Source organism: Streptomyces sp. NPDC051172 (assembly GCF_040682555.1).
Taxonomy (GTDB): domain Bacteria; phylum Actinomycetota; class Actinomycetes; order Streptomycetales; family Streptomycetaceae; genus Streptomyces.
In genome coordinates this window covers 73,210-121,933 of sequence record NZ_JBFBBE010000022.1, presented here as the reverse complement: position 1 = coordinate 121,933, position 48,724 = coordinate 73,210, and the positions used below count along the sequence as shown (strand labels likewise).

General features: G+C 69.6%; 38 protein-coding genes and 3 pseudogenes. 20 read left to right on the top strand and 21 right to left on the bottom strand.

Annotated elements, in window-relative coordinates; translation table 11 throughout:
* Nucleotides 1–186: 186 nt before the first annotated feature.
* From AB0N07_RS16385 to AB0N07_RS16375, 3 genes are all read left to right on the top strand, one after another.
* The gene (locus AB0N07_RS16385) at nt 187–1,104 is read left to right on the top strand and encodes a zinc-binding dehydrogenase (RefSeq protein WP_365835391.1); all 918 of its coding nucleotides are present in this window, start codon (nt 187–189) and stop codon (nt 1,102–1,104) included.
* Nucleotides 1,105–1,399: 295 nt separating this feature from the next.
* Nucleotides 1,400–3,265: a sialidase family protein gene (locus AB0N07_RS16380; RefSeq protein ID WP_365835389.1), complete on the top strand. Its 1,866-nt coding sequence runs from the start codon at nt 1,400–1,402 to the stop codon at nt 3,263–3,265.
* A gap of 10 nt (nt 3,266–3,275) precedes the next feature.
* A complete protein-coding gene (locus tag AB0N07_RS16375) occupies nt 3,276–4,487 on the top strand; it encodes a DUF4185 domain-containing protein (protein WP_365835387.1) in 1,212 nt (403 codons plus the stop codon).
* Here AB0N07_RS16375 and AB0N07_RS16370 read toward each other — a convergent pair.
* Nucleotides 4,423–5,472 (bottom strand): bile acid:sodium symporter family protein, encoded by a 1,050-nt coding sequence (locus AB0N07_RS16370; RefSeq protein WP_365835385.1) that lies wholly within the window; start codon nt 5,470–5,472, stop codon nt 4,423–4,425. The genes AB0N07_RS16375 and AB0N07_RS16370 overlap by 65 nt on opposite strands.
* Before the next feature lie 167 nt (nt 5,473–5,639).
* Here AB0N07_RS16370 and AB0N07_RS16365 point away from each other — a divergent pair, with 167 nt between their 5' ends.
* On the top strand, nt 5,640–6,512 hold the full coding sequence (locus tag AB0N07_RS16365) for a LysR substrate-binding domain-containing protein (RefSeq protein ID WP_365835383.1): 873 nt from the start codon (nt 5,640–5,642) through the stop codon (nt 6,510–6,512).
* On the opposite strand, the gene AB0N07_RS16360 is transcribed toward AB0N07_RS16365, so the two are convergent.
* Complete coding sequence (locus AB0N07_RS16360) at nt 6,509–7,489, bottom strand: Lrp/AsnC family transcriptional regulator (RefSeq protein ID WP_365835381.1); 981 nt, start codon at nt 7,487–7,489, stop codon at nt 6,509–6,511. The two genes, AB0N07_RS16365 and AB0N07_RS16360, sit on opposite strands and share 4 nt — an antisense overlap.
* A gap of 118 nt (nt 7,490–7,607) precedes the next feature.
* Between AB0N07_RS16360 and AB0N07_RS16355 the strand changes: the two genes are divergently transcribed.
* Entirely contained in the window at nt 7,608–9,116 is a 1,509-nt protein-coding gene (locus tag AB0N07_RS16355) for an MFS transporter (RefSeq protein WP_365835379.1), read from the top strand.
* Between the two features lie 241 nt (nt 9,117–9,357).
* Entirely contained in the window at nt 9,358–11,184 is a 1,827-nt protein-coding gene (locus tag AB0N07_RS16350; RefSeq protein ID WP_365835377.1) for an AMP-dependent synthetase/ligase, read from the top strand.
* 18 nt (nt 11,185–11,202) lie between these two features.
* On the opposite strand, the gene AB0N07_RS16345 is transcribed toward AB0N07_RS16350, so the two are convergent.
* The 9 genes from AB0N07_RS16345 to AB0N07_RS16305 are packed head-to-tail and all read right to left on the bottom strand — an operon-like array spanning nt 11,203 to nt 22,934.
* Entirely contained in the window at nt 11,203–13,233 is a 2,031-nt protein-coding gene (locus tag AB0N07_RS16345) for a PQQ-dependent sugar dehydrogenase (protein ID WP_365835375.1), read from the bottom strand.
* Between the two features lie 11 nt (nt 13,234–13,244).
* Nucleotides 13,245–15,494: an alpha-galactosidase gene (locus tag AB0N07_RS16340; protein ID WP_365835373.1), complete on the bottom strand. Its 2,250-nt coding sequence runs from the start codon at nt 15,492–15,494 to the stop codon at nt 13,245–13,247.
* The gene (locus AB0N07_RS16335) at nt 15,491–18,733 is read right to left on the bottom strand and encodes a glycosyl hydrolase family 28 protein (protein WP_365835371.1); all 3,243 of its coding nucleotides are present in this window, start codon (nt 18,731–18,733) and stop codon (nt 15,491–15,493) included. The genes AB0N07_RS16340 and AB0N07_RS16335 overlap by 4 nt, the downstream gene beginning before the upstream one ends.
* 11 nt (nt 18,734–18,744) lie before the next feature.
* Nucleotides 18,745–19,533, bottom strand: coding sequence for a heparin lyase I family protein (locus tag AB0N07_RS16330; protein ID WP_365835369.1), 789 nt, complete (start codon nt 19,531–19,533; stop codon nt 18,745–18,747).
* A gap of 4 nt (nt 19,534–19,537) precedes the next feature.
* Nucleotides 19,538–20,725 (bottom strand): glycoside hydrolase family 88 protein, encoded by a 1,188-nt coding sequence (locus AB0N07_RS16325; protein ID WP_365835367.1) that lies wholly within the window; start codon nt 20,723–20,725, stop codon nt 19,538–19,540.
* Nucleotides 20,722–21,798: a pyrroloquinoline quinone biosynthesis protein PqqE gene (pqqE, locus tag AB0N07_RS16320; RefSeq protein WP_365835365.1), complete on the bottom strand. Its 1,077-nt coding sequence runs from the start codon at nt 21,796–21,798 to the stop codon at nt 20,722–20,724. Before pqqE ends, AB0N07_RS16325 begins: the two co-directional genes overlap by 4 nt.
* Nucleotides 21,795–22,049, bottom strand: a complete 255-nt coding sequence (gene pqqD / locus AB0N07_RS16315) for a pyrroloquinoline quinone biosynthesis peptide chaperone PqqD (protein WP_365835363.1) — start codon at nt 22,047–22,049, stop codon at nt 21,795–21,797. Before pqqD ends, pqqE begins: the two co-directional genes overlap by 4 nt.
* Nucleotides 22,046–22,762 (bottom strand): pyrroloquinoline-quinone synthase PqqC, encoded by a 717-nt coding sequence (gene pqqC, locus AB0N07_RS16310; protein WP_365835361.1) that lies wholly within the window; start codon nt 22,760–22,762, stop codon nt 22,046–22,048. The genes pqqD and pqqC overlap by 4 nt, the downstream gene beginning before the upstream one ends.
* Nucleotides 22,763–22,784: 22 nt before the next feature.
* Complete coding sequence (locus tag AB0N07_RS16305) at nt 22,785–22,934, bottom strand: pyrroloquinoline quinone precursor peptide PqqA (RefSeq protein WP_365835359.1); 150 nt, start codon at nt 22,932–22,934, stop codon at nt 22,785–22,787.
* 301 nt (nt 22,935–23,235) lie between these two features.
* Between AB0N07_RS16305 and AB0N07_RS16300 the strand changes: the two genes are divergently transcribed.
* Entirely contained in the window at nt 23,236–24,072 is an 837-nt protein-coding gene (locus AB0N07_RS16300; protein WP_365835357.1) for an aldo/keto reductase, read from the top strand.
* A gap of 94 nt (nt 24,073–24,166) precedes the next feature.
* Here AB0N07_RS16300 and AB0N07_RS16295 read toward each other — a convergent pair whose 3' ends face one another.
* Complete coding sequence (locus AB0N07_RS16295; protein ID WP_365835355.1) at nt 24,167–24,775, bottom strand: hypothetical protein; 609 nt, start codon at nt 24,773–24,775, stop codon at nt 24,167–24,169.
* 214 nt (nt 24,776–24,989) lie between these two features.
* On the opposite strand from AB0N07_RS16295, the gene AB0N07_RS16290 reads away from it, so the two are divergent.
* Nucleotides 24,990–25,685: a glycoside hydrolase family 75 protein gene (locus AB0N07_RS16290; RefSeq protein WP_365835353.1), complete on the top strand. Its 696-nt coding sequence runs from the start codon at nt 24,990–24,992 to the stop codon at nt 25,683–25,685.
* A 66-nt stretch (nt 25,686–25,751) separates the two neighbouring features.
* Here AB0N07_RS16290 and AB0N07_RS16285 read toward each other — a convergent pair whose 3' ends face one another.
* A complete protein-coding gene (locus AB0N07_RS16285) occupies nt 25,752–26,672 on the bottom strand; it encodes a methyltransferase (protein ID WP_365835399.1) in 921 nt (306 codons plus the stop codon).
* Nucleotides 26,673–26,808: 136 nt separating this feature from the next.
* On the opposite strand from AB0N07_RS16285, the pseudogene AB0N07_RS16280 reads away from it, so the two are divergent.
* Nucleotides 26,809–27,586, top strand: a pseudogene (locus AB0N07_RS16280) (phytanoyl-CoA dioxygenase family protein).
* Between the two features lie 109 nt (nt 27,587–27,695).
* Here AB0N07_RS16280 and AB0N07_RS16275 read toward each other — a convergent pair.
* Both AB0N07_RS16275 and AB0N07_RS16270 read right to left on the bottom strand, forming a co-directional pair.
* A complete protein-coding gene (locus AB0N07_RS16275) occupies nt 27,696–29,408 on the bottom strand; it encodes a glycoside hydrolase family 6 protein (protein WP_365835351.1) in 1,713 nt (570 codons plus the stop codon).
* Between the two features lie 46 nt (nt 29,409–29,454).
* Nucleotides 29,455–30,924, bottom strand: coding sequence for a cellulase family glycosylhydrolase (locus AB0N07_RS16270; protein ID WP_365835349.1), 1,470 nt, complete (start codon nt 30,922–30,924; stop codon nt 29,455–29,457).
* 281 nt (nt 30,925–31,205) lie between these two features.
* Here AB0N07_RS16270 and AB0N07_RS16265 point away from each other — a divergent pair, with 281 nt between their 5' ends.
* The 3 genes from AB0N07_RS16265 to AB0N07_RS16255 all read left to right on the top strand — a co-directional run bounded on the left by AB0N07_RS16265 (nt 31,206) and on the right by AB0N07_RS16255 (nt 37,380).
* On the top strand, nt 31,206–34,124 hold the full coding sequence (locus AB0N07_RS16265) for a glycoside hydrolase family 48 protein (RefSeq protein WP_365835347.1): 2,919 nt from the start codon (nt 31,206–31,208) through the stop codon (nt 34,122–34,124).
* 202 nt (nt 34,125–34,326) lie between these two features.
* Nucleotides 34,327–36,993: a cellulose binding domain-containing protein gene (locus AB0N07_RS16260; protein ID WP_365835345.1), complete on the top strand. Its 2,667-nt coding sequence runs from the start codon at nt 34,327–34,329 to the stop codon at nt 36,991–36,993.
* Between the two features lie 117 nt (nt 36,994–37,110).
* Nucleotides 37,111–37,380 (top strand): hypothetical protein, encoded by a 270-nt coding sequence (locus AB0N07_RS16255; protein WP_344398114.1) that lies wholly within the window; start codon nt 37,111–37,113, stop codon nt 37,378–37,380.
* A 93-nt stretch (nt 37,381–37,473) separates the two neighbouring features.
* Here AB0N07_RS16255 and AB0N07_RS16250 read toward each other — a convergent pair.
* Nucleotides 37,474–38,043 (bottom strand): annotated as a pseudogene (locus tag AB0N07_RS16250) (hypothetical protein); the annotation flags it as partial.
* A gap of 81 nt (nt 38,044–38,124) precedes the next feature.
* Nucleotides 38,125–39,075 carry a YafY family protein gene (locus tag AB0N07_RS16245; RefSeq protein ID WP_365835343.1) on the bottom strand — a complete coding sequence of 317 codons (951 nt, stop codon included), beginning with the start codon at nt 39,073–39,075 and terminating at the stop codon, nt 38,125–38,127.
* A 40-nt stretch (nt 39,076–39,115) separates the two neighbouring features.
* Here AB0N07_RS16245 and AB0N07_RS16240 point away from each other — a divergent pair, with 40 nt between their 5' ends.
* A complete protein-coding gene (locus AB0N07_RS16240) occupies nt 39,116–39,595 on the top strand; it encodes a hypothetical protein (protein WP_365835341.1) in 480 nt (159 codons plus the stop codon).
* Nucleotides 39,592–40,059 carry a hypothetical protein gene (locus tag AB0N07_RS16235; RefSeq protein ID WP_365835339.1) on the top strand — a complete coding sequence of 156 codons (468 nt, stop codon included), beginning with the start codon at nt 39,592–39,594 and terminating at the stop codon, nt 40,057–40,059. Before AB0N07_RS16240 ends, AB0N07_RS16235 begins: the two co-directional genes overlap by 4 nt.
* On the opposite strand, the gene AB0N07_RS16230 is transcribed toward AB0N07_RS16235, so the two are convergent.
* The 3 genes and pseudogenes from AB0N07_RS16230 to AB0N07_RS16220 all read right to left on the bottom strand — a co-directional run bounded on the left by AB0N07_RS16230 (nt 40,037) and on the right by AB0N07_RS16220 (nt 42,288).
* Nucleotides 40,037–40,786 (bottom strand): class I SAM-dependent methyltransferase, encoded by a 750-nt coding sequence (locus AB0N07_RS16230; RefSeq protein ID WP_365835337.1) that lies wholly within the window; start codon nt 40,784–40,786, stop codon nt 40,037–40,039. The genes AB0N07_RS16235 and AB0N07_RS16230 overlap by 23 nt on opposite strands.
* A gap of 5 nt (nt 40,787–40,791) precedes the next feature.
* Nucleotides 40,792–41,097, bottom strand: coding sequence for a 4a-hydroxytetrahydrobiopterin dehydratase (locus AB0N07_RS16225; protein WP_365835335.1), 306 nt, complete (start codon nt 41,095–41,097; stop codon nt 40,792–40,794).
* A 118-nt stretch (nt 41,098–41,215) separates the two neighbouring features.
* Nucleotides 41,216–42,288, bottom strand: a pseudogene (locus AB0N07_RS16220) (ADP-ribosylglycohydrolase family protein).
* 30 nt (nt 42,289–42,318) lie between these two features.
* On the opposite strand from AB0N07_RS16220, the gene AB0N07_RS16215 reads away from it, so the two are divergent.
* The 6 genes from AB0N07_RS16215 to narI all read left to right on the top strand — a co-directional run bounded on the left by AB0N07_RS16215 (nt 42,319) and on the right by narI (nt 46,627).
* Nucleotides 42,319–43,155 (top strand): helix-turn-helix transcriptional regulator, encoded by an 837-nt coding sequence (locus AB0N07_RS16215; protein ID WP_365835333.1) that lies wholly within the window; start codon nt 42,319–42,321, stop codon nt 43,153–43,155.
* A gap of 115 nt (nt 43,156–43,270) precedes the next feature.
* The gene (locus AB0N07_RS16210; protein ID WP_365835331.1) at nt 43,271–44,134 is read left to right on the top strand and encodes a helix-turn-helix transcriptional regulator; all 864 of its coding nucleotides are present in this window, start codon (nt 43,271–43,273) and stop codon (nt 44,132–44,134) included.
* 41 nt (nt 44,135–44,175) lie between these two features.
* Nucleotides 44,176–44,973 carry an SAM-dependent methyltransferase gene (locus AB0N07_RS16205; protein WP_365835329.1) on the top strand — a complete coding sequence of 266 codons (798 nt, stop codon included), beginning with the start codon at nt 44,176–44,178 and terminating at the stop codon, nt 44,971–44,973.
* Nucleotides 44,974–45,069: 96 nt separating this feature from the next.
* Nucleotides 45,070–45,414 (top strand): hypothetical protein, encoded by a 345-nt coding sequence (locus AB0N07_RS16200; protein ID WP_365835327.1) that lies wholly within the window; start codon nt 45,070–45,072, stop codon nt 45,412–45,414.
* Nucleotides 45,414–45,908, top strand: a complete 495-nt coding sequence (narJ, locus tag AB0N07_RS16195; RefSeq protein ID WP_365835325.1) for a nitrate reductase molybdenum cofactor assembly chaperone — start codon at nt 45,414–45,416, stop codon at nt 45,906–45,908. Before AB0N07_RS16200 ends, narJ begins: the two co-directional genes overlap by 1 nt.
* Nucleotides 45,905–46,627 carry a respiratory nitrate reductase subunit gamma gene (gene narI, locus AB0N07_RS16190; protein WP_365835323.1) on the top strand — a complete coding sequence of 241 codons (723 nt, stop codon included), beginning with the start codon at nt 45,905–45,907 and terminating at the stop codon, nt 46,625–46,627. The genes narJ and narI overlap by 4 nt, the downstream gene beginning before the upstream one ends.
* A gap of 3 nt (nt 46,628–46,630) precedes the next feature.
* Here the strand turns inward: narI and dnaK are convergent, their stop codons facing one another.
* Complete coding sequence (gene dnaK / locus AB0N07_RS16185) at nt 46,631–48,496, bottom strand: molecular chaperone DnaK (protein WP_365835321.1); 1,866 nt, start codon at nt 48,494–48,496, stop codon at nt 46,631–46,633.
* Between the last annotated feature and the right edge of the window lie 228 nt (nt 48,497–48,724).

Sequence of the window (48,724 nt, the reverse complement as noted above, 5' to 3'; positions counted from 1 at the left end):
CACCGAAGAACAGCACCGCTGTCACCAGCACAGCCATGATCCGAAACAGAACACAGCTCACGTGGCGAAGCGAGACCTCAAGACCGGCTCACTAGCGAAAAGTCATTGGACTTCCCAATGAACCTCGACTTATCGTTGGGACCCCCAATGAAGCCGTTGGGAGTCCCAACGATACCTGGAGGTGTGATGCGCCGCGTCCGCTACGAGTCCACCGGCGGCCCGTTGCTTCTGGAGGAAGCCCCGGTCCCCGAGCCCGGACCCGGTGAACTCCTCGTCCGCTGCGAGGCCGTGGGCGTCACGCTCCCCGTCGTCCGCAAGGTCGCCGAGGCCGCCGAGCCGATCCCGCTGGGAGGTGAGATCGCGGGCGAGATCGTGGCCGTCGGTGAAGGAGTCACCCGCTTCCGCTCCGGCGACCGCGCTACCGGGCTGTGCTTCGGGCACGGTTACGCCGACTTCGCGCTCCTGCACGAGGCCATGGCCTCCCCCGTACCGGACGGCGCCTCGGCGGTCGACGCGGTCGCCCTCGTCCGCAGCGGCCTCGTCGCCCTCGGCGCCCTGGAGGCCGCCCGCCCGGAACCGGGCGAGACAGCGCTGGTCACGACCGCCGCCGGCGGAGTCGGCCACCTCGCCGTGCAGTTGGCGAAGGTGCGGGGTGCGACCCGGGTGGTGGGTGCCGTCTCCGATGCCGGGAAGGCGGACTTCGTGCGCTCCCTCGGCGCAGACGACGTCGTCGCGTACGGCGACGACAGCTGGGGAGATCCCGTCGACTACGCATTGGATGCCGTCGGCGGCGAACTGCTCACCCCGGCCGTCGCCGCACTCGCTCCGGGCGGGCGGCTGGTGGCGTACAGCTCGGGCGGCGGGACGATCCGGGCGTACGACCTGCTCGTCGGCGCCAAGTCCGTGATCGGCTTCCAGATGGCGCGGATCGCCCGCGGAGAGCCGGAACTGTACGAGCGCCGGCGTCAGGAGTTGTGGCAACTGTTCGGGGCGGGCACGCTGAAGCCCGCCGTGCACGGGGAGTTCGCGCTGGAGGACGCGCCGAAGGCGCACGCGGTGATCGAGTCGCGGACCAATCTGGGCAAGGTGGTTCTGCGCCCGTGAAATCTCCGTCCATGCGTCAACCGACCCGTCGTCCGAGGCGGTCCAGGACCCGCTCGACGGGATCAGGGTTCCGGCGGCACTGCCCGGTGCGCGCGGTGAGAAGGGGCGAGCACGGAGCACCCGGCGCCCAGTCCCGGTCCCGCGGCCGTACTTCCGGTCGGTTCCGCCCGCCACGAAGCCGGCGAGTGGCTGCACGGTTCTTGTGAGGCTCCGGAGGCCCCAACTAGCCTCTGAAATACGGACATTGGACGTGGGATGTCCAGATGTCGAGACCTCTGAAGGGCAGGTTCGCACCATGCCGTCACGTCTTCGCGCCCGTCTGAGAACCGTGATCGCAGCAGTCGCCGTCACGGCCGCACCGGCCCTGTCGCCGCACCCCGCGCAAGCCCAACCCTCCACCGCGAACCCCGGGTTCGAGCAGCAGGTCGTCTTCAGGGCCTCCCAGGACCCCGGCTACGCCTGCTTCCGCATACCGGCGGTCGTGAAGTCCGCCGACGGCACGCTGCTGGCGTTCGCCGAGGGCCGCGTCCGCAACTGCGGGGACGCCGGCGACATCGACATCGTCCTCAAACGCTCCACGGACGGCGGCCGCACCTGGGGCCCGCTCCAGGTCGTCAACCACGGCGGCGGCGACACGCACGGCAATCCGGCGCCGATCGTGGACCACGCCACGGGCCGTGTCCTGCTGGCCGAGACGTACAACACGGGCCGTACGGACGGCTCCAGCTGTACGGTGCCCTGCGACCGGACCCCGCATCTGCAGTACAGCGACGACGACGGGCAGACCTGGTCCGCGCCGCGTGATCTGAGCTCCGAGATCCTGCCCGCGGACTGGAACTCCTGGTACGCCACCGGGCCCGTGCACGGCATCCAGCTCACCCGTGGCAGACATGCCGGGCGGCTGGTCTTCGGCGTCAACACCGAGACATGGAACGGCAGCCGCGTCACCGCCAACCACGCGGCGCTGATCGTCAGCGACGACGGCGGCGGCCGCTGGCGGATCGGCGCCACCGACTCCTGGCCGATCGCGGACGACGGCACCTTCCGGCAGAAGCCCTCCGAGCTCACGCTCACCGAGCGCGGCGACGGCTCGGTCCTGGTCAGCGGCCGCGAGCAGGACGGCACCGACCTCGGCCACCGCACCCAGACGGTCAGCCGCGACGGCGGCGACAGCTTCGCCACCCGGTTCCACGACCTGCCCGACTTCTACGCGCCCCAGGTGCAGGGCTCGATGCTGCGTGTGGGCGACCGCATCCTGCTGGCCTGCCCCGGCGACCCCGACCGCCGCCGGACCATGATGATCCGCTCCTCGTACGACGGCGGACGCACCTGGGACAGCGTGGACCGTGGCACGGTCGTCACCACGGACTGGTCGGGCTACTCCGACCTGGTGCGGGTCGACCGCGCCACAGTGGGACTGCTGTACGAGGGCGGTGCCGTCGACGCCCGCGACGAGATCCGCTTCACCCGCTTCACCGAGGACTGGCTGCAGCCGCGCCGCGGCCCGGACCCGACCACCGTCGACCTCGCCCGGCACGAACCGCCGGCGGCCGTGCTCGGGGGCGCCCGGGAGACGGACGGCGCGTTCGGCGGGGCGCTGGAGTTCGACGGTGTCGACGACGCCGTACGCCTGCCGTATCGGGACGGACTGCCGCTCGGGACAAAGGACTTCACGGCGTCACTGTGGTTCCGCTACACGGCCACGACCGGTGAGCAGCCGCTGCTGTGGATGGGCGGGATCGGCACCACACAGCCCCAGGTCTGGCTGCGCGGCGAGCCCGCGGACAACCGTATCCAGGGCCTGATCACGGTGCGCAACGGCGCGGCGGGCCCGCAGTCGGCGTCCGTCCGCACCGCCGGGGCGTACAACGACGGGAAGTGGCACCATCTGGCGCTGCGGCGTGGGGGAGGACAGCTGACGCTGATCGTCGACGGTACGGCGCTCAGTACCGCCGACGTGCCCGGGTCGGTGAGCCGCAACTCGCCGTTCGGTGTGCACATCGGTCAGCGCATGGACAGCCGGGCCTTCTTCACCGGTGCGATCGACGAGGTCCATGTGTGGGACCGGGCGCTGAGCGACCAGGAACTCGCCGCCCGTGCCCCGTCACTGAAGGACACGGTGCTGTGGCTGCCCATGGACCGTGTGAGCAACAGCCACTAACGTCCCGTGGGTGCCCGACGACGTACGAGCACGACAGCGGACGGGAACCGGCCTCGGCCTGCTGCTGGCCCTGGCTCTCGGGGCCGTGCTGCTCACCGCCCTCCCGGAGCACGGCCGACGGGAGGGCGGCGCGTGTACACCGCACACGGTCTCCTCGTGGTCGGCCGACGACCGTCTCACGCGTGAGTTCGCGCGGTACGGCGACGACGCGACCCGTACCGACGACTGGACCGGCGGCGACGGCACCCACTCGGTGCGGCTGCCGGACGGGCGGGTGCTGTGGCTGTTCTCGGACACCTATCTCGGCCAGGTGCACCGCCCGCCCAACCCGGTCGGCGAGTCGTACGCCTGGCGGGACACGACGGCCCCGCTGGTGCGCAACTCGGCCGTGGTGATGGACGGCAGGGGCCGCCTGGAGAGCACGCTTCCCGCGCCGCTCTTCCCCGATCCCGCCCAGAACCAGTGGCGCTGGCCGGTCGCGGCCCGGGTCGAGCCGCGCTCCCCCGGTTCCTCCGAGAAGGTCGTCCGGGTGCTGCTGTGGGTGCGGGCGGCCGGACAGTCCCCGTGGATCTACGGGGTGCCCACCGCGACCGAGGTCGCCACGCTCTCCCTGCCGGATCTGCGGGTCGAGTCGGTGGTGAAGGTGCTCGACCAGAGCCTGATGCCCGATCCGTCGCGCCGGATCCTGTTCGGTACGACGCTGGTGGAGAAGGGCGGCTGGACCTATGTCTTCGGCGGCGACGACGGGCAGGCCGCCTCCCGGCCGGCCTCGTCGGCGTATCTGGCGCGGGTGCCCGAGGGGCGGCTCGGGGATGCGGCCGCCTGGCGGTACTGGGACGGTTCGGGATGGGGTCTGCGGCCGCGGCCGGTGAGCGGGGCGAAGGTGGGCAGCGCGTTCTCGGTGGTGCGGGTGGGCGGGACCTATGTGCTGTTCACGATGGCCGCGGGGACGGCGGGGCTGACCACCGTGACCTCGTACTGGGCGTGCTCCCTCGTCGGGCCGTGGCACGGCCCGACGAGGAGCTTCAGCCCTTCGCTGCCGACGGCGGGCGTCGCCGCCTACAACCCGCAGGTGCATCCCGAGCTGAGCGGCGAAGGGCGGCTGGTGCTGAGCTACGACGTCAACTGGCTGGAGACGGGCGGCGCTTCCGCGAGCATCAACGCGAACGTGAGCCTGTACCGACCGCGGTTCGTGACGGTGCGGGTGACGCGGTCGCGGTGACCTCGGCGGCTTCCGCCTCGGGGTCGTGCGAGCGGCGCTTGGCGAGCACCGCGCAGACCATCAGCTGCATCTGGTGGAAGAGCATCAGCGGCAGCACGGCCAGCGAGGCGTGGACGCCGAACAGGACGCTGGCCATGGGCAGTCCGGAGGCGAGGGACTTCTTGGAGCCGGCGAACTGGATGGCGATGCGGTCCTCGCGGTCGAAGCGCAGAGCCTTGGCGCCGTACCAGGTCAGGGCGAGCATCACGGCGAGCAGGACGGCCTCCACGACCAGCAGGCCGCCCAGCCGCAGCGGGCTCACCTGGTGCCAGATGCCCTGGACCATGCCCTCGCTGAACGCGGTGTAGACGACGAGCAGGATGGAGCCGCGGTCGACCAGGCCGAGGACCTTCTTGTGCCGGGCGACGAAGCCGCCGATCCAGCGCCGCAGCAGCTGTCCGGTGAGGAACGGCACCAGCAGCTGCAGCACGATCTGGACGAGCGAGTCGGCCGAGAACCCGCCGGCACTGCTGCCGAGGACGGCGGCGGCGAGCAGGGGTGTGATGACGATGCCGACGAGCGAGGAGAAGGAGCCCGCACAGATCGCCGCCGGAACGTTTCCCCGGGCGATCGACGTGAAGGCTATCGACGACTGGATGGTGGAGGGGACGAGCGTGAGGAAGAGCAGGCCCTGGTAGAGCGGGTGGGTCAGCAGGACCGGGACGAGACCGCGGGCGGCCAGGCCCAGCAGCGGGAAGACCACGAATGTGCAGGCGAGGACCGTGCCGTGCAGCCGCCAGTGCTTGAGTCCGTCCAGCGCCTCACGGGTGGAGAGCCGGGCGCCGTACAGGAAGAAGAGGAAGGCGATCGCGGCCGTGGAGGCGCCCGAGGCCACGTCGGCCCCCGCCCCGCGCGCCGGGAGAAGAGCCGCGAGGCCCACCGTCCCGAGCAGCAGCAGGATGTAGGGGTCGATCGGTATCCAGCTCGGCCATTGCAGGCGTTTCACATTGCTCCACTTGCTTGTTGCGGTCGGCGGGTCCGGGCTCCGTGCCCGGGGGCTGTCCGGGGCCGGAGGTCCCCCGTTCATCGTCCTCCTCCGGAAGCCGATCGGGAATCCGTCATACCGCTCTGACTGTCATCACGATTCACGATGAGCGAGTACCGTTGTTTCCCATGTATGACCCCTCCCACCTGCGGACCTTCCTGGCGGTGGCCCAGACGTTGAGCTTCACGCAGGCCGCCCGGCGGCTGGGGCTGCGGCAGTCCACCGTCAGCCAGCACGTGCGGCGCCTGGAGGACGCCACCGGGCGGCAGCTGTTCTCGCGGGACACCCATTCCGTGGAGCTGACGGAGGACGGTGAGGCGATGCTCGGGTTCGCGCGCCGGATCCTGGAGGTGCAGGAGCAGGCCTCGGCGTTCTTCACGGGCACGCGGCTGCGCGGCCGGCTGCGCTTCGGTGCCTCGGAGGACTTCGTGCTGACCCGGCTGCCGGAGATCCTGGAGGGCTTCCGGCACGACCATCCGGAGGTCGATCTGGAGCTGACGGTCGAGCTGTCGGGCGTCCTGCACGAGCAGCTGGCCGCCGGGAAGCTGGACCTGGTGCTGGCCAAGCGGCGCCCGGAGGACCCGCGCGGCGAGCTGGTCTGGCACGACGAGCTGGTGTGGATCGGTGCGGAGCGGCTGCGCCTGGACGCGGACCGCCCGGTGCCGCTGATCGTCTTTCCGCCGCCGGGCATCACGCGCGCGCTGGCCTTCGAGGCCCTGGAGCGTCAGGGCCGGCCGTGGCGCGTCGCCTGCACCAGCGGCAGCCTGAGCGCCCTGATCGCGGCGGCCCGGGCCGGCCTCGGCGTCATGGCGCACTCCCGTGGTCTGATCCCGCCGGGCCTGGTCCGCGTCCCGGACCGCTTCGGGCTGCCCGAACTCGGCCGCGTCGACTTCGTCCTGGACCACGGCACCCGCCGCACCTCCGCCCAGAGCGCGGCGGACGCGCTGGCGGCGACGATCCTGGCGGGCGGGGTCCGGCTGCAGCGCAGGCGCAGTGGTTAGCGAGGCCTCGGCCGGTACGTCAGCTGCTTGACGTTGCGCAGGTACGGCGTCGCCTCCACATGCTGGACGCCCTCAAGGTGGCCGAGGGGGCCGCTGAGGTAGTCGTACAGATCCGAGGTGTTCCTGACGACCGCCGTCGCCGTGACGTTGGTGGGGCCCGCGGTCGCGGAGACGTGGGCGATCGGGGCGTGATCGGCGAGCGCCCGGCCGACGGAGTGGAGTGCCGCGGGAGCGACGGTGAGCCAGAGGGCGGCCATCAGCGGGTGGCCGACGATCTCGGGGTCGTACTCGCAGTCGATGTAGATCGCCCGGGAGGCGATCAGCGTGGCCAGGCGCCGCTTGACGGCGGACTCCGAACGACCGGTCGCGCGCTGGAGCTCCGGGTAGGTGGCGCGCCCGTCGCGTTCGAGGACGGCGAGCAGGGGCTCGTCCTCCCGGTCGATCCGGGCGGGACCCGGCTCGGGCACGGGATCAGGGGTGAGGGCCTCGATCTGGTCCGGGGCGAGAGCCGAGAACTTCTGCAGCCAGCCCTGCGGGCCGCCGAAGTAGCGGTGCAGCTTCTGGTACGCGCGGATCTCCAGCAGCCGCGGGGTGCGCGGGAGCTTGCCCAGCAGCAGGTCGTCGCGGTCGCCGGCGTTGCGCGGCCGGGTGCCGAGGACGATCTCGGTGCCGCCGGAGGCCAGCCCGATCCAGCTGGTGTCGGGCCGTCTGGCGAGCGCCTCCGCGATGGTCTGGGCACTGTCGGGGACGCAGCGCAGCCGCAGCGTCCAGTGGTCCAGGCCGAGCGCGTCGCTGTCCAGGACCGCGACGACACGCAGGCCGCCCTCGCCGCACAGCCGCCGGTAGCGGCGCGCGACCGTCTGGTCGGAAACGCCGAGCACGGCGCCGATCCGGCTGAAGGAGGCCCGGCCGTTGATCTCCAGCGCGCTCAGCAGCTGCAGGTCGAGCTTGTCGAAGACATCGGATTCCATCTCCATACCGGCTACTCCTGTCGGATTCCTTCGACAAATTCCTGGCTGCCGTTGCGATCTGCCGCTCACCCCCCATCGTACGGAGAGACGCATCCGACGTACACGAAGCACAGGAGTTGAGGACATGCGTACATGGGGGCCGCTCACGGCCGTGTGCCTGAGCACGTTCATGTTGTTGCTGGATGTGACCATCGCGGTGGTCGCGCTGCCGGACATGGCGGGTTCGCTGCACGCGTCGCTGAGCGATCTGCAGTGGGTGATGGACGGGTATGCGCTGGCGCTGGCCGCGCTGCTGCTCGGGACGGGCGCCGCGGCCGACATCCTGGGCCGGCGGCGGGTGCATGTCGTGGGCGTGGTGGTGTTCGCGACGGCCTCGCTGCTGTGCGGGCTTGCGGGCGGGCCGGGGATGCTGGTCGCCTCGCGCGCGCTGCAGGGTCTCGGCGGGGCGGCGATGCTCGCGACCACACTGCCGCTGCTGGGCTCCGTCTATCAGGGCAGGCAGCGTTCGGTGGCGCTCGGCGTGTGGGGTGCGGTCAGCGGTGCGGCGGCCGCGGTGGGGCCGGTACTCGGCGGGGTGCTGACGGACGGGCCGGGCTGGCGGTGGATCTTCTACGTGAATCTGCCGGTGAGCGTGGCTGCGGTGTGGCTGACGCTGAGGGTCGTACCGGAGTCGCACGGCTCACGTGAGCGGCGGATCGACTGGGCGGGAACGGTGACCTTCGCGGCCTTCGCGGGCGGGCTGACGTACGGGGCGGTGCGGGCCGGGGAGCGCGGCTGGGGCGAGACGGGCACCCTCGTGACGTTCGCGGCGGCGGTGGTGGCGCTGGTCTGCTTCGTCACGGTGGAGCGGCGCGGCGCCGACCCGCTGCTGGATCCGCGGCTGTTCCTGAACCCCCGGTTCTCCGTCGTGATGGTGGGCGCGCTCGCCTTCAACGCGGGGGCGTTCGGTCTCATGGCGTACGACTCGATATGGATGCAGTCGCTGCTCGGGTTGAGCCCGGTGCGCGCCGGTGCGGTGTTCCTGTGGATGTCGCTGTCGGCGTTCGTGGTGGCGGCGGCCGGCGGGCGGCTGCTGCACGGGGTGCCGGCGCGGATCACGGTCGGCGGCGGGCTGCTGCTGGTGGGCTCGGGGCAGTTCTGCATGACGGTGCTGGACGCGGGGTCGACGGCGTCCGTGCTGGCACCGGGCATGGTGCTGATCGGGGTCGGTACGGGGCTGGTGGCGCCCGGGATCGCGGGCGCGGCGCTGGCCGCCGTACCGCCGGAGCGCTCCGGGATGGCGGGCGGCGCGGTCAACACCTTCCGACAGCTCGGCCTCGCGCTCGGTATCGCCGTCTACGGCACCGTACTGACGTCGCGCATGCAAAGCACGCTGCCGCACGACGCGGCCCATGCGCTGGCGGGAGGCGCCGCCGGGGCCCTGCGCGGGGGCTTCTCCGAGCATGCGCTGCGGTCGGCGTTCGCGTCGGGGCTGAACACGGCGGCGGTGGCGGCGGGGCTGACCGCGACGATCGCCGGAGCACTGGTGATCGTCCTGGTCAGGACGGCGCGCCCGACCCGGACGGAAGTAACGGAATCCTCCTCTCCGACGCTGACGGAGGAGAGGACGGCCCCGCTCGGACAGGCCCGTTGACGGGCGCCCGGGCTGGTTGCCAGGTCGTACAGATTCGGTGGAGATTACGGGACCGAAACTTACTCAACCGTCAGTTTTCTGTCCGACCCTTCCGGATGTGAGCGCATTTTCCGGCCGTGACCAGCGTGTACCTGAGCACTGCTCGGATCCGGCCCCCCTCCCGCCCCGTCGCCGACTGGGGTAGCTTTCACGCCCTGTGCGGAGTAGCACTAAATCGGGCGCTGAGGAGCGGGGAGCGGGTTTGCGCGAGTTCACCAACCCTCCGTTGACGTTGTCACCGCCGGTGGGCGGTCTGGCCGACGTCGTCTTCGAGCGCGCCCAGGAAGACCCGCTGCACATCAGCCTGGGCCGCAAGGACGACCAGGGGCAGTGGCGTGATGTGACGGCGGCGGAGTTCCGGGACGAGGTGCTGGCCCTGGCCAAGGGGCTGCTGGCCCGCGGCATCCGCTTCGGCGACCGCGTCGCGATCATGTCCCGTACCCGCTACGAGTGGACGCTGTTCGACTTCGCGCTGTGGACGATCGGCGCCCAGGTGGTGCCGATCTATCCCACGTCCTCGGCCGAGCAGTGTTTCTGGATGCTCTACGACGCCGAGTGTTCGGCGGCGATCGTGGAGCACGAGGACCACGCGATGACGATCGCCAGCGTCATCGACCGGCTGCCGCAGCTGCACCAGTTGTGGCAGCTCGACATCGGAGCCGTGCAGGAGCTGTACGACGCGGGCGCGTACATCGACGACGACGTGGTGCACCGGCACCGGCAGGCGGTCACCCCCGAATCGACCGCGACGATCATCTACACCTCGGGCACCACGGGCCGCCCCAAGGGCTGCGTCATCACGCACGCCAGTTTCATGTTCGAGGCGGACACGGTCGCCGAGCACATGGAGCCGGTGTTCCACTCCAAGAAGGGTGACGAGGCGGCGACACTGCTGTTCCTGCCGCTCGCGCACGTCTTCGGGCGGATGGTGGAGGTCACCGCGATCCGGCACGGGATCCGCTTCGGGCACCAGCCTCAGATGAACGCGGCCACTCTGCTGCCCGACCTGCAGGCGTTCAAGCCGACGTTCATCCTCGCTGTGCCGTACATCTTCGAGAAGGTCTTCAACGCCTCCCGCCGGAAGGCCGAGAAGGACGGCAAGGCCGGGCCGTTCGAGAAGGCCGTCGAGATCGCCGTGAAGTACGCGGACGCCGTCGAGGCGAAGGCCTGGGGCATCGGACCCGGCCCGTCGGCCGGCCTGCGCGTGCAGCACCAGCTGTTCGACAAGCTTGTCTACTCCAAGCTCCGGGCAGCGATGGGCGGCCGCATCCGCAACGCCATCTCGGGCGGCTCCGCGATGGACCGCCGGCTCGGCCTGTTCTTCGCGGGCGCGGGAGTGCAGATCTACGAGGGCTACGGCCTCACGGAGTCGACGGCGGCCGCGACCGCCAACCCGCCCGAGCGCACCCGCTACGGCACCGTCGGACAGCCCATCCCCGGCGTCACCGTGCACATCGCGGACGACGGCGAGATCTGGCTGCACGGCGCCAACATCTTCCAGGGCTACCTGAACAACCCGAAGGCCACTGACGAGACCCTGCACGACGGCTGGCTCGCCACCGGCGACCTGGGCGCCCTCGACGAGGACGGCTTCCTCACGATCACCGGCCGCAAGAAGGAGATCCTGGTGACCTCCGGCGGCAAGAGCGTCTCCCCCGGTCTGCTGGAGGAGCGGGTGCGCGACCACCCGCTGGTCAACCAGTGCATCGTCGTCGGCAACGACCGTCCGTACGTCGCCGCCCTGGTCACCCTCGACCAGGAGGCCGTCGAGCACTGGCTGACCATGCGCGGCAAGCCGCAGATGTCGCCGGCCGAGCTGGTGCGGGACGCCGACCTGGAGACGGAGGTGCGGCGCTCGGTCGTCGCCGCCAACACCCTCGTCTCGCAGGCCGAGTCGATCCGCACCTTCCGGATACTGGCCCAGCCGTTCACCGAGGAACACGGTCTGCTGACCCCGTCCCTGAAGCTGAAGCGGAAGGCCATCGAGAACGCCTACGCCAACGAGGTCGAGGCGCTCTACCGGGCCTGAGCCGGTACTGACACTCCGTCAACTGATGTCGATGCGGAAGAGCTTGTCCGATCCGTCGGGCTGGTTTCCGTTGTTGTCGCAGTTGGTGGTCGACAGCCACAGCTGGTCGGCGCCCGGCACCTTGGTCACGGTCCGCAGACGGCCGTACGTGCCCACGTAGTACGCGGTCGGTGTGCCGACGCTCTCGTTGTCCCCGTTGATCGGGATCCGCCACAGCCGTTCGCCGCGCAGGGACGCCATGTAGACGACGTTGCGGACGATCGCGATACCGCTGGGCGAGGCCTCGGAGACGTTCCAGGTGGCCTTGGGGTTGGTCATCCCGGCGGTGCTGCAGGTGCCCTCGCAGATCGGCCAGCCGTAGTTGGCGCCCGGCTTGATGAGGTTCAGCTCGTCCTTGGAGCTGTTGCCGAACTCCGCTTCCCACAGGCGCCCGTTGCGGTCGAAGGCGAGACCCTGCGGATTGCGGTGGCCGTAACTGTAAACGTAGTTTCCGAACGGGTTGCCGGGGGCCGGCTTGCCGTCGGTCGTCATGCGAAGGATCTTTCCGTTCAGGGAGTTCTTGTCCTGCGCCAGGTCGGGCGTCTGGGCCTCGCCGGTGGAGACGTAGAGGTAGCCGTCGGGGCCGAAGACGAGGCGGCCGCCGTTGTGGTAGCGGTTCTTCTTGATGCCCTGGAGAAGGATCTTGTAGTCGCCGAGCTGGGTGCCGTCGTACGTCATGCGCACGACCCGGTTGCCCTCGGAGGCGGTGTGCATGAAGTAGACGTAGTGGTTGGTCGCCCACTTCGGGTCGACGGCGACGCCGAGCAGTCCGCCCTCGCCGTTGGTGGTGACGGCGTTCGGGACGGTGCCGACCTGCGTCTTCGTACCGTCCTTGGTGACCTTCCAGACCTTGAAGTCGTCCCGCTCGGTGACCAGGGCGGTCTTGCCGTCGGGCATCCAGTAGGTGCCCCAGGGGATGGTCCAGCCGCTGGAGAGCGTCGCGATCGAGGACGGGACGCCGCCGTCGGTCGCGCACGCCTTCGTGGTGAAGGTGACGGTGTTGCTGGCCTCGGAGACGTTGCCGGCCGCGTCCCGGGCGACGACGTTCAGGCTGTAGGGGCTGTTGCAGGCGAGCCCGGTGAGCGTGGTCGACGTGCCGCTGGTGACCGTGTCGTAGACGGTGGTGTCGCTGCGCACGTCATAGGCGACGACCGCCTTGTCATCGGTCGAGGCGCCCCACTTGAGGTCGGCGCTGTTGGCGGTGACATTGCTCGCGGAGAGCGTGCCCGGCTTGCTCGGCGGGGTGGTGTCGGAGCTGGGCTTGGTGGTGCAGTCGACGACCGGGCTGGCGGGCGAGGTGTTGCCGGCCGCGTCGCGGGCGATCACCGTGAGGTTGTAGTCGGTGTTGGGGGTGAGCCCGGTCAGCGCCTTGGAGGTCGAACTCCCCGGCGCCTCACTGATCTTGTTGCCGTGCTCGTAGATGTCGTATGCGCTCACCCCCACGTTGTCCGTGGACGCGCCCCAGGCCAGGGTGAGGGAGTCCTCGCCGATGTCGGAGCAGCTGGGCTGTCCGGGGCGGGCCGGGGCCTGGGTGTCGGCGGCCGCGTCGAGGCTGACGCGGTCGAGGTTGGGGCCGCCGTTGGCGGTGGTGGCGGTGGCCCGGATCTTGTCGGTGCCCGCGGTCAGCGGGACGTCGACGGTCTTGGTGACCCAGGTGTTCCAGTCGGCGGTGGCCGGGAAGGACACGGCGGAGGCGACGACCGTGCCGTTGACGGAGATGTCCATCGGCCGGTCGGTGGAGGTCCCGTTGGCGTAGCGCAGGGTGAGGGCGGAGGTGCCTGCGGAGGCCGCGCTCACCGTGAACTCCACATAGGAGCCCTTGACGTTGGTGTAGTCGACGAAGCCGGTGCCGGTGTACCCGGTGTGGTTGGTGGCCACGGTGCCCTGCGAGATCTGGGCGTCCTCGGCCTGGTAGTCGGTGGCGGCCAGCGCGGTGCCCTGGCCGAGTCCGGCGAGCGGCAGCGCCAGGGCCGCCGCGACGCCGTACGGCAGAACTCTTCTGATGTTCACGGAGGTTCCCCTCAGCCCGTGTACTGGGTGAAGACCTTGAGGTAGTCGTACGGCTGCTGTGTCACGCCGCTGCAGGCGTCGCCGTCGGTGCCCGAGCCGCAGGCCCGGTCGCGGTTGACGGCCCAGTAGGTGAGCCGTCCGATGTGGTGCTGCTGGGCGTAGGCGAGCATGGTCCTGAAGTCGGCCACCCGCACGCGCTCACCGGAGTCGTCGGTCTTGCCGTTCATCGACGACAGCCCGATGTGGGTGTAGGCGGTGGCGTCGCTGTAGCCGTACGCCGACTTCACCTGGGCCTTGAGTCCTTCCATGGCCTTGGTGGTGAGGCTGCCCATGTTGGTGGTTCCGCCGCCGAAGTCGAACGGCATGATGCACCAGACGTCGTTCGCCAGACCGGAGTTGGCGGCCCGCTTGATCATGTCGACGCCGGTGGAGTCGGGGCCGCTGGAGGTGGTGCCGAAGGTGATGACGGTCTTCAGACCGGAGTTGTTGGCCTTCACCGTCTTCAGCGCGTCGACCACCCGCTGCCGCACGGTCGCGTTGGACCACTCGGTGTTCTCGATGTCGATGTCGAGCGCCTTCAGCCTGTAGGCGTTGATCACCTTCTGGTAGGCGCCGGCGAGCGCGGAGGCGCTGGAGCACTTCTCGCCGAGTTTGTTCCCGCTCCAGCCGCCGACGGAGACGACGACGTCACCGCCCGCGCCTCTGATCGCGTTGATGGTGGACTGGTCGCTGCCTCCGGTCAGCGCGCGGGAGCCGTCCCACTTCGGGTTGCAGGTGCCGTCGGAGAGGATGAAGGCGAGCGTGAACCACTTGACGCCGGTCGCGGACATCACGGAGGTCGGGTTCTGGGGGCTGCCCCAGCCGAGGTACTCGTACGGGGCAACAGCGAAGCCGGGTGAAGCGGCCGCCGCCTTCAGGGAGTTGGCCGGCCTGACCCGGATGAGCCGGGTCTCGCCCGGACGCAGGGTCGCGCTGTAGGAGTCGGCGATCACGCCCTTGTGGGATCCGGACCACAGGTCGGTCACGTCACCCGAGCCGCTGAATCCGACCTGCGACCAGTTCACGCTCACCGTCGCGTTGCCCGACGTACCGGTGTTGAACAGCGCGACGACGTACTGCCCGTCACTCTCCTTCTTGCTCCAGACCTGTTTGACACCGCTGCTGACGATCCGCTTCGCGGCGCTCCCGTCCTGGTCGACGCCGATGATCCGGTCGTTGGTCAGCATCGCCTTGTCGACGGAGTCGAGTTGGGTGAGGTCGGTGCCGAGCAGCAGCGGGGCCGCCGCCATCGACCACAGCGTGAAGTGCGAGCGGCGCTGGTCCGCCGTCAGACCCACCTGGTCGCCGTTGCCGATCTCCAGCGAGTCCAGGTCGTTCCAGCCGCCGGGGCCGGCGTACTGCTGCCAGGAGGCGGCCGAGTCGAAGCGCTTGGAGACATGGGACCAGTCGGTCAGCGGATAGCCGCTGCCGTTGCTCCCCGGCCCGCAGTAGCACTCGACGTCACCCTGGGTGCGCCAGCTGTTCGCCAGCTTCCGCCAGGTGGGGGCGTCGGCGATCGGCAGGTTGTTGGACAGGGCGAAGTTGATGGGCCGTCCGCTGGCCCGCAGCGCCTTGTCCCAGGCCTGGACGTCGGGGATGTCGGCGCTGCCCACCCCGTCGATCTTCAGGTAGTCGACACCCCAGGACGCGAACTGCTTGGCCCAGGAGTCGACGAACTCCTGCGCGCCCGGCTTGGAGTAGTCGATGTAGTACATGTTCTTGCAGTTGTAGTTCTTCTCGGTCTTCGAGGTGTCCGCGATGTCCTTCGCGTGGTACGAGGTCCCCTCGATCGGTGTGTTCTTGGTGACGGCGTTCTTCGCGATGCCGGGGGTGACGTAGGAGCCGAACTTCAGGCCCTTGGAGTGGACGTAGTCCGCCACCGCCTTGATGCCGTCCGGGAACTTGCCGGTGTCGGCGGCCCAGCGACCGTAGCCGTCCACGGTGAAGCCGTTGGAATCGCACTTCTGCCAGAAGTCGTCGAGGTTGACGTAGACGAAGCCGTGGTCCTTGAGGCCACTGGAGACCAGCGCGTCGGCCTGCGCCTTGATCTTCGCCTCGGTCGGTGTGCGGCGCACGAAGCTCCAGCTGGACCAGCCCATGGCGGGCCGTACGGACTGGCCGTTGTCGGAGGCGGCCGCCGGGTGGGCGGTGCCCACGAGCGGCACCGCCGCGGCGAGCAGCAGGCCCGCCGCCGCGGCCGTGAGCGATCTGAGACGGATCATGACTGTCCCCCGTTCGCGGGTGTCGCGTACGACGTGCCGATCCACGCCTCGTCGACCCGCAGTCGCTTGTAGCGGGTGGTGTCGCTGGAGGCGGCCCAGGTGGTGTCGACCTCGAGCCGGACGTAGCGGGCGTTGGCGGCGGTCAGGTCGATGCCCTGGATGCCGCGGCGGCTCGGCAGCTGACCGGTCTTGACCGCGCTCCCCCAGTTGGTGCCGTCATTGCTGACGTACACCTTGTAGTCCTTGATCCGCGCCGACTGCTCGGTGCTCGAACGGGCGTAGGCCACGGAGTCCTCGCGCTGGTTGAGCCCGATGTACTGCACCTTCTTGGCCGAGCCGAGGTCGAAGGTGAGGTTCACGGGGAGCGTCTTGTTGTTGTCCCAGTAGGTGAGGTAGTCGCCGTCGCCTGCCGCCGACGCGGCGTGCCCGCTCGCGGAGGCGCTCGCGCTGACCTTGACGCCGGTGAGGATGCCCTGGCGGCCGGCCGTCGTGACCTTGAAGACCGTGTCGTACGGGTCCCAGGTGCCGAGCCCGCTCAGGGTGAGCACGCCGCCGGACTGCGACCACGAAACCGCCGCTCCCGTGCGGAGGTTGGTGACGGAGGCGATGCGGTAGCCGTTGTCCCGCACGCGCAGGGTGCTGGTGCTGGGCGGGGTCAGGACGTGGATGTACTGCCGGTTCGCGTCGTCCTTGGCGATGGTCGTCACCCCGTACGCACCGTCGTTCCAGGCGCCGGGCTTGAGGCCGCCGTACATGTAGCCGCCGCCCTCGGTGCCGTGCAGGGACTCCCAGATGGGGTCGAGGTAGGAGTCCGCGAAAGTGTTGAAGGATGCCTGGTTGGACGGGAACTTGCCGTTGACCTGGGCCGTCTCGGCCATCAGCGCCTTCACCGAGGAGCCGGCGTTGGTGATGAGGCGGCCGAGGGTGAGCGCGCGGTCGACGGAGGGGTTGGAGCCGTCGTACCACCACGCACCGGTCGAGGGCAGCTTGAAGTCGGCCTCGGTCAGGCGTGGTTGGGCGGTGTAGAGGGCCTGCGGGTAGTCGTAGGCCGGGGTCATGCCCGTCTTCTGCTCATTGCTGATCATGTCCATGATCGGCGTGTCTTCGTTGTTGTTGCTGAGCGTGTAGTTCGGGCGCTTGTCGTAGATCTGCTGGTAGAGGTTGTGGCTCTCCCAGTAGGAGTTGTCGTTGTCGATCCAGAAGCCGCCGAGGTCGGGGTAGCGGTCCATGACCTCGAAGAAGTTGTCGTAACTGAACTGTCCGAAGCCGTCGTTGGTCGTCAGGTCGACGCTCTCGCCCTTGTAGGCGGAGTAGGCGGCCGAGTCGAGCCACTCGTGGCCGCCCTCGTCGTGCCACTGGGGGTCGTTGGTCATGTAGAGGATGACCTTCATGCCCTTGGCCTTGGCAGCCGTGATCAGCTCGCCGAGGAAGTCCCGCTTGGTGGAGCAGGATCCGGGGATCTTGGACGGCCAGGGGCGGGCGTAGCCGAGGCGGCTGTGGAAGGTGGCCAGGACCAGGTACTGGGTGTGGAGCTTCTGCGCCTCGTTCACCCAGTAGTCGGGGCTCCAGCCCCCGCTCGTGACGTCGTTCTCCCAGGCGGTGCAGCTGGTGTGGGCCGGTGCGGTGCGCAGGCCCCAGTGCAGGAACAGACCGCCGACGGAGGCGCGCAGGAAGTCCTGGCGGGGGTTCTCCAGGTCGAGCGGCTTCACCGCCGTACTACTGCCGCAGTCCTGGCCGCCCGAGACGCGCAGGGCGCCGCCGGAGGTGTTGTGACTGTCCGTCAGGCAGCCGCCGGTGACGTCCTGGAAGCCCACGTCGAAGGGCGAGTTGCCGCCCTTCTGCGCGGTGAACCGGGTGAGCCGGATGCCGTCCGCCGCGTTGGCGATGAACGCGGGCCGTCCGTCATTCGAGGCGAACTTGACCGAGCTGTCCGTGAACTGCACGTTGTCGGCGTTGTGCAGGTACCAGCCGTAGGCGGGCCGGGTGCCGATGCTCTTGGGGTTGTAGTCGGCCGAGTCGTTGCTCGGCACGCCCGTGGACATGGTGCCGTTGCCGCCGGGGACCGTGATGTTGACGTCGGTGAAGGTCACGCCGTTGATGCGGTGCCCGGACTCGCCCCACAGGGTCGGGCTGAAGGAGGGGCTGTTGCCGGTCGCCGTGATGTTGTCGTACGTGACGTTGCTGATCGATCCGACACCGGGACTGTTGCCGCAGCGCTTGCGGGTGCCGATCTTCTGCATGATCGGCGAGTGGACGTCGGTCATCGTGATGTCGCGGTAGTGGACGTCGGAGATCTTCGAGCCGTCCATCGAGACCATGCCGAGGCCGGACTTGTCGGCGCCGTCGATCCGGATGTTCTCGAACTGGTAGTCCGAGAAGTCTCCGCAGGTCTCGGAGCCGAACATCAGGGCGTTGCAGCACCTGGCGCCGAGCGTCGAATCGCTCACCCGCACATGGCCGTTGGGCAGCTTGGCACCGAGGGCGTAGTCGCTCTTGAAGACCAGGGCGTCGTCGTTGGCGTGGATGGTCGCGTTGGTGATCGTGGTGTCGGTCGTCGAGATGACGTTCCAGCCGTCGCGGTCGCTCGCGGTGTCGATGGTGAGGTGGTCCGACGTCACGTTCTTACAGCCGTTGACAAGGGCCGCGAAGTGGCCGCCACGGCGGAGGGTGAGACCGTCGCCGATACGGAGTCCGTCACACCGCGTCAGCGAGATGATCTTGTCGGCCTCGCCGGACTTCGGGTTGCCGGTGATCAGGTTGCCCATGCCGTCGATGACGCCCTGCCCGACGAAGCCGATGTCGGTCAGCCGGTCGCCGTAGATCATCGCGTCGCGGAAGTGGCTGTGCCCGTAGTCCTGGTAGGCGTCGTAGGGGTTGGCCTCGGCCTTGTCGTAGGTGTCGGCGCCGGAGCCCTGGATGGTGGCGCCCTTGTCGAGCTGGAGCGTCACATGGCTCTTCATGTGGATGGTGTTCTGGGACCTGTAGGCGCCGGCGGGGAAGCGGACGATGCCGCCGCCGGAGGCCGAACCAGCCGCAGTGATGGCCTTGTTGATGGCCGGGGTGTCGTTGGCAGAGCCGTCGGCCTTGGCTCCGTAGTCCCGGACGTCGTAGACGGCGGCGGTCTGCGGGCTGTGGTGCGGGGCCGCGAGCGCGGCGGGGTGGGCGAGTCCGAGGACGACGGCGATGACGAAGAACACGATCGCAGCCGCCCCCGTCCGCTGTGCGGTGGGGGGTCTCATATGACGGTTCCTCAGACGAGTTGGTAGCCGCGGAGATTGGTGAGCAGCAGGTAGGTGTCCTGCAAGGACCCGGAGGTGTCGCCGAGGGAGCGGTAGATGCCCCACTTCGGGCGCACACGGTCGGCCAGGAAGGTGTCGACGCCGGTCTTCGACGCGTCGACGACGGTGGAGCCGCCGGACTTGAGGATCCAGCGGACCGAGCCCGCCGAGCCGTTGCCGACCTTGATCTGGAAGTCGACGTCGGTCCACTTGTCGTGCAGCGGGTCGAGGTCGGTGCGGCCGACGAGGATGTCGTCGACGGCCAGCCTCAGCTCGATGGTCTGCTTGCCGTTCACCCGGCGCAGGGACTGCACGACGATCGGCGAGGTGCCGTTGCCCGGCTGCTTCATCTGCATGATGTGGGTGAAGGTCGTCGTGGCCTTCAGCGAGCTCGGGATGTACATCGAGTACGTGACCCGCCAGGTCTGGCCCTCGGTCCACTTGAGGTAGTTGCTGCCGCTGCCGTTGCGCAGGCCGGTGACCTCCTGGCGCTGGCGGTCCGTCGAGGTGTCGCGGTCGACGGTGTGCATGTTGAAGCGCCAGTTGTTGCCGGTGGCGAAGATGTGCGGATGACCGGCGGGGTGCGAGTCGGCGCGGTCGTCCTCGACCGTCTCGAAGGCACCGAGGCCGTCACCGCTCGCCGACGGCGCCCACTTCTGCTGCCAGGAGGCAGCGTGGGCAGCGCCCGCGGGCAGGCCGACCGCCGCCGTGGCCGCGCCACCGAGAGCGGCGCCCAACAACGCCCTTCTGGATGTGCTCATGACACTAATCACCTCGCAGTTGCTCGTTCATGATCAGGAAGGCGCCCAGGCCGTGGAAGTCGTTGGTGGCCCGGGTGCGGGCGACGTAGTACGCGTAGTCGCCGACGTTCGTGCCGACGGAGATGTCGGCGAGGTCGGTACGGCCGTCCGGGCCGGTCGAGAGCTTGGCGAGCACGCCCTGGTAGCCCCGGCGGGCGACGTCCGCGTAGTGCGGGTCGAGGTAGTGCTGCTGAGCTCCGCGCGACAGGGCGTAGGTGAACATGCTGGAGCAGGACGTCTCGGTCCAGTTGCCGCTCCGGCCACCCTTGTCGATCACCTGGAACCAGCGTCCGGTAGCCGGGTCCTGGTACTTCTCCAGACCGGCCGCCAACCTTCGGAAGATGTCGAGGAGTTGGGTCCGACGCGGATGGTTCGCGGGGAGCGCGTCCAGCACATTGACGACCGCCATGGAGTACCAGCCGACCGCGCGGCACCAGTGCTCTGGGGCGAGCCCGGTCTGCGGGTCGGCCCAGCTCGCGCTCCTCGACTCGTCGTAGGCGTGTCTGAGCAGACCGTTCGCCACCTGCAGATGGCTGCCGTAGACGTACAGTTGCCTGGCCGCCTCGTCGTCGGTGTAGGCGCTGTCGCCGAACTCCTTGCCGTACTCGACGAGGAACGGATTCACCATGTAGACGCCGTCGGACCAGAGCTGGTGGGCGCGGGCGGCGGAGTCCGCGTGCCAGAAGCCGCCGTCGGCGGTGCGCGGGTAGGTGCTCAGGCGGTCGACGATCTTCTTGGCCGCCTTGCGGTAGCGGTCCTGGCCGGTCTCGTGGTGCAGGATCACCAGCAGCCGGCCGGCCTGCATGCTGTCCAGGCTGTCGAAGGACTGGCCGATGGAGCCGTCGCTCTTCACGAAACGGTCGACGTAGTCCTTGATGTAGGCCAGATAGCGGGCGTCGTGGGTGCGCTTGTACGTGAGGTACTGGCCGTAGAGGTAGAGGCCCACCGGGTAGGACCAGCCGCCGATGGTGCTCGGGGTGTAGCGGGCCGTGGTGGAGTCGACGACGGCCACGGACCAGTCGGGGGCGGCGGCCCTGAGGTGTGCGGGCGCGGGGGCGGCGGGTGGAGCAGGTGCCGCCGCCGGCAGGGTGACGAGGCCGGCGGTGACGAGGGCGAGGGTCGTCAGTGCCGTCCGCAGACGTCTGGGGGTCATGTTCCTCCCTTTCGGTAGGCGTACGCGAGGTCGCCGCGCGGCCCCTGCACGAGATCGCGTACGAGGTGGTGGTCGGGGGCGTGCCGACAGGCGGGGTCGGTACGGCGCGCGTCGCCGGTGAGCGCGTGGGCCTGGCAGCGGCAGCCGCCGTGGTCGGTGGAGCGCAGGGCGCAGCCGCGGCAGGGCTCGGACATCCAGGACTGGCCGCGGTAGGCGTTGAAGGCCTTCGACTCCCGCCAGATCCACGCCAGTCGGTGCTCGCGTACGTTGGGCGGGTCGAGGTCCGGCAGGGCGGCCGCGGCCGGGCAGGGCAGGACCGTACCGTCCGGGGCGACCGTGAGCGAGACCGCGCCCCAGCCGCCCATGCAGGGTTTCGCGACGGCGTCCACCCAGTCGGGAGCGACCCACACCAACTCCACCGCCCCGTCGAGGAGTTGGCGCCAGCGGGCAACCGAGGCGCGGGCTCGTTCGACCTGTTCTCGGGTGGGCAGCAGGGCTGACCGGTTGCGCAGGGCCCAGCCGTGGAACTGCGTGTGGGCGAGTTCGATGCGGTCGGCGCCCCACGACAGCGCCAGGGCGATCAGGTCGTCGAGGGCATCCAGATTGGCGCGGTGGAGCACGATGTTGAGGCCGAAGGGGAGACCGGAGGCGCGGACCAGCCGGGCGGCCCGCTCCTTGGCCGCGAACGAGCGGGCGCCCGCGATGCGCTCCGAGGCCCCCGGATCCGCGTGCTGCACCGAGAGCTGGACGCTGCGCAGCCCGGCCTCGGCGAGCTGTGCCGTGCGCCGCTCGCTCAGGCCCACCCCGCTGGTGACCAGCTGCGTGTAGAGGCCCGCGGTGTCGGCGGCCGCGACGATACCGGGCAGATCGCGTCGGAGCAGGGGTTCACCGCCGGACAGGTGTGTCTGCACGACGCCGAGGTCGGCGGCCTGGCGGAACACGTCGGACCACTGCCCGGCGTCCAACTCCTTTGACCGACCGATCAGTTCGACGGGGTTGGAGCAGTACCCGCAGCGCAGCGGACAGCCGTGGGTGAGTTCGGCGAGCAGCGCCCAGGGGGCGTCCACGGTCATGCGAGCCAGCCCTCCTTTCGCAACTCGGTGAGAAAGCCGGGGACTTCGGCGGCAACGGGCGCGGCTGGGTACCGTTCGCCGAGCTCGGCGACGATGCCGTCCACCGCGCGCGTGCCGTCGCAGAGGCGCAGGACGGGGCCCGCGCTGCCGCGCAGCACGACCACCCGCTCGGGGAGCAGCAGCAGATCGGTCTCGCGCACGCGGTCGTGGCGCAGGACGACACCGCGGGAAAGTGCCGGACGCCAGGTCATGAGCCGCCTCCGTCCACCGCGTCCAGCAGCGACCACAGCACCTCGCACTTGAACTCCAGGGCAGCCAGCGCACGTTGCTGCTGCTCGCGGGTGCGGGCGAGATCGAGGACCAGGGCGAGGGCCTCGGCTCCGTCGCGGCCGCCCTGGTCGATGCGGGTGCGGAAGTAGGCGAGGCCGTCCGGCTCGATCCAGGGGTAGTGCCGCTCGAAGGCGGCGATGCGGATGCGCATGAGGTCGGGTGCGGCGAGTTCCGTGAGCGAGGCGGCGATGGCGTCCAGGGCCGGGTGCAGGCGGCAGAAGTTGACGTATCCGTCGACCGTGAAGCGGACCCCGGGCCGTACCCGGGAGCCGTCCCACAGTTCGTCGCGTTGCAGGCCGGCCGCCTCGCCGAGGCGCAGCCAGCGTTCGATCCCGCCCTCCCCCTCGGCCGTGCCGTCGTGGTCCTGGATGCGGCGCAGCCACGACCTGCGCAGCCCGGGCCGGTCCAGCTTGGCAAGGATCAGGGCGTCCTTGACGGGGATGTGGCGCTGGTAGTGGAAGCGGTTGGCGATCCAGCGGCGCAGCTCGGCCGGGCTCAGTTCACCGCGGTGCATGCGCAGGTTGAAGGGGTGACGGTCGTGGTAGCGCTCCGCGGCGACGGCGCGCAGCCGCTCGGTGAACTCGGCGGTTCCCCAGGCGGCGGCGCCGTCGACACGGACGGTTGTGGCGGTCACGGTGCGGTCGCCGTACGGCCGGTCAGCGGTCGCCGAGGGCGTAGGCGGTCACTTCGAGAGCGGTCTCCACCACCGTATAGCCAGGGCTTTGCCAGACATTTTCATCCGATGTCTCCCGCTCTTCCGGGAGAAGCTGTTCCGCACGGGGGACGTACCGAAGCGTCTCGTTCATGTGGCCGTGCCTGCTTTCCTGAGGGGTAGGGGGGTTGGGGAGGCCCAGACAGGTGCAAGTGTTCACATGCATGTACCGAGTTCATGAACTCGTTCGGTGGCGCGATCCAGAGTTGCGGGATGGAAGGGCCCGAGTCAATGGTCCGGACCGAAGACGTCGGATGCATTTCTGGACAATCGCGGGATCCGTCAACTGACTCACCGGTCAGTTCGTATGGATTCTCCCGTCAGGAATGCATGACCGCCCGTGATCGTTGACGATGGGAGTACCACCTGACGACAACCGTAAGGATCAAGAGCTCGTGAGCAGCAAGGTCCCCCCGATCATCCTCAACAACGGCGTCGAGATGCCCCAGCTGGGCTTCGGCGTCTGGCAGGTGCCGGACGACGAGGCGGAGCGGGCCGTCGCCACCGCGCTGGAGGCCGGGTACCGCAGCATCGACACAGCGGCGATCTACGGCAACGAAGAGGGCACCGGCAAGGCGATCGCCGCCTCCGGCGTCCCCCGCGAGGACATCTTCCTCACCACCAAGCTCTGGAACAGCGACCACGGCTACGACTCCACGCTGCGCGCCTTCGACGAGTCGCTGGACAAGCTGGGCGTGGAGTACGTGGACCTGTACCTGATCCACTGGCCGACCCCGGCCCGGGACAAGTACGTCGACACGTACAAGGCGTTCGAGAAGCTGCACGCCGACGGCCGTATCCGGGCGATCGGCGTCTCCAACTTCGAGCCCGACCACCTTCAGCGGCTGATCGCCGAGACGTCGGTCATCCCGGCGGTCGACCAGATCGAGCTGCACCCGCACCTGCAGCAGCACGCCGCCCGCGAGTACCACGCGGAGCAGGGCATCGCCACCGAGGCCTGGTCGCCGCTCGGCCAGGGCAAGGGCCTCCTGGAGGTCCCGGCGATCGTCGCCATCGCCCAGAAGCACGGCCGCACCCCGGCCCAGATCGTGCTGCGCTGGCACCTGCAGCTCGGCAACATCGTGATCCCCAAGTCCGTGACCCCGTCCCGGATCAAGGAGAACATCGAGGTCTTCGACTTCAGCCTGGACACCGAGGACCTCGCGGCGATCAGCGCGCTCAACGAGGACCGGCGCCTGGGCCCGGACCCGTCGACGTTCAACATGGCCTGACGGCTGCCGCGGTACCGAGGTCGGCCCCCGCCGTGCGGCGGGGGCCGACCTGTGCGCAGAGCCGGCGCTCCGGCCGACTCCCGCAGGGACACCGTCAGTTGCTGGGCTCCGCGTAGACGACCTCGAACTCCTCCAGTCCGATCACGGTCACATGCGCCTTGGCCGCACCCTCGTGCCGGGCCGACGCCTGGACCCCGCGGGACGCGCTGAGGGACTGGCGGTCCGTGAACAGCGCGCCGACCAGACCGCGGCCGCGCTCCCGGTCGACCAGCAGGGACGTCCTGGCCAGCCCGGACAGGCCGTCGAGCCGGGGGACCACGGAAGCGCGGAAGGTCTCGGTGAGCAGCTCCGCGTCCATCGGGTCGAACTCCAGCCTGGTGAGCCGCAGTCCGCCGCCCGCCTCCGGCCGCCGGACCTGATGGACGACCACCGCCTCGTAGTTCTCCACCGCGGTCGTCGCCGCGAACGGCTCCAGCAGCCCGCCGCGTCGTTCCCGCATGACCTCGTCACTGTTGCGCCGGGCCTCCTCGGACTGCCACCAACTCGCCGTCAGCAGCTTGCCGAGCTCCCGGTCCACGAAGATGCCGGCCCCGAGATAGCCCGGACGCTCCTCCAGCAGCTCCCGCCCCTGCGAGTTCAAGGCCCTGATGGCCGTGTCGACCTTCGTGGGATCCCCGGTCGCATACACCATGCGAACGAACATGACGCCTCGCCTCCCAGAAGTCGGGCGCATATCTGGATATTGCGTCCATCCAGTCTTCTCCTCCGGGCAAACCGCTGCAATCAGGACCGGATACGGCGCCATGGCGCGGAAGTCCAGACCAGTCCGGACCAAGGGGTTGACGAGGACACGCAAAGAGGGCCACCTTGCACGGCACCCGAGTAAGGAAACTTTCCTAACAGAAGGGTCCCCCACAGTGCGCCTACGAACACTGACCCTCGCCGCGGCCTCCGGGGCCGCCCTGCTCGCCGCCGGAGTGCTCCCCGCGAACGCCTCCGGTACGGCAGGACCGGCGTCCACCCGGGAGGGCTCGGTCAGCGCGGCCGACCTGCTCGCCAAGGTGACGTCGTGTCAGCAGATCTCCAACGGCAAGTACAAGACGGACGACGAGACCTCGGCCACGATCCCCGTCTGCGGCAAGAACGGCGCGGTCTTCTGGAAGGCCGACATGGACATCGACTGCGACGGACAGCGCACCTCGAAGTGCAACGAGAACACCGACCCCTGGTACCAGAACGACACGGCGTTCCACCAGTCCAACGGCAAGCCGCTCAGGGCCGACTCACTGCCGTACGTGGTCGTGCCCAGCTCCAGCAGCATCTGGAACTACTCCAGCTCCGGCATCAAGGGCGGCGGCGTGGTCGCCGTGATCTACAACAACAAGGTCGAGTACGCCGTCGTCGGCGACACCGGCCCCACAAAGATCATCGGTGAGGCCTCGTACGCCACCGCCCAGGCCCTCGGCATAGACAGCAACCCCGAGACCGGCGGCGCCGACTCCGGCGTGACCTACATCCTCTTCAAGAACTCGCAGGTGTCCCCCATCGAGAGCCACAGCGCGGCGGTCTCGCTGGGGGACCAGTTGGCCAAGAAGTTCCTGCAGAACAACTAGGACACGGGGCACGCAAGTGTCCAGGCAGTCCGACTGCCCCCTTCTGACGGTCAGTCGGACTGCCCCTCACATGGCATGGGCCGCCGTGTGCACCGTGTGTGCCGCCAGGACGAACACATCCGGGCGGTGGTGGACGCTCGCCTTGTCGTCGGGGTCGAGCAGCTGGTCGAGGGTGGCGCGGTCGGTGGCGTCGAGGTGGTCGCCGAGGCCGTCGCGGAGTCGGGAGAGGGAGGCGGCGACATAGGCGCGGGCGCGGTCCTTGGCCGGGGCCGGCAGGTCGAGCAGGAAGGTGCGGGTACCGGTGGGCCTGAGGCCCGCGGCGGCCATCAGGGCCGGCCAGTCCTCGGTCTCGGCGACCGCGCCGGGCAGGCTCGACCGCATCTCGGCGAACCACTCCTCCTCCAGCACGTCGAGGCGGGCCTGCAGACCGGGACGGCCGATCCCGATGTCACGCGGCAGGAACCGCGCGGGCAGCCCGCCCTCCATGAGCGCGAGTGTGCCGCCGGGCGCGAGCCGCGCGGCGAAGGCGGCCAGGGCGGCCCGCTGGTCGCCGATGTGGTGCAGGCTGCGGCTGGCCCACAACAGATCGACGGGGTAGTCCAACTCGCCCAGCACGCCGGTCAGTTCACCGGTGAGCGTGCCGAAGCGATCGCCGACCCCCAGTCGGTCGGCCCGGGCACGGGCCCTCTCCAGGAGCGGCGCCGAGCTGTCGACCGCGACGACCCGGGCTCCCGGAAAGGCCTCGGCGAGCAGACAGGCGACGACACCGGGCCCGCTGCCCGCGTCGACGATCAGCCCGGGTTCGGTCTGCTTGTCGGACAGCCAGGTCATGGCCCGCTCGTAGAGGGACGTGAACAGCTCCGCCTGCGATTCCAGCAGTGGGGCCATCTCGGCCCAGTCGATGTCGGTGTGGTCGTGATGGCCGTGGGTGCCGTGGCCGTGCGTGCCGTGGCCGTGATCGCCGTGCTGGTGGTGTCCGTGCGCCATGGTGGTCAGCCTCTCTCCGGGTGCCGCCCAGAGTGCGCCGACGCACCGCGTGAGGGCCAGCGCTGTTGCCGTCATGGCAAAAAGCGGCGGCAAAAATCAGGTGCGTACGGCCGACCGTGTCACCCACGATGGCCCGATGGACGACGAACTGGTGGACAGGTTCCTCACGGACGGGTTCGTGAAGATCGAGGGGGCGTTTCCGCCACGGGTCGCCGAGGACTGCGCGCGGCTGCTGTGGAAGGAGACGGGGTACGACCTCGAGGACCCCACGACCTGGAAGGACCCGGTGGTCTGGGTGGGCGGCATGGCCCAGGGACCGTTCGCCGCTGCCGTCAACTCCCCTGTTCTGCATGAGGCGTTCGACCTGCTGGTGGGCGAGGACCGCTGGATGCCGCGCTACTCCCTGGGCAGCTTCCCGCTGCGGTTTCCGCACGAGCAGGAGCCGGACGACGCGGGCTGGCACATCGAGGGGAGCTATCTGCCCGTCGGTGTCGAGTCCCGCTGGTACCACACCAACCTGCGCTCACGCGATCGCGCCCTGCTGATGCTGTTCCTCTTCTCCGAGGTCACCGAGCAGGACGCGCCGACCCGCATCCGGATCGGTTCCCACCTCGACATACCTCCCGTCCTGGAGCCGTACGGCGAGGAGGGCGTCTCCATGCTGGAGATCGCCCCCCCAGGTCGTCGAGGCCTCCGCGCACCGCACCGTCGCACACGCGACCGGCAACCCCGGCGACGTCTACCTCTGCCACCCCTTCCTGGTCCACGCGGCACAGCCACACCACGGGACCCGTCCCCGTTTCATGGCGCAGCCGCCGCTGATGCCGGCCGTTCCCTATGAGCTGGAACGGCCGGACGGGGACTACTCGGCGGTGGAACAGGCAATCCGCCGGGGCCTGGCCAAGGAGGCCTGACCCCGAGCGGCCGGTGTCTTCAGGGGCGCGGGGCCGTGTTTGATGTGCGGCTGCCGCCGCGTGGGCGCGACCAGCCACCACGGCCCCGCAGAGCGAAACTCACCGAGTCCTACAACGGCGGGTACGCATTCTGCATGAGCTGCTGGAACTCCGCCGAGAACCAGTGCCCCGACAGCGGAGCATTCGGCAGAGCACCCGACATGTTGTTGTTGTTCCGGGCATTGCCCGTATAAGTCGGGTCGCACATGCGGTCGAAGCCCTTGCCCTCGTCGTTCGGGATCGCGGAGCTGGACCCGTCGGACTCGCCCGGAGGCTTCATCCACACGTACGCGTCGATCCCGGCCGCCGGGCTGGCCTGCGGACGCTCACCGAGGCCGGCCCCGGACTGGTTGCACCAGTTGCCGACGTGGATGCGGCGGTCGTAGCGCCCGCCGTCGACATACGCATCCACACTGGTCGTCGGACCGGGACCGGCCGGCCGGGCGGTGCCGCCCCACCCGTTCCTGGACGTGTCGATCAGCATGCCGATGCCGGAGTTGAAGCCGACGGAGACCAGTTCGTTGCGGAAGGCCTGCGCGTACGACAGCTCGTCCACGTACCGGTTCCAGTCGACCCACTTGGACTGGCGCACGGACGTGCCGTTCACCGTGTCGTTGATGGTGAAGTTGTTCTCCTTGAGGGCGCTGTAGTTCGCCGTGTTGGTGATGAAGCCCTGCACGTCGTCGACGGTCGCGCCCTCGCTGGTCGCCGCCTGCTTGAGCACGTTGGCGGAGGCCGCGAAGTTGTCGTCCCAGCCGAGCCAGCCGTGGTGGCCGGCGTCGATGTAGTTGTAGACGTTCGGGATCGCGCCGAGCTTGGCGAGCGCGTAGCCGACGCCCTTCACGTAGTTGCCGTTGGCGAGCATGGTGTCGCAGTTCGGGGTGGCGGTGGCGCGGCTGCCGGTGTTGGTGACGAGGTTGGGCAGCGAGTCGAGCTCGACCGTGGTGACGATCCGCAGCGAGCTGTACTTGCTGTCCGCAAGGATCGCCGCGATCGGGTCGATGAACTGGGTCTTGTACTTGTCGATCTCCGTCGGGCCGAGTTCGCCGTTGGAGGCGAGGGCTGAACAGTCGCGTCCGGGAAGGTCGTAGATGACGAGCTGGACGACTTCCTCGCCGCTGCCCTTCTGCTGCAGGGCCGCGTCGAGGTGGTCGCGAAGGCCCATGCCTCCGTTGACGCCGTTGATGGCGGCGATGCGGTCGAGCCACACGCCGGTGGGCTGGTTGGAGACCCTGCTGCCGCCCGGCTCCGCGGCGGCGTGCGCGGACCACTCGGGGTTCACGTACACCTTGGCGCCGGCGTACGGGTTGTCGACGCGGCCGCCCGGGTTGGTGCCGCCGCCCCCGCCGCCGCCTCCGCTGCCGTCATCGACGTTGCAGGCCACGCCGTCGAGCGTGAACGAGGCCGGCACCGCGTTGGTGCCGCTGTAGGAGCCCTGGAAGCCGAAGCTGACCGAACCGCCGGTCGCCAGCTGGCCGTTGTAGGTCTCGTTGGCGGCGGTGACGTCCGTCCCGCTCTGGGTGAGCTTGGCGTTCCAGTAGTTGGTGACCTTCTGGTTGCCTGCGTACGACCACTTCACCGCCCAACTGCTCTTGGCGGCACTGTTGTTGGTCACCGTGACGGCGGCGGTGAAGCCGGAGCCCCAGTCGTTCTGCACCTTGTAGTCGACGGTGCAGGGGACGGAGGCCGCCGAGACGTCGCCGGGGACGACGGCCGTCGCGGTCCCGGCGGTCCCGGCGACCAGCGCCAGGGCGGCGAGTAACGCTGTTCTGGTACGACTCATGAGTGCGGGTTTCCTTCTCCGGATTCGGGAATTGCGGATACGGGACTTACGGGTTGACGGCGCGCAGGTGATCGCGCAGCCCGGTGCCGTACGACGTGGGGGTTCCGTCGTAGTTGGAGATCAGGGAGGGACCGGAGGAGCAGTCCCAGGTGTTCCAGGTCCAGCCGAGATAGGACAGGCCCCGGTCGTCGAACCACTTCATGACCTGGTCCACGAAGGAGTGCGAGCAGGTGTTCTCGCCGATCTCCCCGGCCACCAGCGGCACCTGGGCCGCGACCGGGGCGAGGGTGGAGTTCCAGCAGCTCTCATTCGTGCAGGCGTTGAAGTTGTAGACGTGGTAGGCGGCGACCAGATTGCCCGTCGGGTCGGTGGGCTTGTACGACAGCCACTGGCCGAGGTCGTTCGAGTACGCCAGACCGCCGGCCATGACGACGTTCTTGGCGCCGGTGCCGCGCACGGCGTCGACGAGGTCCTGCATCCCGGCGACCTGGTAGCCGATGCCGGGGCAGGTGCCTCCGTCCTTCCAGCACTGCCACGCCTGGGTGGTGGTGGAGGTCGCCCGGTCCGGATACGGCTCGTTGAACAGGTCGAACACGACCGCCGGGTCGGACTTGAAGGTGCTCGCCACCGACGACCAGAACGAGGGCGAGTACTGCATGTCGGGCATCGGCTTCTGGCAGGTGGCGTGCACGTCGGAGCAGCCCGCCGAGTTGCCGGTGTACTGGCCGTAGGTCCAGTGCAGATCGAGGATCGGCGTCAGGCCGTGCGCCTCCGCCTTCGCCACCAGGTCCTTGACTGCGGCTGTGTAGTTGGCGCCCGCGTACTCGGGCTTGATGTCGGAAAGACCGAGCCAGCACTCCTCGTTGAGCGGAATGCGGACGGCGTTCGCCTTCCAGTCGGCGATCGCCTTGATCGCGGCGTCGTCGACCGGTCCGTCCCACAGGCCCCGGCCCTGCACGCACATGAACTCGCCGCCGGACCGGTTGACGCCGAGCAGCCGCCGGGTCCTGCCGTCGGCGTCCACGAGCTTGTTCCCCAAGACATGCAGTGCGGGTGCGGTACCACCGGCAGGCGGCTCGGTCGGCGGCGGGGACGGTTCCGTATCGACGTTGCACGTCGTCCCGTTGAGCTCGAACGACGTCGGTACGGCGTTCGTCCCCGACCAGGAGGCGAGGAAACCGGCGCTGACGCTCGCGCCGGTGGCCAGCGAGCCGTTGTAGCTCTCGTTGGCCGCGGTCACCGTCGTACCGGACTGGGACCACTTGGCGTTCCAGCCCTGGCTGACCTTCTGACCGTTCGCAAAGTCGAAGCTCACGCTCCAACTGCTCATGGCCGCCGTGTTGTTGGTGATCTTCACGGCACCCTGGAAGCCGTTGGCCCACTGGCTGGTGACGGAGTACTCCACCGAGCAGGCGGGGGCGGCTCCCTGTGCCGTGACGACCGGTGCGACCGCCGTGCCCAGCAGGGACACGGCGGCAGCAACAAGTAAAAGACCTGAACGCGGGGGGTGTCGCATGAGCGACTCCTTGCAGTTCGGGCGCGCCGTGACGGACGCGTCGACTGATGGAATCGCTCCCACTGGTGTCCATGAAGCTAGCGCCAAGTGACAGCAAAGGACAGGGGAGTCACAGACTTTCCTGACTTTCCCTCAGCTGAGACGCGTCGAATCTTTTCGACTCTTCAAGCACCTTGACCACCCCCACCCCCGTCCCCACTATGGGAGCGCTCCCACTGGTTCAAGGCTTGTTGCTCCTCCCCTCCCCCACTCTCTTCCGAGCCGCAAGGAGGAACCAGCACATGCAGCCCAGAAGGAGACGCAACCCTGCACGGCGGTTGTGGACCGCCGTGGTGGCGGCCCTCGCCCTTCCGCTCACCATGCTCGGCACCGGCACAACTCCCGCTCATGCCGCGGCACTTCAGTGCAGTGTCGACTACAAGACCAACGACTGGGGCTCCGGCTTCACCGCGGATCTGACGCTCACCAACCGCGGCACGGACGCCATCGACGGCTGGACCCTGACGTACGCCTACAGCGGCAACCAGAGGCTCAGCAACGGGTGGAACGGCACCTGGACCCAGTCGGGCCAGTCGGTCACCGTGAAGGACGCCGGGTACAACGCGAAGATCGCCGCGGGTGCCGCGGTCTCCACCGGCGCGCAGTTCAGCTACAGCGGCACCAACACCGCCCCCACCAGCTTCGCGATCAACGGCACCACCTGCGCCGGCGCGCACCAGCCGCCGGTCACCGTGCTGACCAGCCCCACCGCGGGCGCGGTCTACACGCAGGGAGACGCGGTGCCGCTCGCGGCCACCGCCGCCGCGGCCGACAACGCGACGATCAGCAAGGTCGAGTTCTACGACGACACGACTCTGCTGGGCACGGACACCAGTGCGCCCTTCACGCTCTCCGCCTCCGGCTTGACCGTGGGCAGTCATTCGCTGGTGGCGAAGGCGTACGACAGCCTGGGCGCGTCGGCGTCGTCGACGCCGGTCGGGATCACGGTCGCCTCGGGTCCCGCCGTGGTGGCCTCGCCGACCCAACTGGGCGTCCAGCAGAGCAAGTCGGGCACGTACGCGGTGAAGCTGTCGACGCAGCCGAGCGCCGATGTCACCGTGACGACGGCCCGGGCGAGCGGCAATTCCGGTCTGTCGGTGACCGGCGGCGCGACGCTCACCTTCACGCCCGCCAACTGGAGCACCGCCCAGAACGTGACCGTCACCGCCGACTCCTCCGGCACCGGCTCGGCGTCCTTCGAGTCGACGGCGACGGGTTACACGAAGGCAGCGGTCACGGTCACCGAGCTGGCGGCCCAGAAGGCGTACGACGCACGTTTCCTGGACCTCTACGGCAAGATCACCAACCCGGCGAACGGCTACTTCTCCCCCGACGGCATCCCCTACCACTCGGTGGAGACGCTTATCGTCGAGGCGCCGGACCAGGGTCACGAGACCACGTCGGAGGCCTACAGCTATCTGCTGTGGCTGCAGGCGATGTACGGCAAGGTCACCGGTGACTGGTCCAAGTTCAACGGCGCGTGGGCCCTCATGGAGAAGTACATGATCCCCACCCACGCCGACCAGCCGACCAGCTCCTTCTACAACGCCTCCAAGCCGGCGACGTACGCGCCCGAGCTGGACACCCCGAACGAGTACCCGGCGAAGCTCGACACGTCGGTCCCGGTCGGCTCCGATCCGATCGCCGGCGAGCTGAAGAGCGCCTACGGCACGGACGACGTGTACGGCATGCACTGGCTGCAGGACGTCGACAACGTCTACAGCTACGGCAACACGCCGGGCGGCACCTGCGAGGGCGGTCCGACGGCGAAGGGCCCGTCGTACATCAACACCTTCCAGCGCGGGCCGCAGGAGTCGGTGTGGGAGACGGTGCCGCAGCCGACGTGCGACGCCTTCAAGTACGGGGGCACGAACGGGTACCTGGACCTGTTCACCGGTGACAACTCCTACTCCAAGCAGTGGAAGTTCACCGACGCCCCGGACGCCGACGCACGTGCCGTGCAGGCCGCGTACTGGGCGGACGTGTGGGCCAAGCAGCAGGGCAAGGGCAGTGACGTCTCCGCGACCGTCGGCAAGGCCGCGAAGATGGGCGACTACCTGCGCTACGCCATGTACGACAAGTACTTCAAGAAGATCGGCAACTGTGTCGGTCCGTCCACCTGCCCGGCCGGCACCGGCAAGGACGCCTCCGACTACCTGCTGTCCTGGTACTACGCCTGGGGCGGCGCCACGGACACCAACGCGGGCTGGGCCTGGCGCATCGGCTCCAGTCATGTGCACGGCGGCTACCAGAACCCCCTGGCCGCGTACGCGCTGAGCTCCTACGTCGACCTGAAGCCCAAGTCCTCGACGGGAGCGTCCGACTGGGGCACCTCCCTCACCCGGCAGCTGGAGTTCTACCGCTGGCTGCAGTCCAGCGAGGGCGCCATAGCGGGCGGTGCGACCAACAGCTGGGCGGGCCGTTACGCGACCCCGCCGGCCGGTACGTCGACCTTCTACGGCATGTACTACGACTGGGAGCCCGTCTACCACGACCCGCCGTCCAACCAGTGGTTCGGCTTCCAGGCGTGGTCGATGGAGCGGGTCGCCGAGTACTACCAGCAGACGGGGAACGCGCAGGCCAAGGCGATCCTCGACAAGTGGGTCAAATGGGCGCTGTCCAAGACCACGATCAACCCGGACGGCACCTATCTGATTCCGGCCACGCTGCAGTGGTCGGGCCAGCCCGACACCTGGAACGCGTCGAGTCCCGGCTCCAACAGCGGACTTCACGTCACGGTCGCCGACTACACCAATGACGTCGGGGTGGCGGCCGCGTACGCCAAGACCTTGACGTACTACGGCGCCAAGTCCGGTGACGCCACGGCCAAGTCGACGGCGAAGGCGCTGCTGGACGGCATGTGGAACAACTACCAGGACAGCCTGGGCATCGCTGTGCCGGAGACACGCACCGACTACAGCCGGTTCGCCGACAGCGTGTACGTGCCGAGCGGCTGGAGCGGCAAGATGCCGAACGGCGACGCGATCAACTCGTCGTCGACGTTCAGCTCGCTCAGGTCGTTCTACAAGAACGACCCCGCCTGGTCGAAGATCCAGGCGTATCTGGCCGGTGGGGCGGCGCCGTCGTTCACGTATCACCGGTTCTGGGCCGAGGCGGACATTGCCATGGCCATGGGCTCGTATGCGGAGCTTCTGGAATAGATGCTCCGCTGGTCGGGCGGACTTTGACTGCGGGTCCGTTGTGGTTGGTCGCGCCCACGCGGCGGTAGCCGCAGATTCAGCACAGCCCCGCGCCCTGACGGGCGCTCCCGCACCGCCCGGTTTCTCGGAGCCGCCGGGCGGCCCCCACCCGCACTGGGGGCCGCCCGGCACCCGCACGTGCCCCGGATGGAAGGACCCCACCGTGCGAAGAACCCGCATCCTCACTGCCGTGCTGACGCTCGCCGCCGGGCTGTTGGCGGGCTCCCCGCCCGCGCTCGCCACCGACACCCCGAAAGTGCAGCTTGCCGCAGACATGTACACCTGGAAGAACGCCCGGATCGACGGGGGAGGTTTCGTCCCCGGCATCGTCTTCAATCGCAGCGAGAAGAACCTGGCCTACGCCCGCACCGACATCGGTGGGGCCTATCGCTGGCAGGAGTCGACCAAGACCTGGACGCCGTTGCTGGACTCGGTCGGCTGGGACGAGTGGGGGCACACGGGGGTGGTGAGCCTGGCCTCCGACTCCGTCGATCCGAACAAGGTGTACGCAGCCGTCGGGACGTACACGAACAGCTGGGACCCTACGAACGGTGCCGTGCTGCGGTCCTCCGATCGCGGTGCCGACTGGCAGAAGACGGACCTGCCGTTCAAGCTGGGCGGCAACATGCCCGGCCGGGGCATGGGCGAGCGGCTCGCGATCGACCCGAACAAGGACAGCGTGCTGTACCTGGGTGCGCCCAGCGGCAAGGGGCTGTGGCGGTCGACGGACTCCGGTGTGACCTGGTCGCAGGTGACCGACTTTCCCAACGTCGGCAATTACGTGCAGGATCCGAGCGACACCAGCGGCTACGCCTCCGACAACCAGGGGATCGTCTGGGTCACCTTCGACGAGTCGACCGGTGCGTCCGGTACGGCGACGAAGACCATCTACGTCGGGGTCGCCGACAAGGACAACGCGGTGTACCGCTCGACGGACGCGGGCGCCAGCTGGACCCGGCTGGCCGGGCAGCCGACGGGATATCTGGCGCACAAGGGTGTCCTGGATGCGAAGAACGGCTATCTGTATCTGGCCTACAGCGACAAGGGCGGTCCCTACGACGGCGGCAAGGGCCGACTGTGGCGGTACGCGACCGCGACCGGCACCTGGACCGACATCAGCCCTGTCGCCGAGGCCGACACGTCCTACGGCTTCAGCGGCCTGACCGTCGACCGGCAGCATCCCGGCACCGTCATGACGACCGCCTACAGCTCCTGGTGGCCCGACACGCAGATCTTCCGCTCCACCGACAGCGGCGGCACCTGGACGAAGGCGTGGGACTACACGTCGTACCCGGGCCGCTCGAACCGCTACACCATCGACGTCTCGTCATCGCCCTGGCTGACCTTCGGCGCGAACCCCTCACCTCCCGAACAGGCCCCGAAACTGGGCTGGATGACGGAGTCGCTGGAGATCGACCCGTTCGACTCGGACCGGATGATGTACGGCACGGGGGCGACGCTCTACGGCACCGAGAACCTCACCAAGTGGGACAGCGGGGGCCAGTTCACCGTGAAGCCCATGGTGCAGGGGCTGGAGGAGACGGCCGTCAACGACCTCGTCTCTCCCCCGTCGGGCGGCGCCCAGCTGTTCAGCGCACTCGGTGACATCGGCGGCTTCCGGCACACGGACCTGACCAAGGTCCCCTCGATGATGTTCACCTCGCCGACCTTCACCACGACGACCGGCCTCGACTTCGCGGAGACCGACCCGAACACGGTCGTGCGGGTCGGCGACCTCGACTCCGGTCCGCACATCGCGTTCTCGACGGACAACGGGGCCAACTGGTTCGCGGGGACGGATCCTTCGGGTGTGTCGGGCGGCGGGACGGTGGCCGCCGCCTCGGACGGCAGCCGGTTCGTGTGGAGCCCGGCGGGCACCGGTGTGCAGTACACGACCGGCTTCGGTACGTCCTGGGCCGCGTCGAGCGGCATCCCGGCAGGTGCGACCGTCGAGGCCGACCGCGTCGACGCGAAGACCTTCTACGGCTTCAAGTCCGGGCGGTTCTACGTGAGTTCGGACGGCGGCGCGACCTTCAGCGCGTCCTCCGCCACCGGCCTCCCCGGCGGCGACAGCGTGCGCTTCAAGGCGCTGCCCGGCGCGAAGGGTGACGTCTGGCTCGCGGGTGGCACCGCCGACGGCGCGTACGGGCTGTGGCACTCCACGGACGGCGGGGCGAGCTTCACCAGGCTGTCGAACGTCGAGCAGGCCGACACCATCGGCTTCGGCAAGGCGGCGACGGGGGCCTCGTACCAGACCCTCTACACCAGCGCGAAGATCGGCGGCGTGCGCGGCATCTTCCGCTCGACCGACAAGGGCGCGACCTGGACCCGCATCAACGACGACGCCCACCAGTGGGGCAGGACGGGCGCGGCGATCACCGGTGACCCGCGGGTCTACGGACGGGTGTACGTCTCCACCAACGGCCGCGGCGTCGTCTACGGCGACACCTCCGACACGGGCGGAGGCGGCGACAACGGCGGCGGTGGCGGCACGGGCCCGACGCCGACCGGTGCCTGCAGGGCGACGTACAAGATCACCAATCAGTGGTCGGGCGGCTTCCAGGCCGACGTGCAGCTCACCAATACGGGCTCGAGTGCCTGGAGCGGCTGGTCACTCGGCTGGACGTTCCCGGACGGCCAGAAGATCACCCAACTGTGGAACGCCGACCACACCCAGTCGGGCGCGGCGGTGACGGTGAAGAACCTGAGCTGGAACGGCACGGTGGCGGCCGGTTCGTCCGTGGGCTTCGGGTTGACGGGGAGCTGGTCGGGGTCGAACACCGAACCGACCGCGTTCGAGCTGGGCGACCAGAGCTGCACGGTCGGCTGACTGGGCCGAACGGTTGCCGGTAGTGATCCTCGAGTTGCGGAGCGCAGAGGGCCACCTGAATCTGATTGAACCTGATCAAGGAAGGTCCGGTCCCACATGCCCGTCGAAAGGACAGTGATGTCGCAGCGCACACGCAAATCGACCCGCTCCCGTGTCGCGGCGGTCCTCGCCGCTCCCGTAATCGCCCTGACCCTCATGGCGCCGAGCGCCTCTGCGGCTCCGGCGCCCTCCAAGTGCGAAGGAACAATCCACATCTCTCTCCTGGGCCACCAGACGTGCGTCTCGGCCAAGGGCGACAACGACGACCAGCATGGCGGGCTCTCGGGCCTGCTGGGCGTCGTGACCGGTCTCCTGGGCGGCCTTTTGGGTGGCGTCCTGGGTGGCTGAAGCCGGCCCGGTGAGGCGGTCGCCCGCGATCGGCGGGCCCCCCCCGCGCGGGGGCGGGGGGCCCCCGCCCGGGGGCCCCCCCCCGCCTCCGTGTCACGGTGTGCGGATCGTCGGCCTCGGTGGCGTCGCCATCCCGTCGCCGATGAAGAAGCCCGGGCGCGGCGGTTGGTTGTGGGCGGTGTTCTGCCAGGCCAGTGCCGTGTTCCTGGCGCCGGTCGCCGAGGATGTCCCCCGACAGGGACGGCGTCGCCTCGGTGCCGTTGTCGGAGTGGACGCCTGAGCCGGTCGGCAGTCGGGGGTCGGGGTCGGGGGTCGGGGGTCGGGGTCGGGGGTCGGGGGTCGGGGGTCGGACGAATTGTCGCCGTGGCCGGGGCGGGACGGATCCAGGTCAACCACATGCATGGCGTCGCCGTGACCGTTCCGGGTGGTCCACAGGCCACTGCCGGAGTTGGTGTCGAAGGTCCGGCGGGTGCGGGCACCGCCCCGCCAGTCCCAGGCGGGGATCACCGTTCGGGTGCAGTAGCCGCGGGCCATGCCGAGCGAGGGGCGGGAGCCGTCCAGGTACGCCGTGCCGGCGAGGAGGCGGCCCACCCGGTTGTCGTAGGAGTCGCCCCACGAGGACACCGTGCCGCGGGCAGGGACGTGGTCGACGGTCTGCATCGCCTTGCTGTAGTCGTTCCCCGCCCCGTCGACCGTGCCGTCCGCGGATGGGCCTCCAGATGAGAACGGACCGGTTCTGTCCCCTCAGTCGCCGCCACTTTGCGTTAAGTTGCCATATCTCACGGCCAGTTGGGCCACCGTGCGGGCGATCCGTTCGCGCAGTTCGAGCGGCTGGAGCACCTCGATGTCAGTGCCCAGACGCAGGAACTCGCCGTGGGCGTGCTCGACGGACTCGATGGGGACCGTGGCGAGGGTCCAGCCGTCGTCGTCCGTACGGCCGGCGACCGCCCTCGGCAGCCGCACGCCGGGCGCCAGCCGGACCAGCGCCTCGCCGCGGTAGAGCCGGTCGTGGAAGTCGCGCTGGTACGCCGTCCAGTAGGCGGCCAGGTCGAAGCCGTCCGGGCGGGTGAACTCCTCTTCGGAGGCGGCGAGTTGGAGGATCTGGTCGACGCGGAAGGTACGGGGGCCGGGGCCCGCGACGACGTACCAGCGGCCGGCCTTCAGCACCAGTCCGTACGGCTCCAGGCGGCGCTCCACGTCGGTGGGTTCGGCCCAGCGGCGGTACAGGACGTTCAGGACACGGCTGTTCCACACCGCGTCGGCCACCGCCGGCAGATACGGCGCCTCCTCGGCGTCCGCGTACCAGCCGGGGGCGTCGAGGTGGAAGCGGCCGCTGATCCGGTCGGCGTGCGCGCGCAGCTCCGGCGGCAGCGCGGCACGGACCTTGAGCTGGGCGGCGGCGAGCACCGAGCCGAGGCCCAGCTCCGCGGCCGGGCCGGGCGCACCGGCGAGGAAGAGGGCCTCGGCCTCGTCGGCGGTGAGGCCGGTCAGACGGGTCCTGTAGCCGTCGAGCAGACGGTAGCCGCCGGCGTGGCCCGCGTCGCCGTACAGCGGGACGCCCGCGGCGCCCAGTGCCTCGACGTCCCGGTAGACGGTGCGGACCGAGACCTCCAGCTCCTCGGCGAGCTGGGCGGCGGTCATCCGGCCCCGGGTCTGGAGCAGGAGCAGGATCGAGACGAGTCGGGCGGACTTCACTGACACAGGATGTCAGTGAAGTCGCCCTAGCGTCCTGTCCATGCCCTTCACGGAGAAGTTCCTGACCGTGCCACCGCCCGTCGAGGTGGCCGGCCGGCTGATCAAGCGTTACCACGTCACCGCCGACCCGGCCGGCATCGCACCCGACGTGGAGAAGGCGGCGTACGCGGTCCTGCCGGAGCTGCTGCCGGAGCCGGACGGCACTCCGCCTGCGACGTTCGTCGTCGTTCACAGGGGAAACGACGACGGCGCCTACATCAACGCCTACAGCTGGGTGTGGGACAACGTCCTGCACTACGCGAACGCCGCCGCGGGACAGCCGGTGATCGGCTGCCCCGACCACGACCCGACCCATTTCGTCAGGCCCGAACTCCCGTGGGTCGGCTGCGTCTTCGAGCTGCCGCCGATCCAGCACGAACGGGATGCCTGGGTACGGCACATGCTCGTGCCCGAAGTCCCGGACCTGGACGCCTACCTGTCCGACTCCCTGCCCGCAGGAACCACTGGAGAGCGCTCATGAGCAGCCCGCACGACTTCGACTTCTTCGCCGGCGAGTGGCAGGTCACGCACCGTCGCCGCACCGACTTCCTCGACCCGGACAGTGACTGGGTGCAGTTCCCGGGCACCAGCTGGTGCCGGCCGCTGTTCGACGGGGCCGCGAACATCGACGAGATCGACATGCCGTACCTCGGCGCGAAGGGGCTGACCCTGCGCCTGTTCGACGTGGAGCGCGAGGAGTGGTCGCTGAACTGGTCCTCCAGCCGCAGCGGCCAGCTCTTCCCACCCGTTTTCGGGCGCTTCGACGGCGACCGCGGCGAGTTCTACGGGGACGACACACACGACGGCAAGGACGTGCGGGTGCGGTTCGTCTGGGCGGGCGTGTCCCCCACCTCCGCGCACTGGGAGCAGGCGTTCTCCGTCGACGGCGGGGAGACCTGGGTGACCAACTGGACCATGGACTTCAGTCGGCCGCCGGCCTCCTGAAGGCCCGGAGGCTGAACTCCGGGTCGGCGCGCGGCCGTTCCTGGTCGGGCAGCGCCTGCAGCCGTGCGACGAAGCGTTCGGTGAGCGGGTCGCCGGGCGGCAGCTGGGTGAACCAGCCGCGTCGAAGATCGGCGGCCGTGCGGCTGGGGCTGCGGCCCTGACCGCGGCCCGGGAAACGGGCCTGCCCCGCCGGGTGCAGACGGTGCGCGGCGGCGTACGACTCCACGAGCGGGGCGGCGTCCGGGGCCGGGCGGCGCGGGCGCGGGGCGAGGACGGCGTCGATGTCGCTGCCGACGTCGTGCGCGGCGGCCTTGTCGACGGTGGTGACGTACACGCCGCCGGGTTTCAGGACGCGGGCGCACTCGGCGACGACGGTGCGGACGTCCTCGGGTTCGTCGAGGAGGTGCAGCAGCCAGACGCTGGTGACGGCGTCGAACGTCCCGTCACGGAACGGCAGTCGGCGGCTGTCGGCCAGCAGGACGCAGCCGGGCAGGCGCCGGGCGGCCATCCGGGCCATGCCGTACGTGAGGTCGGCGCCCGTCACCCGGGTGGCGGGCCGCGCGGCCGCGAGACGCCGGGTGACGATCCCGGTGCCGCAGCCGACGTCGAGGAGCCGCTCTATGGCTGCCGGGAGCAGGCCGAGAACGGCGTCGGCGGCGGCCGCGGCTCTCGGCTCGCCGCCGCGGGTGGCGTCGTAGGCGTCGGCTTCCTTGTCGTAGTCGAGCACGCGGGTCAGTGTGCCCCGTGGGCCGGTGCGAGTTCCTCGACCCTTTGGGCGAGGCCGAAGTCGAGTTCGGTGACCTTGCCGCCCGCGCTGTGCGTGTTCACCGACAGGGAGACGGTGTTGTAGCCGAGGGTGAGGTCGGAGTGGTGGTCGAGCTCGTCCTGCACCTGGGCGATGTGGATGACCATCGCGGTGGCGGCGAAGTGCGAACCGAGCCGGTAGGAGCGGGTGAGCCGGTCGTCGTCGACCGCCCAGCCCGGCAGCTCGGCCAGTCGGTCCTCGATCTCCTTCAGCGACAGGGGTTCGACGGGCATGGGCTCGCTCCTTCCTCGGCACCGGGTGCTTCTTCAGCGTGCCACAGCGACTGTCCGCGGTCCTGGTCAGAAGGGTTCCCGGGGGCGGGCCGGAGAACCCTCCGGAACGGCTGCCCCCTCACCCCTGGTGCAGGCGCTCAGCCGCCAGGTCGTCCGCGATCGCGGCGATCGTGGGCCTGCCTTCGACCCGCTCGACCCACTCGTGCGGCAGGCCGACGTCTCCGTGCACGGCGCCGAGGAGGTTGCCGCAGATGGAGCCGGTGGAGTCGCTGTCACCCGAGTGGTTGACGGACAGCAGCAGGGCCTCCTTGACGTCCGGCTCGACGAGCGCGCAGTAGACACCCATCGCGAGGGCCTGCTCGGCGACCCAGCCCGCACCGAGGGACTGGAGCTTCTCCGCGGTCGGCGAACCCTGGGCGGCCAAGTCGAGTGCCCCCTCCAGGGCGGCCGTCGTCTCCTCGTGGCCGGGGTGGCGGGCCAGCAGCCGCAGCGTGCGCAGTACCGCTCCAGGGAGTCCCCGTCCACGACGTACGCCACGATCGCGGCCAGCGCGCCCGCCGCGTAGTAGCCGGTGGGGTGGCCGTGGGTGATCTGAGCGCCGCGGGCGGCCATCGCGAAGGCCCCGTCGGCGGAGTTGATCAGGCCGAAGGGGGCCGAGCGCATCACGGTGCCGCAGCCCTTGGAGTCGGGGTTGACCCGGCCCGGCCTGCCGTCCAGCTTGAGCATCGGGTCGGGGTGGTACTTCTGGGCGACCCCGGAGAGGCAGGCGTTGCCGGGCGCGCGGCGGGAGTACAGCCAAGCCTCGTCGATCAGACCGCCCGTGGCGGCGCCGCCCTGCTCCGGGCCCGGCTTCGACTGGGTCTCCAGCCAGCGCTCGTACGCCTGGAGCAGCATGTGCGACCAGGCACCTCCGATGCCCCTCATCCGCTCCCGGGCGTGCGCCTGGATCAGGGCCTCGACGGTGAACAGCGTCATCTGCGTGTCGTCGCTGACCAGGCCCAGCGCACCGTACGCACCGGGCACGAACCCGGTCACCCCGCGTTCGCCGTGGAGGGCACGGATACGGTCCAGGGAGTTGAACTCGACGGGATAGCCGAGGGCGTCACCGATCGCCCCGCCCAGCAGACAGCCGCGCACTCGGGCGCGGTACACCGCGGCGATCTCCAGGGTCGGCTTCAACGGCCAGGTCATCTGCTGCACTCCTCGACTACGGTCGTACGCATGACCATTGTCGCGACCGGAACCGCCGCTCCCACGACCGGCCCCCCCGACAAGACCGTCGGCCCCCTGCTGAGGGCCTGGCGCGAGCGCCGCCGGGTCAGTCAGCTGGAGCTGGCGCTGCGGGCCGATTCCTCGGCGCGGCACATCAGTTTCATCGAGACGGGCCGTTCGCGGCCGAGCGAGGAGATGGTGCTCAGGCTCGCCGAGCACCTCGACGTCCCCGTGCGCGAGCGCAACTCCCTGTTGCTGGCGGCCGGTTACGCGCCGCACTACCCGGAGACCCCGCTCGACGCGCCCGAGCTGGACGCCCTGCGCCAGGGCATGGAACGCCTCATCCAGTGCTACGAGCCCTACCCGGCGTTCGTCGTGGACTCGGTGTACGACGTGGTCGCGGCCAACCGGGGCATGACGATGTTCCTGGAGGGCGTCGCACAGGAACTGCTCGAACCCCCGCTGAACGCCATGCGGTTGACGCTGCACCCGGAGGGCCTCGCACCGCGCATCCGCAACCTCCCTCAATGGCGGGGGCATCTGCTGGCCCAGATGGAACGGGAGATCGCCCTGCACCGCTCCGCACCACTGCGGGCGCTGTACGAGGAGGTGGCCGCCTATCCGGTGCCGCAGCAGAAGCACGGCCACCACCCCGAACCGGCGGACCCCGTCCCTTACTTCGCGCTTCCGATGCAGATCGAGCACGAGGGCCGGACGCTGTCCTTCGTCTCGTCCATCTCCACCTTCAACACGCCCATGGACGTCACGGTCGCCGAGCTGGCCATCGAGACGCTCCTTCCGGCCGACCCGGCGACGGTCAAGTACCTCCAGTCGCTGATGCCCTGACGGACGTCCACCGGACGGCCCGCGTGGCGAGCACCTCACCACGGAACCCGTGAGACTGGCGGCGGAACATGACACACTGCTGCGCGGTTACTTCGGCCCGTAGGGGAGGCGTGGCGTGAGTGAGCGGCGTCCCGCGCCCACCGTGGGACAGGTGGTGCTCGGCAGGCGCCTGCAGGAACTGCGGGAGGCGGCCCGGCTCAAGCGTGAGGAGGCCGCACGCGTCCTGCGGGTGGCCCCCGCGACCGTACGGCGGATGGAGATGGCCGAGGTCGCCCTGAAGATTCCGTACGTCCAGGTGCTGCTGGAGACGTACGGCGTCCCGGACGACGAGGCGGCTGCGTTCGTCGCCCTGGCCGAGGAGGCCAACCGGCCGGGCTGGTGGCAGCGCTTCCACGACGTGCTTCCGGACTGGTTCAGCCTGTATGTGAGCCTTGAGGGCGCCGCCGGCATCATCCGCTCCTACGAGCCGCACTTCGTGCCGGGGCTGCTGCAGACCGAGGACTACGCACGTGCGGTGATGGAGGCGGGCACGGTCGGGCAGACCGGTCCGGAGACCATCGACCGGCATGTGTCGCTGCGGATGGCGCGGCAGCGTCTGCTGGACCGCCCGGATCCGCCCCACCTGTGGGTGATCATGGACGAAACGGTTTTGCGGCGCCCGGTGAGCACACACGGCGAGGTGATGCGCGAGCAGCTGGACAAGCTGCTGGAGTTCGCCGAGCGGGACCGGGTCACGCTGCAGATCGCCGAGTTCAAGGACGGCCCCCACCCGGGGACGTACGCGCCCTTCACACTGTTCCGCTTCGACGAGCCCGAGCTGCCCGACATGGTCTTCACCGAATACCTGACCGGCGCCCTGTACCTCGACTCGCGCAAGGAGGTCTCCGCGCATCTGGAGGTCCTCGACCACATGACGGCGCGGGCCGCGTCGGCCCAGCGTACGAAGAAGATCCTGCGGGAGCACCGCGAGGACTTCTGAGCCACCCACTACACCTGTCCGACCGGAGGAGAAGACCGCGCATGACCGGATCCGACGCCGCACCGCAGATCGACACCAGCCGGCCGCACCCCGCCCGCGTGTACGACTGGTTGCTGGGCGGCAAGGACAACTACCCGGTGGACGAGGAGCTGGCCCGGAAGATCCTCGCCGTGGACAACAGCGCGGTGCGCGGGGCGCGGGCCAACCGGCGGTTCATGCACCGGGCCGTCCGCACCGTCGCCGAGGCCGGGATCCGCCAGTTCCTGGACATCGGCACGGGCATCCCCACCGAGCCCAATCTGCACCAGGTGGCACAGGCCGTGGCGCCGGAGTCCCGGGTGGTGTACGCGGACAACGACCCGATCGTGCTGCGGCACGCCCAGGCACTGCTGCGCGGCTCCGAGGAGGGCCGCACGGAGTATGTGCACGCGGACGTGCGGGACATCGACACCCTTCTGCGGCAGGCCGCCGAGACGCTGGACTTCGCACAGCCGGTCGCGCTGTCGCTGGTGGCGCTGACCCACTACCTGGACGACGACGTCCACGACCTCCTGGCGAAGTACGTCGCGGCGCTCGCCCCGGGCAGCCATCTGATCCTTTCGCAGGTCACCCCCGACCTCAATCCGGAGGCCATCGCGAAGGCGGCAGGTGCCTTCCGCGCGAGCGGCACCCCGCTCTTCCCCCGCTCGATCACGGACTTCCAGCGCTTCTTCGAGGGCCTGGAGCTGCTCGGCCCCGGCGTGATCCCGGTGACCGGGTGGCGGCCGGAGGCCGAGGACGTGGCGGCGCAGAAGGAAGGCGTCGTTCCGGTGTACGCGGGGGTCGCCCGCAAGCCCTGACGTCGTGCCGTAGCACCCGTACGGGCGCCATGAACAGGTGCGTTCCCCCGGCCGCCCCTAGCGTCGAAGCACAGGGTGAGCAAGGGAGCGACGCAGGTGGACGACACGCGAATACCGCCCGCCGAGCCGGGAGCGGCGCTGCTTCGCGCAGGACGCTTCTTCCGGCCCGGAGCCACCGCCCCCGACCTGCGCAGCGTCGCGCTCACCGGCGGACGGGCCACCTGTCGGTGGGCCCCGGCCGAGGACGAACCCCGCGGCTGCCCGCGCGAGGCCGCCTTCTCCTGTACAGCTACTCGCCGACCCGGATGCGTTACCGGTATGGCCCGTCGCCGCCCGCGCCGGGGCCAGGACTCGGGACGCAGGCGGCTGCCGCTGGTGCCGGTGGAGAACTTCCACGCCCCGCGCGGACGCCGGACCACGGATGAGACCAAGGAGATCTGATGCCCTCGGACGCCGTGCTGTACCAGGCGGCAGCGCTCTGCCTGACCTATCCCGACGCCGACTTCCGCGCCCGGCTGCCCCTGCTGCGCGAAGCGGCCCCGCAGCTACGGGAGTTCACCGACCACGCGGCCCTCACCCCGCCCGGGGAACTGGCCGCCCACTACCTCCAGGTCTTCGACTTCAAGAACCGGCACAGCCTCCATCTCAGCTGGTGGCAGGACGGGGACACCCGGCGGCGCGGCATGTCGCTGGTCCGCTTCAAGGACGTCTACCGCGCCGCCGGCCTGGAGTTCACCGGCGAGGAACTGCCGGACTTCCTGCCCGCGGTGCTGGAGTGCGCGGCCCGCACCGGCGACACGGACCTCCTCACGGAACACCGCGAGGGCCTCGGCCGGCTCCGGGCCCGGCTCACCGACCTCGGTACCCCGTACGCGTCCGTCCTGGACGCCATATGCGCCACCCTGCCGATCCCCCACACGGAGGTTCGCTCATGACCACGCTCCTGTGGGGCGTTCTGCCGTACGTGGCCTTCGCCCTGCTCGTCGCCGGCCTGATCTGGCGCTACCGCTACGACAAGTACGGCTGGACCACGCGTTCGTCGCAGGAGTCCGAGTCGAAACTGCTGGACATCGCCTCCCCGGCCTTCCACTACGGCATCCTCTTCGTGCTGACGGGCCACCTGGTGGGCCTGTTCGTCCCACGGTCGTGGACCGACTCGATCGGCGCCCGCGAGCACACGTACCATCTGTTCTCGCTCTACGGCGGCACGGTGGCCGGCGCGCTCGCCGTCGCCGGGATCCTGCTGCTCATCCACCGCCACCGCACGCACGCCCCGGTGTTCCGGGCGACGACCGTGAACGACAAGCTCATGTACGTCGTCCTGATCGCCGCCATCTGGATGGGCATGGCCGCCAAGCTCACCCATGTGTCCGGCGACGGCTACAACTACCGTGCGTCCATTGCCCCTTGGGCCCGCAGTCTGTTCACGCTCCAGCCGAGGACCGACCTGATGGAGGGCGTGCCGGTGCTGTACCGGGCCCACGCGACGATCGGCATGGCGCTGATCGCCCTGGTGCCGTACACCCGCCTGGTCCACATGTTCAGCGCACCGGTGCAGTACCTGCTCCGCCCGTATGCGGTGTACCGCAGCCGCGACCCCAGGCAACCGGGGCCGCGGCCGGAGCGGCGGGACCGGGAGCGGACCGGCGTGTGACGGCTATGCCGCGCCGCCCTTCGTGTCGCGGTCCTCGTCGACGATCTCGGCGTCGACCACGCCCTCCTCGTCCTGCGGCGAGGTGTGCTGTTCGGTGCCGCTGCCGGAGGCGCCCGGGTCGGCCTGGGCGTACATGGCCTGGCCCATCTTCTGGCTGACGGTGCCGAGTTTCTCGACGCCGGTGCGCAGCTCGTTGGTGTCCGCGTTGCGTTCCAGCAGGTCCTTGAGTTCCGTCGCCGCCGTCTCCACCTCCGACCTGGTGTCGGCGGGGATCCGCTCCTCGTTCTCCCGGATGAACTTCTCGGTCTGGTAGACGAGTTGTTCGGCCTGGTTGCGGGTCTCGGCGGCCTCGCGGCGCTTGCGGTCCTCCTCGGCGTACTGCTCGGCCTCCCGCATCATCCGGTCGATGTCGTCCTTGGGGAGCGCCGAGCCGCCGGTCACCGTCATCTTCTGTTCGCGGCCGGTGGCGAGGTCCTTGGCCGACACATGCATGATGCCGTTGGCGTCGATGTCGAAGGCGACCTCGATCTGCGGGACCCCGCGCGGGGCCGGGGGCAGACCCGTGAGGTCGAAGACACCCAGCTTCTTGTTGTACGCGGCGATCTCGCGCTCGCCCTGGTACACCTGGATGCCCACCGAGGGCTGGTTGTCGGTGGCCGTGGTGAAGATCTCCGATCGCCGGGTCGGGATGGTCGTGTTGCGTTCGATCAGCTTCGTCATGATGCCGCCCTTGGTCTCGATGCCGAGGGACAGCGGGGTGACGTCGAGGAGCAGCACGTCCTTGACGTCGCCGCGGATGACGCCGGCCTGGAGGGCCGCGCCCACGGCCACGACCTCGTCGGGGTTGACACCCTTGTGCGGGTCCTTGCCGGTGAGCTCCTTGACCAGGTCGGTGACCGCGGGCATCCGGGTCGAGCCGCCGACGAGGATGACGTGGTCGACCGCGGACAGCTTGATGCCGGCGTCCTTGACCGCCTGGTGGAAGGGGTTCTTGCAGCGGTCGAGGAGATCGGCGGTGAGCTCCTGGAACTGGGCACGGGTCATCTTCTCGTCGAGGTGCAGCGGCCCCTCGGCGGAGGCGGTGATGTAGGGGAGGTTGATCGTCGTCTCGGACGAGCTGGACAGCTCGATCTTGGCCTTCTCTGCGCCCTCGCGCAGCCGCTGCACGGCCATCTTGTCGCCCGCGAGGTCGACACCGTACTGCCCCTTGAACTTCTTGACGAGGTGCTCGACGATCCGCTGGTCCCAGTCGTCGCCGCCCAGGTGTGTGTCGCCGTTGGTCGCCTTGACCTCGATGACGCCGTCGCCGATCTCCAGCAGCGACACGTCGAAGGTGCCGCCGCCGAGGTCGAAGACCAGCACGGTCTGCTCCTCGCCGCGGTCGAGGCCGTAGGCGAGGGCGGCGGCCGTCGGCTCGTTGATGATCCGCAGGACCTTCAGGCCCGCGATCTCCCCGGCCTCCTTGGTCGCCTGCCGCTGGGAGTCGTCGAAGTACGCCGGTACGGTGATCACCGCGTCCGTGACGTCCTCGCCGAGGTAGGACTCCGCGTCCCGCTTCAGCTTCTGCAGCACCCGCGCGGACAGCTCCTGCGCCCGGTAGCGGGTGCCGTCCACGGAACCCTGTTCGGGGAAGCGCCAGCTCGCGTCGCCCATGTGCCGCTTCACGGAGCGGGCGGTCCGCTCCACGTTGGTCACGGCCTGCCTTTTCGCTACCTCCCCGACGAGCACCTCGCCGTTCTTGGCGAAGGCCACGACCGACGGTGTGGTCCTGGCCCCCTCCGCATTCGCGACGACGGTGGGTTCGCCGCCCTCCAGGACGGCCACCACCGAGTTCGTGGTCCCCAGATCGATCCCGACCGCACGTGCCATCTCCGTCCCCTTCCGCCAGGGCACTCCTCACACACCAGCACAAAACTTGAGTGCGCTGTTGTCAATGCCGCGTACTCCGGGTACCCGGAAACGACGGTGCCGCGCCCCCTGTCCCGGGGGGGGGGGGCCCCCCGGGCTGCACGGAGCCGGGGGGGGGTCGGGGGCGATCGGCCCCCACGGGTTGGTGGGTGGGGGGGTTTGCAGGGGGGACCGGGCGGTGGTGTTTGG

Bases quoted from the DNA above. Each gene is read 5' to 3' on its own strand.
- AB0N07_RS16205 (WP_365835329.1), top strand. From the start codon at position 44,176: ATGACCGGATCCGACGCCGCACCGCAGATCGACACCAGCCGGCCGCAC.
- pqqD (WP_365835363.1), bottom strand. From the start codon at position 22,049: ATGACCTGGCGTCCGGCACTTTCCCGCGGTGTCGTCCTGCGCCACGAC.
- AB0N07_RS16355 (WP_365835379.1), top strand. From the start codon at position 7,608: ATGCGTACATGGGGGCCGCTCACGGCCGTGTGCCTGAGCACGTTCATG.
- dnaK (WP_365835321.1), bottom strand. From the start codon at position 48,496: ATGGCACGTGCGGTCGGGATCGATCTGGGGACCACGAACTCGGTGGTG.
- narI (WP_365835323.1), top strand. From the start codon at position 45,905: ATGACCACGCTCCTGTGGGGCGTTCTGCCGTACGTGGCCTTCGCCCTG.
- AB0N07_RS16270 (WP_365835349.1), bottom strand. From the start codon at position 30,924: ATGCGACACCCCCCGCGTTCAGGTCTTTTACTTGTTGCTGCCGCCGTG.
- AB0N07_RS16235 (WP_365835339.1), top strand. From the start codon at position 39,592: ATGAGCAGCCCGCACGACTTCGACTTCTTCGCCGGCGAGTGGCAGGTC.
- AB0N07_RS16340 (WP_365835373.1), bottom strand. From the start codon at position 15,494: ATGATCCGTCTCAGATCGCTCACGGCCGCGGCGGCGGGCCTGCTGCTC.
- AB0N07_RS16240 (WP_365835341.1), top strand. From the start codon at position 39,116: ATGCCCTTCACGGAGAAGTTCCTGACCGTGCCACCGCCCGTCGAGGTG.
- AB0N07_RS16305 (WP_365835359.1), bottom strand. From the start codon at position 22,934: ATGAACGAGACGCTTCGGTACGTCCCCCGTGCGGAACAGCTTCTCCCG.
- AB0N07_RS16275 (WP_365835351.1), bottom strand. From the start codon at position 29,408: ATGAGTCGTACCAGAACAGCGTTACTCGCCGCCCTGGCGCTGGTCGCC.
- pqqE (WP_365835365.1), bottom strand. From the start codon at position 21,798: ATGACCGTGGACGCCCCCTGGGCGCTGCTCGCCGAACTCACCCACGGC.
- AB0N07_RS16265 (WP_365835347.1), top strand. From the start codon at position 31,206: ATGCAGCCCAGAAGGAGACGCAACCCTGCACGGCGGTTGTGGACCGCC.
- narJ (WP_365835325.1), top strand. From the start codon at position 45,414: ATGCCCTCGGACGCCGTGCTGTACCAGGCGGCAGCGCTCTGCCTGACC.
- AB0N07_RS16360 (WP_365835381.1), bottom strand. From the start codon at position 7,489: ATGGAGATGGAATCCGATGTCTTCGACAAGCTCGACCTGCAGCTGCTG.
- AB0N07_RS16225 (WP_365835335.1), bottom strand. From the start codon at position 41,097: ATGCCCGTCGAACCCCTGTCGCTGAAGGAGATCGAGGACCGACTGGCC.
- AB0N07_RS16255 (WP_344398114.1), top strand. From the start codon at position 37,111: ATGTCGCAGCGCACACGCAAATCGACCCGCTCCCGTGTCGCGGCGGTC.
- AB0N07_RS16380 (WP_365835389.1), top strand. From the start codon at position 1,400: ATGCCGTCACGTCTTCGCGCCCGTCTGAGAACCGTGATCGCAGCAGTC.
- AB0N07_RS16325 (WP_365835367.1), bottom strand. From the start codon at position 20,725: ATGACCCCCAGACGTCTGCGGACGGCACTGACGACCCTCGCCCTCGTC.
- AB0N07_RS16295 (WP_365835355.1), bottom strand. From the start codon at position 24,775: ATGTTCGTTCGCATGGTGTATGCGACCGGGGATCCCACGAAGGTCGAC.
- AB0N07_RS16215 (WP_365835333.1), top strand. From the start codon at position 42,319: ATGACCATTGTCGCGACCGGAACCGCCGCTCCCACGACCGGCCCCCCC.
- AB0N07_RS16330 (WP_365835369.1), bottom strand. From the start codon at position 19,533: ATGAGCACATCCAGAAGGGCGTTGTTGGGCGCCGCTCTCGGTGGCGCG.
- AB0N07_RS16385 (WP_365835391.1), top strand. From the start codon at position 187: ATGCGCCGCGTCCGCTACGAGTCCACCGGCGGCCCGTTGCTTCTGGAG.
- AB0N07_RS16285 (WP_365835399.1), bottom strand. From the start codon at position 26,672: ATGGCGCACGGACACCACCAGCACGGCGATCACGGCCACGGCACGCAC.
- AB0N07_RS16335 (WP_365835371.1), bottom strand. From the start codon at position 18,733: ATGAGACCCCCCACCGCACAGCGGACGGGGGCGGCTGCGATCGTGTTC.
- AB0N07_RS16365 (WP_365835383.1), top strand. From the start codon at position 5,640: ATGTATGACCCCTCCCACCTGCGGACCTTCCTGGCGGTGGCCCAGACG.